At 42.7% G+C, this 57,671-nt stretch carries 53 protein-coding genes and 1 riboswitch (2 of these 54 only partly in view); of the genes, 24 read left to right on the top strand and 29 right to left on the bottom strand.

Annotation, left to right across the window (positions count from 1 at the left end; all coding sequences use genetic code 11):
- The 3 genes from L4C54_RS08425 to L4C54_RS08415 all read left to right on the top strand — a co-directional run.
- A protein-coding gene (locus L4C54_RS08425) for a winged helix DNA-binding protein (RefSeq protein ID WP_428807819.1) crosses the window boundary here: on the top strand, positions 1-82 show its final stretch. It extends 281 nt beyond the left edge of the window; 82 of the gene's 363 nt are visible here — the last part of the coding sequence; its start codon lies beyond the left edge, outside the window; the stop codon is at positions 80-82.
- A 91-nt stretch (positions 83-173) separates the two neighbouring features.
- On the top strand, positions 174-1,088 hold the full coding sequence (locus L4C54_RS08420) for a LysR family transcriptional regulator (protein WP_428807818.1): 915 nt from the start codon (positions 174-176) through the stop codon (positions 1,086-1,088).
- A 156-nt stretch (positions 1,089-1,244) separates the two neighbouring features.
- Positions 1,245-2,672 carry a DUF1214 domain-containing protein gene (locus L4C54_RS08415; protein WP_428807817.1) on the top strand — a complete coding sequence of 476 codons (1,428 nt, stop codon included), beginning with the start codon at positions 1,245-1,247 and terminating at the stop codon, positions 2,670-2,672.
- Positions 2,673-2,757: 85 nt separating this feature from the next.
- Here the strand turns inward: L4C54_RS08415 and L4C54_RS08410 are convergent, their stop codons facing one another.
- From L4C54_RS08410 to L4C54_RS08400, 3 genes are all read right to left on the bottom strand, one after another.
- Entirely contained in the window at positions 2,758-4,200 is a 1,443-nt protein-coding gene (locus tag L4C54_RS08410; protein ID WP_428807816.1) for a DUF1254 domain-containing protein, read from the bottom strand.
- A 91-nt stretch (positions 4,201-4,291) separates the two neighbouring features.
- Complete coding sequence (locus tag L4C54_RS08405) at positions 4,292-4,942, bottom strand: Crp/Fnr family transcriptional regulator (RefSeq protein WP_428807815.1); 651 nt, start codon at positions 4,940-4,942, stop codon at positions 4,292-4,294.
- Positions 4,943-5,028: 86 nt separating this feature from the next.
- On the bottom strand, positions 5,029-6,180 hold the full coding sequence (locus tag L4C54_RS08400) for a DUF1254 domain-containing protein (protein WP_428807814.1): 1,152 nt from the start codon (positions 6,178-6,180) through the stop codon (positions 5,029-5,031).
- 264 nt (positions 6,181-6,444) lie between these two features.
- Here L4C54_RS08400 and L4C54_RS08395 point away from each other — a divergent pair, with 264 nt between their 5' ends.
- The 4 genes from L4C54_RS08395 (at position 6,445) to L4C54_RS08380 (ending at position 10,601) form a co-directional block, all read left to right on the top strand.
- Complete coding sequence (locus L4C54_RS08395; RefSeq protein WP_428807813.1) at positions 6,445-7,875, top strand: DUF1214 domain-containing protein; 1,431 nt, start codon at positions 6,445-6,447, stop codon at positions 7,873-7,875.
- Positions 7,876-8,039: 164 nt separating this feature from the next.
- Positions 8,040-8,681 carry a Crp/Fnr family transcriptional regulator gene (locus L4C54_RS08390; RefSeq protein WP_428807812.1) on the top strand — a complete coding sequence of 214 codons (642 nt, stop codon included), beginning with the start codon at positions 8,040-8,042 and terminating at the stop codon, positions 8,679-8,681.
- A 126-nt stretch (positions 8,682-8,807) separates the two neighbouring features.
- Complete coding sequence (locus L4C54_RS08385; protein ID WP_428807811.1) at positions 8,808-9,518, top strand: hypothetical protein; 711 nt, start codon at positions 8,808-8,810, stop codon at positions 9,516-9,518.
- Positions 9,519-9,680: 162 nt separating this feature from the next.
- Positions 9,681-10,601, top strand: a complete 921-nt coding sequence (locus L4C54_RS08380) for a LysR family transcriptional regulator (RefSeq protein ID WP_428807810.1) — start codon at positions 9,681-9,683, stop codon at positions 10,599-10,601.
- Positions 10,602-10,648: 47 nt separating this feature from the next.
- Here the strand turns inward: L4C54_RS08380 and L4C54_RS08375 are convergent, their stop codons facing one another.
- A complete protein-coding gene (locus L4C54_RS08375) occupies positions 10,649-11,632 on the bottom strand; it encodes a hypothetical protein (RefSeq protein WP_428807809.1) in 984 nt (327 codons plus the stop codon).
- 247 nt (positions 11,633-11,879) lie between these two features.
- Here L4C54_RS08375 and L4C54_RS08370 point away from each other — a divergent pair, with 247 nt between their 5' ends.
- Positions 11,880-12,428, top strand: a complete 549-nt coding sequence (locus tag L4C54_RS08370; RefSeq protein WP_428807808.1) for an outer membrane beta-barrel protein — start codon at positions 11,880-11,882, stop codon at positions 12,426-12,428.
- Between the two features lie 74 nt (positions 12,429-12,502).
- A complete protein-coding gene (locus L4C54_RS08365; RefSeq protein WP_428807807.1) occupies positions 12,503-12,913 on the top strand; it encodes a hypothetical protein in 411 nt (136 codons plus the stop codon).
- A 39-nt stretch (positions 12,914-12,952) separates the two neighbouring features.
- On the opposite strand, the gene L4C54_RS08360 is transcribed toward L4C54_RS08365, so the two are convergent.
- On the bottom strand, positions 12,953-13,978 hold the full coding sequence (locus L4C54_RS08360; RefSeq protein WP_428807806.1) for a polysaccharide deacetylase family protein: 1,026 nt from the start codon (positions 13,976-13,978) through the stop codon (positions 12,953-12,955).
- 447 nt (positions 13,979-14,425) lie between these two features.
- On the opposite strand from L4C54_RS08360, the gene L4C54_RS08355 reads away from it, so the two are divergent.
- The gene (locus tag L4C54_RS08355; RefSeq protein WP_428807805.1) at positions 14,426-14,644 is read left to right on the top strand and encodes a DUF6500 family protein; all 219 of its coding nucleotides are present in this window, start codon (positions 14,426-14,428) and stop codon (positions 14,642-14,644) included.
- 83 nt (positions 14,645-14,727) lie between these two features.
- On the opposite strand, the gene L4C54_RS08350 is transcribed toward L4C54_RS08355, so the two are convergent.
- Both L4C54_RS08350 and L4C54_RS08345 read right to left on the bottom strand, forming a co-directional pair.
- Complete coding sequence (locus L4C54_RS08350) at positions 14,728-14,907, bottom strand: putative periplasmic lipoprotein (RefSeq protein WP_428807804.1); 180 nt, start codon at positions 14,905-14,907, stop codon at positions 14,728-14,730.
- A 226-nt stretch (positions 14,908-15,133) separates the two neighbouring features.
- Positions 15,134-15,835 carry a glutathione S-transferase gene (locus L4C54_RS08345; RefSeq protein ID WP_428807803.1) on the bottom strand — a complete coding sequence of 234 codons (702 nt, stop codon included), beginning with the start codon at positions 15,833-15,835 and terminating at the stop codon, positions 15,134-15,136.
- Positions 15,836-16,112: 277 nt separating this feature from the next.
- On the opposite strand from L4C54_RS08345, the gene L4C54_RS08340 reads away from it, so the two are divergent.
- On the top strand, positions 16,113-16,760 hold the full coding sequence (locus L4C54_RS08340) for a hypothetical protein (RefSeq protein WP_428807802.1): 648 nt from the start codon (positions 16,113-16,115) through the stop codon (positions 16,758-16,760).
- Positions 16,761-16,919: 159 nt separating this feature from the next.
- Here L4C54_RS08340 and tenA read toward each other — a convergent pair whose 3' ends face one another.
- The 8 genes from tenA to L4C54_RS08300 all read right to left on the bottom strand — a co-directional run bounded on the left by tenA (position 16,920) and on the right by L4C54_RS08300 (position 24,510).
- On the bottom strand, positions 16,920-17,606 hold the full coding sequence (gene tenA / locus L4C54_RS08335) for a thiaminase II (RefSeq protein ID WP_428799665.1): 687 nt from the start codon (positions 17,604-17,606) through the stop codon (positions 16,920-16,922).
- A gap of 37 nt (positions 17,607-17,643) precedes the next feature.
- Positions 17,644-18,594, bottom strand: a complete 951-nt coding sequence (locus L4C54_RS08330; protein WP_428799666.1) for an ABC transporter substrate-binding protein — start codon at positions 18,592-18,594, stop codon at positions 17,644-17,646.
- Positions 18,595-18,695: 101 nt separating this feature from the next.
- Positions 18,696-19,547 (bottom strand): ABC transporter permease, encoded by an 852-nt coding sequence (locus L4C54_RS08325; protein WP_428799667.1) that lies wholly within the window; start codon positions 19,545-19,547, stop codon positions 18,696-18,698.
- Positions 19,540-20,370 carry an ABC transporter ATP-binding protein gene (locus tag L4C54_RS08320; protein WP_428807801.1) on the bottom strand — a complete coding sequence of 277 codons (831 nt, stop codon included), beginning with the start codon at positions 20,368-20,370 and terminating at the stop codon, positions 19,540-19,542. The genes L4C54_RS08325 and L4C54_RS08320 overlap by 8 nt, the downstream gene beginning before the upstream one ends.
- Positions 20,360-21,256 carry a bifunctional hydroxymethylpyrimidine kinase/phosphomethylpyrimidine kinase gene (thiD, locus tag L4C54_RS08315; RefSeq protein ID WP_428807800.1) on the bottom strand — a complete coding sequence of 299 codons (897 nt, stop codon included), beginning with the start codon at positions 21,254-21,256 and terminating at the stop codon, positions 20,360-20,362. The genes L4C54_RS08320 and thiD (L4C54_RS08315) overlap by 11 nt, the downstream gene beginning before the upstream one ends.
- A 101-nt stretch (positions 21,257-21,357) precedes the next feature.
- Positions 21,358-21,469, bottom strand: a riboswitch (TPP riboswitch).
- A gap of 112 nt (positions 21,470-21,581) precedes the next feature.
- Entirely contained in the window at positions 21,582-22,517 is a 936-nt protein-coding gene (locus L4C54_RS08310; protein WP_428807799.1) for a ParB/Srx family N-terminal domain-containing protein, read from the bottom strand.
- Positions 22,518-22,641: 124 nt separating this feature from the next.
- A complete protein-coding gene (locus L4C54_RS08305; RefSeq protein ID WP_428807798.1) occupies positions 22,642-22,977 on the bottom strand; it encodes a hypothetical protein in 336 nt (111 codons plus the stop codon).
- Between the two features lie 69 nt (positions 22,978-23,046).
- Positions 23,047-24,510, bottom strand: coding sequence for an aminotransferase-like domain-containing protein (locus L4C54_RS08300; RefSeq protein WP_428807797.1), 1,464 nt, complete (start codon positions 24,508-24,510; stop codon positions 23,047-23,049).
- A gap of 96 nt (positions 24,511-24,606) precedes the next feature.
- On the opposite strand from L4C54_RS08300, the gene L4C54_RS08295 reads away from it, so the two are divergent.
- Positions 24,607-25,506 (top strand): DMT family transporter, encoded by a 900-nt coding sequence (locus L4C54_RS08295; protein ID WP_428807796.1) that lies wholly within the window; start codon positions 24,607-24,609, stop codon positions 25,504-25,506.
- A 111-nt stretch (positions 25,507-25,617) separates the two neighbouring features.
- Here L4C54_RS08295 and L4C54_RS08290 read toward each other — a convergent pair whose 3' ends face one another.
- Positions 25,618-26,448: an HDOD domain-containing protein gene (locus L4C54_RS08290; RefSeq protein WP_428799675.1), complete on the bottom strand. Its 831-nt coding sequence runs from the start codon at positions 26,446-26,448 to the stop codon at positions 25,618-25,620.
- Positions 26,449-26,605: 157 nt separating this feature from the next.
- On the opposite strand from L4C54_RS08290, the gene thiD (L4C54_RS08285) reads away from it, so the two are divergent.
- Positions 26,606-27,427: a bifunctional hydroxymethylpyrimidine kinase/phosphomethylpyrimidine kinase gene (gene thiD, locus L4C54_RS08285; RefSeq protein WP_428799676.1), complete on the top strand. Its 822-nt coding sequence runs from the start codon at positions 26,606-26,608 to the stop codon at positions 27,425-27,427.
- A 214-nt stretch (positions 27,428-27,641) separates the two neighbouring features.
- The gene (locus L4C54_RS08280; RefSeq protein WP_428807959.1) at positions 27,642-28,352 is read left to right on the top strand and encodes a phosphatase PAP2 family protein; all 711 of its coding nucleotides are present in this window, start codon (positions 27,642-27,644) and stop codon (positions 28,350-28,352) included.
- Between the two features lie 70 nt (positions 28,353-28,422).
- Here the strand turns inward: L4C54_RS08280 and L4C54_RS08275 are convergent, their stop codons facing one another.
- Positions 28,423-30,084 carry a methyl-accepting chemotaxis protein gene (locus L4C54_RS08275; RefSeq protein ID WP_428807795.1) on the bottom strand — a complete coding sequence of 554 codons (1,662 nt, stop codon included), beginning with the start codon at positions 30,082-30,084 and terminating at the stop codon, positions 28,423-28,425.
- A gap of 261 nt (positions 30,085-30,345) precedes the next feature.
- Positions 30,346-31,113 (bottom strand): DUF4344 domain-containing metallopeptidase, encoded by a 768-nt coding sequence (locus L4C54_RS08270; protein ID WP_428807794.1) that lies wholly within the window; start codon positions 31,111-31,113, stop codon positions 30,346-30,348.
- Between the two features lie 150 nt (positions 31,114-31,263).
- On the opposite strand from L4C54_RS08270, the gene L4C54_RS08265 reads away from it, so the two are divergent.
- Positions 31,264-31,620: a YibL family ribosome-associated protein gene (locus tag L4C54_RS08265; RefSeq protein ID WP_428799679.1), complete on the top strand. Its 357-nt coding sequence runs from the start codon at positions 31,264-31,266 to the stop codon at positions 31,618-31,620.
- A gap of 130 nt (positions 31,621-31,750) precedes the next feature.
- On the opposite strand, the gene malT is transcribed toward L4C54_RS08265, so the two are convergent.
- A complete protein-coding gene (gene malT, locus L4C54_RS08260; protein WP_428807793.1) occupies positions 31,751-34,459 on the bottom strand; it encodes an HTH-type transcriptional regulator MalT in 2,709 nt (902 codons plus the stop codon).
- 508 nt (positions 34,460-34,967) lie between these two features.
- On the opposite strand from malT, the gene L4C54_RS08255 reads away from it, so the two are divergent.
- From L4C54_RS08255 to L4C54_RS08240, 4 genes are all read left to right on the top strand, one after another.
- The gene (locus tag L4C54_RS08255) at positions 34,968-37,421 is read left to right on the top strand and encodes a glycogen/starch/alpha-glucan phosphorylase (RefSeq protein ID WP_428799681.1); all 2,454 of its coding nucleotides are present in this window, start codon (positions 34,968-34,970) and stop codon (positions 37,419-37,421) included.
- Positions 37,422-37,563: 142 nt separating this feature from the next.
- Complete coding sequence (gene malQ, locus L4C54_RS08250; protein WP_428807792.1) at positions 37,564-39,744, top strand: 4-alpha-glucanotransferase; 2,181 nt, start codon at positions 37,564-37,566, stop codon at positions 39,742-39,744.
- Positions 39,745-39,949: 205 nt separating this feature from the next.
- Positions 39,950-42,130, top strand: a complete 2,181-nt coding sequence (gene glgB / locus L4C54_RS08245) for a 1,4-alpha-glucan branching protein GlgB (protein ID WP_428807791.1) — start codon at positions 39,950-39,952, stop codon at positions 42,128-42,130.
- A 451-nt stretch (positions 42,131-42,581) separates the two neighbouring features.
- Complete coding sequence (locus L4C54_RS08240) at positions 42,582-43,328, top strand: TerC family protein (RefSeq protein WP_428807790.1); 747 nt, start codon at positions 42,582-42,584, stop codon at positions 43,326-43,328.
- A gap of 115 nt (positions 43,329-43,443) precedes the next feature.
- Here L4C54_RS08240 and L4C54_RS08235 read toward each other — a convergent pair whose 3' ends face one another.
- Positions 43,444-44,367, bottom strand: a complete 924-nt coding sequence (locus tag L4C54_RS08235) for a LysR substrate-binding domain-containing protein (protein WP_428807789.1) — start codon at positions 44,365-44,367, stop codon at positions 43,444-43,446.
- Between the two features lie 102 nt (positions 44,368-44,469).
- Between L4C54_RS08235 and L4C54_RS08230 the strand changes: the two genes are divergently transcribed.
- Positions 44,470-45,726, top strand: coding sequence for a D-amino acid dehydrogenase (locus L4C54_RS08230; protein WP_428807788.1), 1,257 nt, complete (start codon positions 44,470-44,472; stop codon positions 45,724-45,726).
- Positions 45,727-45,752: 26 nt separating this feature from the next.
- Here the strand turns inward: L4C54_RS08230 and L4C54_RS08225 are convergent, their stop codons facing one another.
- The 6 genes from L4C54_RS08225 to L4C54_RS08200 form a co-directional block, all read right to left on the bottom strand.
- Entirely contained in the window at positions 45,753-46,244 is a 492-nt protein-coding gene (locus L4C54_RS08225; protein ID WP_428807787.1) for a phosphatase PAP2 family protein, read from the bottom strand.
- 122 nt (positions 46,245-46,366) lie between these two features.
- Positions 46,367-46,846 carry a P-loop nucleotide/nucleoside kinase family protein gene (locus L4C54_RS08220; RefSeq protein WP_428807786.1) on the bottom strand — a complete coding sequence of 160 codons (480 nt, stop codon included), beginning with the start codon at positions 46,844-46,846 and terminating at the stop codon, positions 46,367-46,369.
- Positions 46,847-46,912: 66 nt separating this feature from the next.
- Positions 46,913-47,479 carry a pyridoxamine 5'-phosphate oxidase family protein gene (locus tag L4C54_RS08215; RefSeq protein ID WP_428807785.1) on the bottom strand — a complete coding sequence of 189 codons (567 nt, stop codon included), beginning with the start codon at positions 47,477-47,479 and terminating at the stop codon, positions 46,913-46,915.
- A 43-nt stretch (positions 47,480-47,522) separates the two neighbouring features.
- Entirely contained in the window at positions 47,523-47,828 is a 306-nt protein-coding gene (locus L4C54_RS08210; protein ID WP_428807784.1) for an antibiotic biosynthesis monooxygenase family protein, read from the bottom strand.
- Positions 47,829-47,973: 145 nt separating this feature from the next.
- Positions 47,974-48,588, bottom strand: coding sequence for a LysE/ArgO family amino acid transporter (locus L4C54_RS08205; RefSeq protein ID WP_428807783.1), 615 nt, complete (start codon positions 48,586-48,588; stop codon positions 47,974-47,976).
- Positions 48,589-48,753: 165 nt separating this feature from the next.
- The gene (locus L4C54_RS08200) at positions 48,754-49,902 is read right to left on the bottom strand and encodes a GGDEF domain-containing protein (protein WP_428807782.1); all 1,149 of its coding nucleotides are present in this window, start codon (positions 49,900-49,902) and stop codon (positions 48,754-48,756) included.
- A gap of 316 nt (positions 49,903-50,218) precedes the next feature.
- On the opposite strand from L4C54_RS08200, the gene L4C54_RS08195 reads away from it, so the two are divergent.
- The gene (locus L4C54_RS08195; RefSeq protein WP_428807781.1) at positions 50,219-51,118 is read left to right on the top strand and encodes a LysR family transcriptional regulator ArgP; all 900 of its coding nucleotides are present in this window, start codon (positions 50,219-50,221) and stop codon (positions 51,116-51,118) included.
- Positions 51,119-51,285: 167 nt separating this feature from the next.
- Here L4C54_RS08195 and phnX read toward each other — a convergent pair whose 3' ends face one another.
- The 3 genes from phnX to phnW form a co-directional block, all read right to left on the bottom strand.
- Positions 51,286-52,104 (bottom strand): phosphonoacetaldehyde hydrolase, encoded by an 819-nt coding sequence (gene phnX, locus L4C54_RS08190; RefSeq protein WP_428807780.1) that lies wholly within the window; start codon positions 52,102-52,104, stop codon positions 51,286-51,288.
- Positions 52,105-52,171: 67 nt separating this feature from the next.
- Positions 52,172-53,578, bottom strand: coding sequence for an aspartate aminotransferase family protein (locus tag L4C54_RS08185; protein WP_428807779.1), 1,407 nt, complete (start codon positions 53,576-53,578; stop codon positions 52,172-52,174).
- Entirely contained in the window at positions 53,575-54,696 is a 1,122-nt protein-coding gene (phnW, locus tag L4C54_RS08180) for a 2-aminoethylphosphonate--pyruvate transaminase (RefSeq protein WP_428807778.1), read from the bottom strand. Before phnW ends, L4C54_RS08185 begins: the two co-directional genes overlap by 4 nt.
- 241 nt (positions 54,697-54,937) lie before the next feature.
- On the opposite strand from phnW, the gene L4C54_RS08175 reads away from it, so the two are divergent.
- From L4C54_RS08175 to L4C54_RS08165, 3 genes are all read left to right on the top strand, one after another.
- Complete coding sequence (locus L4C54_RS08175; RefSeq protein WP_428807777.1) at positions 54,938-55,948, top strand: putative 2-aminoethylphosphonate ABC transporter substrate-binding protein; 1,011 nt, start codon at positions 54,938-54,940, stop codon at positions 55,946-55,948.
- A gap of 153 nt (positions 55,949-56,101) precedes the next feature.
- Positions 56,102-57,481 (top strand): (R)-1-hydroxy-2-aminoethylphosphonate ammonia-lyase, encoded by a 1,380-nt coding sequence (pbfA, locus tag L4C54_RS08170; RefSeq protein ID WP_428807776.1) that lies wholly within the window; start codon positions 56,102-56,104, stop codon positions 57,479-57,481.
- Positions 57,482-57,569: 88 nt separating this feature from the next.
- Positions 57,570-57,671, top strand: the beginning of a protein-coding gene (locus tag L4C54_RS08165; protein WP_428807775.1) for an FAD-dependent oxidoreductase. The gene runs 1,299 nt beyond the window's last position; the window shows 102 of its 1,401 coding nt (coding positions 1-102); the start codon lies at positions 57,570-57,572; its stop codon lies beyond the right edge, outside the window.

The raw sequence follows: 57,671 nt of genomic DNA, 5'->3' as shown, positions 1-57,671 counted from the left end.
TAAGAAAGTTGACTATGTTGAAGGACATAATAAAGAGTACGGTGAAATGCTTGATTTACTGTTTAAGAAGTTGATTGATTAAACAGGTTGCTCGATTTAAAACGATGCCATATTGAAGCGAACAATTGCTTTGTTTCTGGGCTAGAGGTTGGTGTGAATAATGAGGTTAAATTGTGGCAAAAAAATCAAACTTTCAACAGCTTGACTTAAATTTACTGCGCACATTAGTGGTGTTGTTTAAAGAGAAAAACACTCGAAGGGCTGCAGAAGTCCTGTTTACTACTCAGCCCTCTGTGAGCCGTTCTTTGGCAAAGCTCAGGCACCACTTTAAAGATGAACTCTTTACTCGCACACAATATGGCTTAGCGCCTACAGATCGATGTATTGAAATTAATCGAACGTTACCGCTGCTCATGCAGACGTTAGAACAGACCTTAAGTGATACTGAGTTCGAACCGTCAGAGCTGACAGGAACGTTACGCATTGCCACCAACCATTTTCTTGGCGATAGGTATAACTCCAAACTGTTTTTGGCTATCACTGAAGCGTCACCAAAGCTAACGGTAGAGTTTGAAAACTGGAACTCAGATACCGCGTTGAAGCTGCTCAATGGGCAATTACAGGCGGGCATCAATTACTTTCCCATTGAGCTCTCTAAAGAGATATTTCAGCGCAAATTAATGAGCGAATCATTCAGTTTGTACATGCGAAGCGGACATCCTTACCTGTCATCACCAAGCTTGAAAACCATGGTTTCTTACCCGCTTGCGACCGTGCTGGTTCCTGATTGGAACTTAAAACAATCAATGACCGAAAAACTGTTGCTCGATCATGATGTCGAATGTCAGTTTAAGCTTCGTTCTGAGAATATAAACTCAATCTTTCAAAGCCTTAAAGACAGCGATCTTATCTTTCCAGCGGCGCATCAGCTGTTAGACAATCGTCCACTAGAAGGGGTGATTAGTGTTGGTCTCCCCGATGATTTTAAAGATTTGGAAATGGATATTTCATTATATATGCACGTTAAACATCGGCAATCACCTTACTACCAGTGGTTAACAATAATAATGCAAAACTGTTTATCGTAGAGCTTATTTTCATTCAGATATACATTATTGATATAACTTGAGGCGACTTAGTGTATTAGAAACCAATCATTGAATCCCTTAATTTGAACACAGTTAAAAAGTAGAGGACGCAGGGAAAGCGACCTGAATCTGATTGTTTACATTAAGGTACATAATATGAAAAAAACACTGCTTTCTATTGCAATGTCTTCGGTTATTTTCTCTGGTTTTTCAATAGCGGAAACTCAATTCCATCAACCGCAAGTTGAGATTGTTAACGGTGTAGTTAGCCCTGAATCAGCGGAGATAATTTTCCAAGAGATGGACTACCAACGAGCGGTAATGCTTTATCACTGGGCAATTCCTATGGTTGGTACGCATGGATGGGAACGTGCAAACCGTATTGGTAACATTACTAAATACCAATTTGGTTCTTATACCGGCTATGAGAATTTGACGGGCATATTAACTCCTAATCAAGTCGTCGATTATCTAATTTCATTCCCTGTGCTGGATGAGCCTTTGGTGTGGGAAGTACCAGCAGGTTTTAACGCAGGCATGGTGATGGACTATGCCCAGCAAACTCAACAGCAGGTGGGCTCAGTTGGCCCGAACCGAGGCGAAGCGGAGAAGATATTGCTCATTGGCCCAGGGATTGAGGTACCAAAAAATACACAAGGGTATGATGTAGTGCATGTGCCTACTCGCGTTGCATTCTTAGGGACTCGCAACATGATTCAAGATCCTAAAGAACACGCTGAATTTAATGAAAACATTAAGCTGTACCCTTATGGTCAAAAAGAGAAAGCAAAGCAATTGATCCCGGTTCTTGCTGAAGATACTGAGGACGGTCGTGCACATTTACAAAGACACCCTCGTGGCATTGAATTCTGGCAGGCGCTTAATGAGATTGTGCAGCGTGAAGAACCACAAGAGCGTGATATTTTGTTCTTGGACATGCTAAAGCACCTTGGTATTGAAAAAGGCAAACCGTTTGAACCAACGAAAGCCCAACAAGCATTGCTGGTGGCTGCGGAAGAGCAGGGTTTTATTAACGCTTCTGTTAACTCGTACTCTTCACGCTTAAAAGGCTTTAAATTTTGGGAAGAGAGCAACTGGTACTTACCACTCAGCGTCGACCCAACCAATCAACATCATGACCTAGATGGAAAAGCTTCTTGGTATTGGGAGGCGATCAGCTCAGCACCAGCAATGGTAACCACAACGCCTGGTGTTGGTTCGACGTATTTGGGTATTTATAGCGATGAAGCAGGTCATGGATTTGATGGATGTGACACATACAGTCTTGATGTGCCAGACGGCATTCCTGCGAAACAGTTTTGGACTATGACGCTCTACAATAATGCGACTCGCTCGTTACTATTGAACGAAACTCACAACGCAGAATTAGGAAGCTTATCTAATCTGATGATGAATGAAGATGGGTCAGCAACGCTGACATTTTCTCCTGAAAAAAACGGTGCAGAGAACTGGATTCAAACAAACTGTGGTGAAGATTGGTTCGCTTGGTTCCGTTTATATCAACCAGAGCAAGCGTATTTTGATAAAGACTTTTTCTTACCTAATGTTAAGAAAGCGCAATAACGTTAGCTGATAATGTTTAAATGATGAAAATGCCAACGGAACGAGTAGTCTGTTGGCATTTTTTCGTTTAGAAATAGTTGGGGTTTTAGCTGTCGATTTTTTCTAAATCGTTAAGAACAAACTGACCGTTAAAGAAGTTCGCTTCTGGTCCATATAAGCGGAACAGTAAGAAGAACTCTTCTCCTTTGTTCACTTTCATGCAGTTGATTTTTCCTTCGCAATTCGCTGACCAATTCAGTGTAGCTGTGCCGTCGTCATTAAATACGGTGGCAGGCTCGTTTGAGGCGATTCCCACGGTATCAGCACCGATAACGTAGGCACCAGTATGAGTGCTGTAGGTCAGTGCAGACCAAAAACGTTTGGCAGGTACGTCTGATTGCACAGTCATTTGATAGTCAAAATCACCGTTTAGAATTAAACCATTTTCATCGTGTCCGTTTTTGATGTAAGTGGTTGATTTGCTGTCAGCAAGGCTAGCTGGTGGAGCAAAGTAAAAGTAGAATGTTGTGCCACGTGATAAATAGTCGTTCCAGCTTGGATCAACGTAAGTCGCTTCTGTCGTCATCATTGTTCTAGGAACAGGCAATGTCCATTGAGCTTTATCACCCCATAGGTGTGGCGCGTAAGTGGCGACATCATGTTGGACTTCTTGATGTAATTGCATCGTTGCTTGTTCAAAGAGTTTTACTTGCTCTGGCGTTGGATTAAAATCCTGCCCTTTTTCTATGCCTAAGCTTTTCATCATGCCATAGAAGGCTTTTTCATCGGCCTTAATCACTTCGTCTTGAATGCGCTGATTAACGACTTCCCAGTAGCTCATATCAAATTTAATGGTTGCGTCATAGAGCTTACCGAACCAGTCAATATGCTGAGTCTGTTTGTGTTTCTCACCATAAGGGTAGACTTTGATCTTTTGCACATAATCAACATGTCGATCCATATCTTCATCAGACGTTGTTGCTGTTAGTGAGCGCATTGATAGGTAGCCACGATAGGTATCGTAATGAATTGGGAAGTATCCTTGAGGTACTTCGCCTTTAAAATTTGGACCGATAAGAAGGTATTTTCCACCCGCACCTTTGTCTTCGCCATCTGGCCCGACATCTGCAATTGGTTTATGCCACGAATCGAGAAAGGTTCCAAAAAACGCATTGGAATCTGTTGCTTCTGGTAGCTCGACAACCACAGCATCATGCTTGGCTAAGTCATGGTAGAGGTGGACATAAGGGCTATTGTTATTGCCTGTGACAACTTGAGCTTGTTCATTCATTGGTCGGCTGTAGTAGAACACAGTTAGGTCATCACCGTTAAAATCTTCAATGGCGCGTGTTGCCATCGCGTCATACATTACTTGCGGCATGATCCAGTGACCGGCTTCTACTGCTCTTCTTAAAAAGCGAGCTTGTTCGATCTCTTGTGCTTGTAATGCTTGTTGATCGAGTTGGTTTTCAACGCTCGCATGCACAGGGACAAGGGTTGCGAAAGAGGTTATTGTCGCAATGGACAGAGCAAGAATAGATTTACGCATTTGGGTACTCACTTATTGGTTGTTTTGTGTGTTGCAGAAACTTTAACAAGTGAGGGCTTTTTCAATTTCGCACGCTGCGAATTTCAGCTCATTAAGCCTCATTATTTAATAAAGTGACTTTTCCGTACCCCTGAACCAGTTTGTTTTCTTCTTCTAGCTTTTTCATCATGCGAGAAATCTTATGGCGGCTTGTGCTGAGATAAAGAGCGAGCTGATCGTGCGTGATAATAATGGATGCGTTGGTATCTTGAAGTTGGACTAATCGCTCAATCACTCGTTCTTCAAGTGGCTTGGTCGTGATGCTATCGAATTTATAGTACATGGTACGCAGACGAGCAACGACGTTGTGACTGATAAACTGGTGTAGCTCATGGCTTATCGTTGGGGCCTGCTTTAACTGGGCCCATGAGAGGTTAAACTCAATGACATCAGTTAATGCCGTTACGGTATAGGGAAGGGGGAGTCCATCAATATAGGCGGCGTCACCATACCAAAACCCATCGCCACATTTCTCGACGATGACATAGTTTCCTTTCTCATCGATGTAAGACACTTCCACCTTGCCAGAGATTAATAATCCAATGCGGTTGGGAGTGTCTCCTTGACGAAATACATGGCTTCCCGTTTTATGATGTTGGGTTTTATATTGAACGGAAAACAGTTTGTGCAGACTTGGGTATCGCTCTGGGTTGATATACTGTTTCAGTAGGAGAGTGATGTTTGCTTTGTCGTTGTGGACCATATGAATAGGTTCTCTCTACAATGTTGATGTATTGTTTAGAGCAGCAAGCCACCTGTTAGGTGGCTTGTTGGAGTTTAACGGTTCAATTACTCGCAGAAATCTTGAGTCGTAATAACCCTGCCCACTTGAGGTCCGTAGAAGCGCTCAACGTAGTAGTAAGGTTCACCTGCATTTACTGGCATCCAGTAAGTGTCATCGTTAGGGTTTTCGACGCTGAACGTGATCTGAATGTTACCGTCTTTATTTGGTTTGGTGTTGTACGCGTTATAGACATCTTGTGCGTTTGGTAAGGTGTTACGTGTTAACGCGCTATAACGTGTAATTGACCAAAACTCTGAAAGATTATTCGCGTAAGGCATGGTTACCACATAAGGTTTATCGCCATTTAAACGCTCGCCATCGCACTGGTTAAAGATGCCCGTATAGTAGGCGTGATCAACTGGCAGTCCTAAGTGACCAACAATCGCCACAGCGCGATTTCGAGGATCTTGAGCACCAAACTCTTCACTGTCTATTGGACCAAACATGCCCGTATTATCGATGATGTTTTGCGCAAAGTATTGCCCAGCCCATTGGAACATCGCTTTATGGTTATCGCTGTTATAGCCGATAGCTTCTTCCAGTAACGTTCCGTTTTGCGGATACGCATCGTGTGACTCTAAAGTAAACTGAATCGCGTCATCAAAGTTAAGCTCGCCTTTGTTCCCTGTGAGTTTGATCTTTTGCTGAATCGCTTTTGTGTTTTTAAGATCATCACTGGTTTTGACTTGGGTACGAATAAATACGTGAGGGTAATCGCCTCGGCTCTCTATCACTTTTCCTTCTGGTACTTCCCCTTGGTAATCATGGCGAACAAACACGTATCGACCTTGCGGGCGGATTTCATCAAAAATGGTGTAGTGCTCTTGATCGGTAATATGCATAGAGAAGTAACGATCACTGCTTACTTTTGGCATTTCAAGCACAACAGGGCCATTGGTGAGATCAACGATTGCCTTGGTATATAAGTGGTCTAACGCTGGCGTAACCACTGGGTCAGTCCCTTCAGTTGGTAAAGCGGTAGTATGAAGCAAAACATTGGTTCCACCGGCTTGTTCGGCTGTTTGTTTCATATATTCAGCGTGATGGAAGGCCTTATAAGCGTGGAGTTCAGGAACCGTTGGGTCAGAGATACTCTGCGCAACGACAGAGCCAGTCATTAAAGTTGAAAGTGCTAGAGCAAGAGTTTTAACGTTCATAGTATTACCCGCTATCAGTGGATGCCTACTGGCAAATGTATTGGACTGAGAACACTTTAAACGGCGAAATAATTTTAAAATAATGAATCGTTGATAAAGGTGTTATAGCAAATGGTAATATCATGGTTTTTGGTTAACTAGTGATAAAGATTAAGAGTGATTGCGATAAATTCTTCTAGATTGTGCAAGGTGAGAAATCTTTAATCTCGTGTTCGCATATATTGGCGTTGAAACGATATATACCCATTTAAACAGGTGACTACCATGCGTAAATCTATCATTGCTCTTTCAATGCTTGCTGCGTTCTCTTCATTTTCAAACGTCGCGTCGGAGATCCCAAAAGGCTTTCCTCAATTTGACCCAGCTACTATCTATAAACAAATTGATCATGATGCGCTGGTACGTGGCTACGTTGACATGAATCCAGATGCGGCTTTCATGGCCCTGTACAATGCATATTTAAATGAAGGGTCTACCAAGAATCATGTTGGTATTATGGAGACTTCAGTTGACCCAAGACAAACGGTTTTAACGGCGAATTCTGAGACTCTTTATGCGGTTCATCCAGTTAACCTTGCCGACAATAATGGTGCGGTTATTCTTGAAGTTCCTCACGCTGTATTAGGTATGGTGAATAGCCCTGGTTGGAATATTGTTGGTGATCTTGGGATAACTGGTCCAGATGGTGGAAAAGGTGGAACGTACATTATCACGGGGCCTACTTTCGAAGGTGACATCCCAGATGGCATGTATCATATCGAATCTGATGCTAATACGATTGTGTGGCTTCTACGTGGCTTTGTTATTGATAATGATTGGGTGGCTGCCGCTGATCATTTGAAAACAATAAAGACCTATACTCTGGACAATTCTAAGGTAGAGACGAGTTTCTACAATACATCTGAATCTATCGTTAACAATGATAAGAATATGGATATGTCTTGGAAAGCTGAACAGACATTTGAACTTATAACTCAGTATATTAAGCAAAATGCAGGTACGCCCCACTCAACAAAACACGGTCATACGATTGCGGGCCTTTATGAAGCGGGATTATTAGATGGCACCGTGACGAAAGAACAGCTAATGAAGGCGACTGAAATTGGAGAGCAACGTGTAAAGGTTATCTCATTTTCCAATCGTGATAATTCAGCAAAGAAGTGGGGAAAAGGTAACCTATGGGAGTGGGCGAATCCATTTTCAGATGAATTTTACACCGGAAAAGGCTCTGGGATTTATCAGCCTAGCCAACAATTAGCGTGGACGCATAAAGCGACATTTACCGCCGCAGGCATGACACGTCCTGCTGAAGGAACTGGCTCTGCATATATTGAGGCGAATCGTGATTCAATGGGAGCATTCCTCGATGGCGCTTTATGTTACCAGTTAGAAGTTCCAGCCGATGTGCCTCAGGCGAATTTCTGGTCTGTGATTGCGTATGATGCGGTTGAACGTTCTATGGTGGTTAATCAAGATAATCACTGGGGGGTCAATTCCTATAACGAAGAGGTGACGGTCAATTCTGATGGTTCAGTTACAATGACTTTTGGTCCAGAGTCAGGAAGCGGTGATGCTAATCATATTCAAACGAATGAAAATGAAGGGTTCTTTTTATGGTTCCGCACTTATTCTCCAACATCCTCTTGGTACGATAACTCTTGGGTTCTACCAAACGTAGAGAAAGTGAACTGTTAACGAACGGGTTTATCCCGAGTAATAGATAACGTTGCACTTAAGCCAAGTTCTTATACTTGGCTTTATTTTTTGTAGGTAAGCGCATTACGTTTGATAAAGCAATTTGTTTCCAATAAAAGATTTACCTACAATAACGAAGTACAACAACTGGTTAGGATTCTATTTTGACTCACTCGATTAAACATTATGAAGTCTTATTAAAGCAATATATTGATCCTAATGAATACCCAGAGGTGTATCAGTTTTTTTATTTACATGCAAAACCTAAAGAGTATCAGGAAGGCGAGTACTTATTTGAACAAGGAGAGGTCACTTCAATAATTGCAGTGATGATTTCAGGAGAGATTGAACTCTCCTATATTGATGAGCATGGTAGTTATGTCCAAATAGAAAAGTGTCATGAAGGTTTTTGGTATGGCGATGGCACCTTTGTTGATCATCAGCCGATGGCGTATAGCGCACAAGTCCTTTCAAATGTGAAAGTGCTCTATGTTCCAGAGTCATTGTTCCTTTCAGACAATGCACCTATTGATCAGTTTTACCGATTTATCTGCAAAAACCTAATGTCTCGTTTGAGAATCATGTACCATAAATTTGACAGCATCACGACACTACCGTTGACCGAACGTATATTACAACGTCTAAAAGCTCTAAAGAATGAACAGTCGGAAATTAAAATTACTCATCAAGAGTTGGCTGAATTTTTAAGTGTAAGCCGCTATAAAGTGTCTAGAACAGTTAAAAAGATGGAAATTGATGGGTACCTGGTTCAGAAATATGGGCTAATAACATTGTTAAATAATTAAATTAATACGTTGTACCGCTTGATTGAAAAGAAATACGTTATTGGTATAACTTGAATACCAACAACTCATTATATAAATAGTATAGGGAAAATTAAAATGTATCTACGTTAAATCGGAGGACATTTTATGAAAAAGACAACCGCAGCAGCATTGATTATCGGTAGCTTTGCTATCCTCGCACTTCTTCCTGCTATGGCAGATGAATCGTCTCCAGATATGAGTGACCCAACCGCGGTGTATACTTCAGTGGGGGTAGGCTATGGCACCAAAGGGCATAACCTCAAATTTGGAATACAATTACCGGATTCGGGTGAAGGTTCAGCCCATATGATCTCATTGGAGTCTAAAGAAGGCGGAGATACCTATCGTGGTCGGTATTTTAAACTGAATACAACCACGGGTTTCGCGAGCAGTATTGATGCTAATTATAACCGTTTAACCGGCGTTGCTCAGGTTTCTGCTGGTGGTCTACAAACTATTCCTATCACTGACCAATTTACTATTTATCCAAGCCTTTATTTAGGAACAATGATAGCGAATGAACGTAATGATGCTGGAGATAAAGTCGGTGTCTATTTCCCTGCAATTACAGCCACAGCACTGTTATACACTAAGTACCAATTTACTGAGAATGTTTGGTTAAATGTAAACCCTTCCTTTACTTCTAGTGTATACGGCAGCAAAACGGACGTGTTTGACTTAGAGGCATCACTGGGTTACCAGTTTACCCCTGTTCTGAATATGCGCTTGTTTCATAACAATAATATGTCAGTGGGGACTTACAACGACGATACCTACGAAAGCGTCACCCGTTTAGAGTTTAACTACGCGCTTTAGGTGTTGGTGCTGTTTAGATAAGTTTCATTTCATTATTTTCTATAAATATTAGGTTCATTTTGGGTTATGGATGACCCCTTTTTCTGTATTTGTGTGACCTCTATTTTTTCCCTTTTCTACTTTGATATATTACCTACCATATTCTTTTTCATGGTTATATGAATGAAACAGTTAGATCTAAACTTGCTGAAAGTCTTACGCGCATTGTTGGAACAAAAAAATACTAAGAAAGCAGCCGAGGTGCTCTATTTAAGCCAACCCGCGGTGAGTCGCTCCCTGAGCCGTTTAAGGGATTACTTTGATGATGAACTGTTTATTCGAACCTCACACGGGCTCGAACCAACGGCTAAAGCGGAAGAAATAGCCGGGCGCCTGCCCATGGCAATGGATCTGCTTTACGATGCGGTGAATGGTGGGGAAGTATTTGACCCTAGTGTTTATCACGGTAAAGTCACGATTGCTTTGAATGGGTTTATAGCACAGTGGCTTGCACCCGAGATCATCACCCGTATTGTAAAGCAAGCGCCAAATATCGAGCTTCACCTGACCAACTGGGAGTCATCTACTCCAGATGCGATTATGGATGGACATATCCATGTTGGTGTTAACTATTTTCCATTGGACCTCTCAAAGCAGTTAGTGCAGGCAAAGCTAGGAATGGATAGCTTTGTGGTGATCGGTCGTAAAGAACACCCACTATCATCAATGAGTATCGAACCAGAGGACTTTAAAACTTACCCTGTCGCATCGCAATTGATCCCAAATTGGAATGAACATCAGAATCGAACCACAGAAGGGCTGAAAGCGTTTGGCATCACACCGAAGATCCAACTGAGAAGTGCGCATCTAAACATCATTTTAGATACGATTAACAATACTGATATTGTGTTCCCATGCTCTGAACGTTTAGCAAATAACATTTCAGATGGTTATAAGATGTGGCGTATTAGCGATAAATTAGAGATACCGAATGGGGAGTTTGCCGCCGTGATCTCGAACAAAACGCGCAAACACCCTTTGCACAGCTGGTTACTTAGCTGTATCAAAGAGTGCGCGAAAAAGGCTGCATTAAAGAAGCTCTAAATTTAAAGTAATTTGTTTTGGCTAAGTTACCATCGCTTTAACACCACTTAATTAGTATTCGCTAAAAACCAGGTGTTAATATAATCAGCCAATGGTTTAAATGCAGGGTTTGACCAATTAATCGACTCGGCATTCCCTGTGCCGATAGAGCCACTATTCTCAAAGTCAGTGCCGTTTGCCCCTTCAAGTTCACCGACGCTGTTTTTGGTCGGATCTTTCATGTAATCGTGAGTCATACCAATGATTGCACCCATATTGAGGTTTGAATCTAAAATATGAATGGGATCTCTGTTACCTGTTCCGTACGGGTCATCATCAGGATCAATCGAGCATGTGTTTTTTGGTAGTTGGCCATTCCCATAGTTGCACTGGTTGTAAATCAGATACTCTGAAATGCCTTGCTTTGATTGAGAATCAAGGATTTGTAAGAACTCATTGTAAGCAATTTTTAAAGCGGCACCCGCAGAGCTATTGTTGTTTTCATCAACATAATAATCAAAGAGTTGAATGAGCTTTTGGTAGGCGGCCAATTTGGTACTCTCATCTATGTAGATTGTATTGTTATTACTATCTTTATCCTCAAGATGGGTATAAACAAGTTCAATACCATCGATGACCTTCGCCATGCCATTCACTTCGTTTCGACTATCAGCGAGGGCGAGAATAAAATCATCAATAGAAGACAGGTTAGAAGGGTCGGGTTCGTCTTCAATAAGCCCTATCACCAATCGTTTATTGTTCAATAGTACTCTTACATCATCATGGCTATTGTCTATGAAGTCTGTGATTTGCGTTACGACCCTCTGTTGTTGTTCGTCTGTGACTGTCGCGCCAAGCTTTAGGATGTATATACCGTTGTCAAAATGACAGTTTGGAACATCATTACGAGTTGAGCAGTTATCTACAGATGTCTTAAGAGAAACACTTGTTGTGTGGCGATGAGAGTTTGTCGACTCAGACTGAATAGTTGCTTCATTACATGCTGTTAAAGCAAAGCAACTGAAAAGTATGGTCATGGATGTATATTTCAATTTCTATTCCAAATTTTGTGGGTAATAATCGAATAATTAATATGAGATATATTGTAACCTAACTAATTATTTATACGGCGAACCCTTACGTTGGCTTACATGGGCTTACAAACAAATGGTTTAATCGGTGATAATATTATTTCTGTTGTTTATTCCTATGTAGAACCGAAATTATATTATTGAGTGTTACTAATTATAATTTTTAGAAAATACTCATTTTATATGGATACCAAAGAGAGACTTTAGAATGAAAAAAACTGTATTAGCGATCGCCATTATTGCCGCATCTTTGTCAAGCTCTGCTATTGCTCGTGAAGGTGCTTATGTTAGCGGTGCCTATTCAATGATGTATCAAGATTCAATCGTTGCAGCATCAAATGATGTAGATAACGGCTATGCAGTTGCAGCAGGTTACGACTTTGCAATGGGAAGCTTTTTTGTATTAGGTGCAGAGGTAGAATATAAAAACCTAGGCTCTACTACAGAAACGATCTTATCTGACAGCCTTAAAGTGTCTATGTCTTCTTATGGTGTAAACATATTGCCGAAAATTTATCTTGGTGATGGCTTCCATGTAATGGCTAAGTTAGGTTTCCACAAGGTTGAGGCTGATCTTACTTCTACATATCCAATGCCAGCGTCATTAACAACGGCAAGCGATACAGCTTCTCTACTAGGCTTTGGTCTAGGTTATGACTTCACTGAGAACATTGCAGTTCAGACAACATATGAAATCCACAATATTGCTGGATACAATACCGCTTCTGCTAATATGGGTCTAAAATATACTTTTTAATTAAGTAATAATGTCCGAATAAATATCGGTTATTAGCGTTATATTATTAGAGACTATTTATTAGGTGTAATGTAATGAAAATTAATTTTATCCAAATCAGTGTACTAATGTTGATGAGTTTATCTAATATGACATTCTCGGCCAGTAATTTATGCTTTGAAACTGAGGTGGATGAGTTTTCATGTAATTTAAATAATAAAATAGTCTCTATTTGTACTTTAGGTGACAGACACATCTATCGCTTTGGTACACAATCTAAAATTGAGCTTGAAATTGAGTCTAGAGATACCATCGAATATTACACTTTTAGTGGCGGTGGAGAGAGGGTTATTACGTTTGTAAATGGTCAATACTCATACGTTATTAATTCTCGAACGATAAGAGCGGAATATATACTAGGTGGCTGGATATCTGAGACATTTGCTAACTTAACAGTCAGCAAAGGCTCAGAGGAACTGGTGACTTTAGAATGCGAAGAACCTTGAGTGTTTATAAAATGACTAAGCTGTCATGATGCCACACTGTTATTGACTCGACTGTTCCGCTTCAACTTGCCATTGCTGTGATAGCCAATAATAGGGAAACCCGTTTCTATGTGGCGCGGTACAGTTAATTCTATGACGTCCCTGACGGAGCTCTTTCGGTGGTTCGACGGTAAATGAGAGCTCGTTTTGCCAATCGACATTAATTGGCTGCCCTTTAAAGAAGCACTGTAAATGTGGGTAGTGAACTTCATTAGATGGGAGTAGTTCAACCGATAGTGTTGGAGTTGTGTCTGTCGTTTGGGGATCAGGCAAGTTTGCGTAATCAAGAGGCAACGGAGATGCGCTGATCTTATAACGCAAAGAGGAAACGCTAGCGTAATTACCTGCGGTATTAAACCGTGGTAGCGCTTGCCAGTCACTTGTTGTGCCAATCGAGCCAGACTGTTGCCCAAAGGCGATGTACCCTTGTTCACCTAGCCACTGTTTTAATTCGTTATTGTACTCACCATAAGGGTAGGCGAAGAGTTTAGGCGCGTGACCAATATGATCAGTGATGGTTTGCTGAGCCGTTCTAATGTTTCTGGTGACGGCTTTAAGCCAATCTGATTTACTTAATGCTTTTTTTACCAAGTGGTCATGATTAATGGTGTGGTTAGCGATGGTCACGCCGTCATCAGCCATTTCCATCAGTTGGTTCCAAGAGCAATAGTCAGGGTAGTTTCTGCTTATTGGTTCGGTGGTGATAAAGACTGTAAATGGGAGCCCGCGTTTTTTAAGCTCTGGATAGGCTGTTTCACACACGGAAAGGAAACCGTCATCAAAGGTGAGAGCAAGACTCTTTTCATCAAGCATTTCTCCTCGGCGAATCTGCTGAACGGCTTCTTCGAGATCGACGACTGTGTATCCTTGTGCTTCAAAGTGATCAAGTTGAGCGATAAAGTCGGCGACTCTGGTTGAAGTCGTGTGGGCTGTGTCATCTGAAATATGGTGGTAGAGAAGGACATTGAGTGGCTCAGCAAAAGCACTACTGCTTACTAAACACAACATAAGGAATATTTTCTTCAACACGTATCTCCGATGATCAATTATCACGTCACTCAAGGGAAGTGTATTTCGACTTATCGTTTTAATTGACAATAGTGTGTAAATTCTCGTTATAAGAGTGTTTCATAAGGTTACCCAATGTGTGAATTATTGAGTGTTGAACACATCATTTACCGTATATGACCTAGGGTGATTGTGTGTAACCATTTGATAATCTTCAGACTCCTAGCTCGGTTCTGTTGCCCATTTGGGCAAATTAGATCATAGCCTCTACCCGACGGAACTTATTCAAAAGGCGTGAGAAACTCCCCAGCTTTCAAGCTTGGGCGAATAAGAAATTTTCTGGCTATCGCTATCTACATTGCCATTTCTGATGATTTGCCACTGTTTTTATATACAGCCCATTCTTGTGCCATATGACAATAGTCGTTACTATCCAAACACATGTACATACTAGTAAGAGATAGAATGCGAGACTCACTAAGAGAAAAAATCATTCAAGTTTGCAATAAGAAAATAGCTCAAAAAGGCGAGGGCGTTGGCGTTTCATTCTATGCTTTTTTTGCTAACAAAAACGATGACCCAGAACTATTGATGGAAGCGGCAACGTGGTGGATACACACGAACAAACTCGACCATTTTGAGAAAGCCGTGAAAATTATGGCGATGGTGGAAAGGGGAGATTAGTTCGTTTGGGTGGTGAACCACATACCCGACCAAAGGCATTAATAAGATTAGTCTTCTAGCCGGGAATAGGTTGTTTCAAATGATTAGAAAAAAGCGTGAATGAGGGTCATTTGATCGGTCACAGGGCTATCTGGAAAGAAAGAGTTCTGGTTCATGTTCTCTTGGTTACTACCTACATCTTTATTATCTATATTTGTGTATGAAGCTGAGGTGCAACCACCAATAAAGGCTACGGCGATTAGAGCTAATAGTATTCTTTTCATATGTCATTCCTTAACAAGTAAATTAAACATCTAGTCTTAGGGGGGCCTAAGCTATGATTCCATTATGTTATTTAATTGTAGTTAATCTACCGCAATTGATATGACGATTAACACATATCTAGGTGCGTATTATTTGGATCAAGATCACAATCAGGAGTGAGCTTTTTGTAATGGTGAAAATTCGATAGATTACTAGAATGCTTAATCTAAATAGCCGCCTTTGAATCTATGATTGGGTGCTGCGATTACTTTTATTCTTCGGACCAAAGTAAATGTCTTTTCGATTTTCTAACCACAACTCATGCTTTTCCATCACCTTAGAAAACATCGCACTTTGTAAATAGCTATCCAGCCATTGACGTAATTTGGGATATGGACTTTGCAGGTACCATTGTCTTTCGATTCGAGCAAATTTGCGAATAAACGGAACCAACGCAATATCAAGAAGGCTCTCTTTATCAGAGAGAAGATACCGATGCTCTGTTAGCCTAGCTTCTAGATTTTGGATATGAACTTCACAGGCTTCTCGGCACTCACCTAAGTTGTCTTCGTGGTACCTTTTAGCACAGCTGTAGGCGTTGAACGCAGGAATAAAATCACGCTCAAATTCACTAATTAAAGTCACCATCGTCGGTAATTGAATCGGTTCGTCGGTATGCAGAAGGTTATCTGGGTCGTTTTGCGATAGTGCCCAGAGCATAACCTCTAGGCTCTCCTCTAAAATCATGTCTTTGTTTGCCGCTATGTTCTTTTCAAGTACAAGAACTGGCACGCTGCCTTTTGGCGATGTGGCTAGCATCTCTACAGGCTTGTTATTGAGTTTTACAGCGCGAATCAAAACTTGCTGCTGGGATTTAAACAGAGCAATGCGGGCACGCATAGCGTATGGGCAATTTTGTAATGAGTAGAGGATAGGTGTGTTCTGCATGGAGGCGTGTTATGTGTTTAAGGGGCTTCTTTCTAGCCTAACGTGTTCTAGAACACATCGACAGGACTATTTTCAGGACGGAATTTTTGCTCTCATTGTCTTTACTATCTTGTCTTATTACTTTTATCAATAATAATGAAAGTAACATAAATATGATGATTAGACAGTTTGTCTGGGAATCATCATTAGACTCGTCAGTTATTAGTACATTGGTTGGTAATTGCTCAAACTCTGAATTATCAATGTCGCTAGGTATATTCTAAGGAAGGACTTACAAATGATTAAGTTAGAACAAAACTGTAAAGTTAACAATAAATTACAAGAAGTTGGGAAAACCCTTTACGTACCTCAAGGCTATGTCGGTTTTTGCTTCCAACCTACTAAGTTTCCTGATACTCGTCGCTCTGCCTTATTCACAACAGGAGTAGGCCCGTGTCACTGTTTAATCATCGTAGAGAACGAATCTAAGAGTGTACTTCTTTGCCATCTCGATGGTGATTTTACTAAAGAAGCGGTGGCTCATACGACTAAGTTGATGAAGATTTTAAGTGAAGGTAGTGGGTCAAAGAGCCCTTACTTTAGTGTATCACTGGCATCATCTAGCCCGATCGCAGACACAAAAGAGCGAGCTCAGAATGTATCTGCGGCGATCACCGCGTTCTGTGGGAGTGGACTTTCTGGGCGTTTAGATGGTCCAGTCAATGCGATTGAAGTTAACCGAACCGATCATGTCTTTCTAGTGGGTGAAAACACGCACTTAACAGGTGAGGTTGATCAGAATAAGTTTGTTGATAAATCCAGTGGTGCGCCTGGTTGGGCAGATTGGCAGAAGATTGGTGGCATGAGTCCTGGTTTTAGTGGTCGCCGTATCCGACACTTGCTGGACCTAAATACAGCTCCTAAAAGTTACATCTCAGCGGGTTAGTTAAGTGATGCTACTTAATGCTAGTGTTCAGTAAGCTGAATCTTTAATACAAACAAAAACGACCAGAGTATTCTGGTCGTTTTTGTTATTGGGTTTGCTGTATCTGGCAAGTAACCGCACATGACGATCAGAGCAGTTCCGCCTTATTGGCTAACCAGTTTATCTTTTAATTGGTAACGTATCACTTTGGGCATTTAACCCCTGTTGCCAAAATGCCACTTCCATGCGAGTCGCCGTTTTAAATATATGGATAAGGTTTTGGCCTCGTTCGCTATTGATGTCGACCTCTGCCAAAAGCTGATTAAAGTACTTAGCACCTTCAGCGACACCTGATTGGAACTCTTCACCACCATAAAGGTTAATCCAACTTGCGTATGGGTTACCTTCTAAGACGGTCGTTTCGCTTTCTATCAACCTCTTACCGATAACCGCATAACCAATTGAGCAAGGTGCGAGCGCCGCATAGAGGTCGACTAAATCTCCTGTCATCCCTGCATCTAACACGTAACGTGTATATGCGACCGTGCCGAAATCTTCGGGTTCATTTTCAAGGTCAGATTCAGTTAAACCCCACTGCCCACAGTAGGTAACATGATGACCGATCTCTGAATCCAATAAAGCATGAACGCTAGGTAAAGCGCGGCGCATATCTGCGAGTGTTTTTGCCTTGTAGATAGCAAGAGCATAAGCACGTGCATATTGCTTTAGGAACAAAAAGTCTTGCTTCAAATAATGAAGGAAACAAGGTTGGGCAAGTGTACCGTGAGCTAACTGAGTGACAAAAGCATGCTCAGTATAGTCGTGCCAATCTTGCTCACAAGCTTGAATCAAATCTTGGTATTTCATCGTTTTATCCTGATATGTGGTGATACTGAAAACCGGCTTAGTTAAAAACAGGCACGTAGCTTTCAGCTTTTGGCAATGTTTTGATGATGCCTTTGTCAAACATGAACTGGGCGTAATCGTCATAGCGTTTTAGATCAACCGCAGATGGACGCAGTGCAAAACGCGTTAATGTGTCATTCCAAGCACGTTTGTTTAGCTCGTTATTTAGCGTGTCTGGAGAGTAAGCAACAAACTCATTCCAAGACTCTTGAGGGTGATTGACGATGTAAGTTGTAGCTTGCTCTAGCGCCTTGTTGAACGCTTTGATGGCTTCAGCGTCGTGCTTGTCTGCGTTAGCAACGAAGATCAACTCGTCGTACGCTGGTACGCCGTGCTCTTCAGGGAAAAAGGCTTTTGCTTTAAAGCCTTCTAGCGCAAGTTGATTGGTTTCGAAGTTGCGTAAGCCACCCCAAATGGCATCCACTTTGCCAGAAGCGAGTGAAGAAGATAGTGCCCAGCCAACATTGATGGTTTGAACATCTTCAAAGGCGACGTTTTCTTGCGCTAGCATGGTGCCAATAGTCGCCTCTTCATTGCCTGCGATTGCGATGCCAATCTTCTTACCTTTTAGATCAGCAAGGGAATCGTTCTTACCGTTATCCAACACCATTAAAGTGTTAAGGGGTGTGGCAATCAGCGTTGAAGCACGCACGAGCGGTAGACCTGCTGCAACGTCCATAGTTAAGCTTGGTTGATACGTAACGGCAAGATCAACACGACCAGCGGCAACAAGTTTTGCAGGTGTGCTTGGGTCAGCTGGTTCCTGAATCTCAATGTCAATGCCTTGGTCTTTAAAGTAGCCACGTTCGTGTGCGATAACGATAGGTCCGTGGTTAGGGTTTACAAACCAATCTAGCATCAGTGTCATGTTCTTTTCTGCAGCTAAGGCGTGGCCTGAAGAGAGAGAAGCAAGCAGTGCAATTGCACCCATTAATTTAGTCTTTTTCACGATTATTCTGTCCTTTTGAATGTTATTGTCGTTCTTGTTGAGTTTGATTATTTTCATCCACCACTGCGTTTCAAAGTGGACTGTTTCACTGGAAGATGGTGTTATTTGTTCTCCCATGGAATAGCTTTTTTCAATAGCTTATCGGTAATGAAGTAAAGAGAAATTGAGAGCACGGCTAAGATAAACAGTGCGGCAAACATCTCATCGACGATCATGCGCGCATTAGCTTGTAGCATCAGATAGCCTAGACCTTCACTTGAACCCACCCACTCACCTACAACCGCACCAATTGGCGCAATCACGACTGCAACACGAATGCCTGAGGCAAGAGTAGGTAGAGCTGCGGGTAATTGAATATGACGTAGTAACTGCCATTTAGATGCGCCCATGGTTTTCGCCAAGTCCAAATATCCTGTGGGCGTATTTCTCAAGCCGTCATAACAGCAGGTCGTCACAGGGAAGAAGATGATGATGGCTGCCATTACTACTTTAGAGGCGATGCCGTAACCAAGCCAAAGCATCAGAATTGGAGCAATGGCGAAGACAGGAATGGCTTGGCTTGCGATTAAAATAGGCAGCAACCAACGTTTCAGTGGTTCAAACATCAGCATTTGAAGGGCAAAAAATAACCCCATGGAGAGCCCAAGCAACAAGCCGAGTAAGATCTCCTGCGCGGTCACCCAAGTATGTTTAAGCAACACGTCATGACGTTCGATAAGTTTATGAAACACCTCTATAGGTGCAGGCAAAATGAAACTTGGGAGATCAAATAGAATAACCGCAAGCTGCCAAAGGCCCAAAATCACGGTGCTACTGATGATGAGGCGCAGAGCTGGGTGAGTGACCCGTGCTTTGTTGGTTGCATTTACATTAGCGTCGTTAGAACCCACTGGCTTATTTAACGTTGGATTAGGTTCTAGGTGCTGATTGGGGGCGGTGCGTTGATCAGTCATAATCTTGCTCCAACTGGTTCAAGATCGCTTGCTGAAGCTGAGCACACTCACCATCCAATATTCGTGGAGTGCCTGTTGAAGGAACAGGCAAGGAGTGGGCGTTAGCAGGGGTGCTTTTTAGTACGTATAGATTATCAGCCAAGCGAACCGCTTCTTGTGGATCATGGGTGATAAGAACGACTGTCTTTCCTCTTAGTAACTCACAGGCAAGTGTTTGCAGTTTATGTCTTGTTACTGCATCGAGTGCCGAGAAGGGCTCATCCATCAATACTACGGGCTTGTCTTGCATTAGCGTTCGAGCCAAAGCGACACGTTGACGCATCCCACCTGATAGTTGATCAGATTTAGCGTCAGTGTAATCAGCGAGCCCCACGTCTTTTAAGAGCTTCTTTGCTTTGGCTTTGCTGCTTGAATCGGATTCGTCACTAGAGGTGGTACCTGGTTGAGAAGAGGTAAAACGACTACTCAGACAGACATTATCTATAACCGAGAGCCATGGCAGCAGTAAATCTTGTTGCGCCATATAGGCGATACGGTCGTTAAGCGCTTTATCATCTGAGGTACGAAGTGACCCTTTCCATTCGACTTGGTCTTCGAGTAAACCCGCTAAGTAACGCAGCACGGTCGTTTTTCCACACCCACTACGCCCGAGTAACACCGTCCAACTTGATGCTGCTAAATGCAAGTTGAGATCAGCTAGCGTTGCAATCGAGTTATCGAGGTAGCGCAGACTGGCATTACTGATTTCAATACTCACATTTGTATCGTTGCCAACGCGTACTTCAGAGGTCTTATTCTCTATACTTTCCGTATTAACTGACATCGGCATGCCCGGTAAAGAAGTGGTTTACCGGGCCGTGACCATGACCAATCTGCAATTCATCGGCATGAGCGATGGCGTGAGAAATATACTGCTTACCCAAATTAACCGCTTGAGTAAGTTCATTACCTTGAGCAAGAAAAGACGCTATCGCGGAAGAGAGGGTGCAGCCTGTTCCATGGGTATTTTGGGTTGAGGTTCGTTTTGCACTAATCAACTCTGAATGATGTGGAAGAATAAACAAGTCGTTACTGTTTTCATCTTTCTCTAGATGACCACCCTTGAGTAAGACTGACTTAGCACCTAATGCGCGCAAATCGTCAATCATGTCCTGCATATCTGATTCACTTTCAGGGACTGCTTTTCCCGTTAACGTAGCGCCTTCAGGCAGGTTAGGGGTGATTATGTCTGCAAGAGGAATGAGCTCTTGTTTTAATGTGCTGATTGCAGAATCTTCTAGCAGTAAGTCACCGCTAGTCGCTACCATGACAGGGTCGATAACTAAATGTTTAGGCTGGTATTGTTTTATTTTTTCGGCAACGACTTTGATGATTTGGGAGTCAGCCAACATACCAACCTTCACCGCAATGATATTTAAGTCGGTGAAAACCGCATCCAATTGGCTTGCCACATGGTCTAAAGGGATTGGAAAAATGGCGGAAACACCTTGGGTATTCTGCGATGTGATGGCGGTAATCACAGAACAAGCGAAGCTTCCGGTAGCAGACATTGCTTTGATATCCGCTTGAATACCCGCGCCACCACTACTGTCAGACCCTGCAATGGTCAACACGATAGGTGTGCTAGGGGTTACAACATTGGCTGAAGATTGAGAATTTAAAGACGGTTGAGTGTCTGAAGGTACTTGAGTACTTGAAAGCTGTGTCATGGTTGCTCCTACTATCGAAAAGACGCAGGAGAACAGGCATTGATCTATGAGGGGTGCATGCAGAGGAAACCATCGGATGGAAACCATTGAAGTGCTATAAAGATCAAATGCTTATAGTTCCCTACGCCAGTACAAACTGAATCAGGTTCAACGGGTCTCGAATCTCGATCTCAGCAAACACAGATAACTGCATTGGCTCCCCGACTATTTACATAATCATAACAGTACTTCTTCCACAGGTGTACCGCTTTTAGCTATTTTGAAACAACTCCGCTTGAAGTCTAAAGATGGCTTTTATTATTTTGATGTGACTTGGCTTCGTGGGTTAGTTTATCTGAGCCGTTTTATATTGAAGCGAATACGTTACCTTTCCTTTACCTTCGCGCATTAGCTTGTCCAACCCTTTCTGATTGAATTCGCTGAACTGACCCATTTGCTCAGGTGTTCGGTTGGAGTCGCCCACATTGTCTGTCTCTAATGAGAGTAAGAAGTGACTGACATCAGTGATTGCTTCTGTGTAGCCTGGAACTGTGGTGAGATCGTAGTCATTGAGGTTGATCTCTTGACGAACTTCTTTTGACCAATAGAACTCTAGGAACGGAACGGGTTGTTCTGATTTGTTCCAACCCACATCACGAGAGAAGTACATCAGTGAACGGTATTGATCATTTTGGAAGTTTTCTAAACCTAAAGAGATCGGTAGTCTAGCTGGGGTAATCGGTTTTCCTTCACTATCAAATAACCATGTGTTGCCATCGGTAATCATGCTATCCCAGAACGCAGCCATGTTGCTAAGATCTCGGTAATCTTTTTCTACTACGACGTGAACGGGGAAATCGTTACCTCCTTCAGTCATGGTCCAAAAAACGTTAAAAGTATGGTGACCATCAGTTAGGTAGTAGTCCCCATTCGGCGCGATGACGATGGTCTTCATGTCCTTCTCACGTGCACCGACTTCTTCCTTACACTCGAACGTTGTTGAGTCATGAGCGATTGAAGTTTTTTTGTCAAAAGAGGCTAAACCACGTTGGCCATTGGCTTCACAGATCTCATCAAACAGCTTTTTCTTATCTTGTTCGAATCGACCTAGTTTGTAGTAAACCTGATCGTAACCTACTGAGGGTTGGGTGGGGATAACATCACCCAATTCGACTTGAATAACGTCACCTTGAGTTACGTCAGTCGCTAATGTAGGAGCAGTCAGTAAGGTGCTTACGGTTAATAGAAGGGTTTTTATTTTAAACATTTTATTATCAGGCATGGTATCGACCTAGCTTTGAATTATGCCAATAATTTAATTGGTTAGTATTTCAGATAGATGAATTTTAAATTGAACTCAGCGAGGCTCTCCTCAATATGGCTTCATTGACTATGAATGACAGACCCTAGCTATCTAATGGTACTTGGTTTAGGGCCCACATTTCTAATATGTGTTTAACGTCCTCACATTTACCCATTAAGATTTGGTATTCCGGATCAAATGGTTCACCTATGTAGGTTGTCCTGAGCAACTCATTGGTTTTTAGGTCGACCTGAGTGACAACTCGGCCTTTGAAATTTTGGAAAACCGCAAATTGATCACTACGGTAAACAATTTGATCACGATAAAACCAAAAGTGGTCACTGGTTTTGAGTAATTGGCATTTCAATGGCAACGAGCTAGGATCCGCTGATAAAGCTGGTGTCGATAGTAAAAATGCAAACAATAGTAAGCGGCTCATAATCAAATCCTTTTACCACTTGGAAGGTTTTTCCATTTGAAACATAGAGTAATTATAGACAAGCATTCGCTATTTGCTTCTCTGCTGCTTAATTGACTTCTGTTGTTTCTGGCAATGATGATTGATGAGTCTTGCGAGATTTTCTATCGCTTGTTGCTCAGATTGGCTCCCCTCAAGATTGGCGTAAGTTAACCGTAAACAGTGATTAAATTTGTTATTAGTACCGAAAGCCATTCCGGGATAGACGCTGATTTTTTCTTGTTTGCACTCAAGGGAGAGTTGGTGTCCATCCACATAATCTGGAAGTGTTAACCACATAATGAAAGATCCTGTGGCTTGAGTTAGGTGGAATTGGCCTTGTAATAAAGGATATTGATTTAAATAATGCGTAAGTTGCTGATGAAGCCTTTTTCCATTTGTTTGGTATAAACGACGCATGCGGTTGGTGTGAGAACGGTATTTACCTGTTGTTAGAAACTCAGCGACGGCAGATTGCATCAAATTTAAGCTGCCCATGTTGTCACTGATGAGGTACTTCTCGATTTTTTGTTGGTATCGACCGGATAGTATCCAACCAATACGCAGCCGAGAGTCTAACGTCTTGGAAAGAGAGTTAACGTATATCACGCGGTCTTGGGTATCCAACGACTTCAAGCTTGGTAGATTTTCATTAAAACCGAGGGATCCAAATACATCATCTTCAATGATAGGAATGTCTTTGGAAATGTTGAGTAGGGCCTTGCGATTTTCTAAAGGCATTTGAGAGCCGGTTGGGTTGGCAAAGTTAGGCGTGACAATGATCGCTTTGATGTCCCACAACGATACGGCTTTGCCTAATGCTTCTGGATTGATACCTGTTGTCACACAACTTGGTATTTCGATTACCTTGAGCCCGAGTGACTCCATTAAAAGCAAGTTCCCAAAGTAGCAGGGTGACTCGACGGCAACGATATCTCCTTTGTTTGTAAGTGCGCGAAGTGCAAGACTGATCCCTTGTTGCGCACCGTGAGTCACTGCGATCTCGTTATATTTTGCCGGAACACCAAGATCGTAGCTAATCTTAAGTAATTGTTTGATCAGTAAATTGTTACCGGGAGGGATTTGGTAATGGCTAGGAAGTTGACTTTGCATGCGAGCGTGGCGGCCAATTTCAGCGTATAAACTTTTTATCGCAGGAAAGTTGATATTTGGATGTGCAGAACCTGTTGGCAGCAGCTCTTTCTCACTCGAGTAGGTAAGAATGGATTTACAGACGGACAGAAGATCAACCTTAATGGGCTTATGCTGATCAGTACTGAGCTGATTAGAAGAGCTTTTAGCTAGGCTCACTCTATATCCTGACTTTGCAACAGAATAGATAAACCCAATGGCTTCAAGTTCTTGGTAAGCGCGTATCACCGTATTCTTACTGACCTGTAAATCTGAACTGAGTTGCCGGATAGAGGGTAGCTTGTCATCTGTTTGATAGATACCGGCAGTGATTGCTTGTCTTAAATACTGCTCGACTTGGTCATATTTGTTTATAACATCCATTCTGTACCCATAGAAATAGTCAAAATTGTGCCTTTGTTATACTTCTGTACCTAATTAAAGTAGCAGTATTGTTAACAGATTGGCTAGTGGGTTTTTATGTTGTTGCGGATGATCCCTTTTATTTTTGTGGTGTTGTGGGCATCAGGTTTTGTTGGTGCTCGTTATGGTCTGCAATATGCTGAACCGGCCACGCTGCTTTCCATACGCATGATCGGAAATGTAATGCTATTTATTATCTTGATCGTGGTGCTTAAACGTTCCGTACCGAAAGGGCGGCAATTTTTTCATAGCTTAGTGGTTGGTATGTTAATTCACGGGTTCTATTTAGGTGGGACATACATGGCCATTTCACTTGGCATGCCAGCGGCGCTCAGTTCTCTGTTAGTCGGCATACAGCCAATATTAACGGCTGTCTTGTTGCTTTCGTGGGGGAGTGAAAAATTTAAACTCTCTCAGTGGATAGGGCTAGGGTTAGGCTTTGTCGGCATTGCGTTAGTGCTAGGCGGTAATATTGATTGGCAGTCTAAGCAACATCAGTGGCTAGCTGTCGGTATATGTATGTTCTCTCTATTCGGAATTACGTTGGGAACCTTGTATCAAAAACGGTTCTGTCGAGGCGTTGATATGGTGGGGAGTGCCATGGTTCAGTATGTGTCGGCAGCAGCGCTATTTATTCCCTGTGCGTATTTTTTTGAAACAATGCAAGTTATGTGGACAACTGAATTAGCGCTTACCCTTGTGTGGTTAGTTGTGGTTCTCTCGTGTGTGGCCGTCTTGTTACTGCTTTATATGGTTGAGCATGGTGCGTCATCAAGCGTTGCATCTGTGTTCTATTTAGTTCCGCCTACAACGGCACTTCAAGCTTGGTTTATGTTTGAAGAGTCGTTTGATTGGCAGGGGGGGTTAGGTTTTATCCTTGCGGCAATAGCGGTGTATCTTGTTATCAAAAAGCCGAGTATTCGGTGGCGAGCGAATAAAGAGGCTTATGCTAAGTGATACCTTGAATTAAGTAACATGTTAGGCCGTGTAATATGTTGAATTAAAAGATCTCGGCTAGATGAAGCCGAGATTTATATTGTCGTCTGTTAAATACTGAGATCGTTGAGACTAGGCGGCAGTTAGCTGTTGAGCTAGCTCTTTTCCATTGCCACGGAACTTGTCGATAGTAGAAGAGAAGTTTGATGAGATATGCAGTAGGCGAGCGTCAGGGTGCTCAGCAAGGTAGAGCACTTTTTGCTGATCGTCTGCAAGGTCATCCCAATCATCATTGATGGCATGAGCAAAATGAAGAAGTACAGCTAACTTAGGTGAAATTTCTGCTTCTCTTGGCTCGTGATAGTGCTCAATAGCGTCGACCATATGATCTGGGAACTTCCACGTTTTGGCTAACTTTGCGCCAAGAGAAGGGGCAGAGACATCGAGCACTTGCTCTTGGGCCGCAATCGGGTTCATGCCATTTTCAACCAGTTCTTGGATCTTAACAGCTTCATCAGGAACCAACGTATGAATCATAAGTTCGCCAATATTATGTAATACGCCAGCGGTAAATACTTCATTACCATCCATACCTGATTCGGTCGCAAGCTTGCTAGAAATAACGGAAACTTCAAAGGTATCAGTCCAATAGGCATCCATGTCGAGTGTGGGTACTTTAGGAAATGCGCCAGATAAAACAGATGCAACGACGAGGGTCCTGACGGGGCCTGTACCTACGCGAAGTAGTGCTTCGTTGACCGAAGAGACCGTTTTGCTGCCGCCAAAGTGAGCTGAGTTTGCCATGCGAAGAAGTCTTGCAGTAAGAACTTGATCGATTGATATTTTTTGCGATAAATCACCGAAATCAACATCCTCTTGATTCACCATGTCGAGTAGCTCTTGCAAAACTGCTGATATTCTTGGCAGTTCATTCAGCCTTGAAATTAGTGCCGCTTGGCTCATAGCCTTTCTCCTTTTTATGTTGGCTCATTTACTATAGTTCAGGATTTTAATTTGTGACAAAGTAGGATTTGAAGTGGTGATATATTCAAGCGGGATAACGTATGATAAGTGCTATCACGAACGCTTGTGTTTTGTATATATTTTTGAGGATTAGTTCATGTCTACCCACTCTTTAGCGTCTTCCACCCCAATCGTTTTGACTATTGCCGGTTCCGATAGTGGCGGCGGCGCTGGGATTCAAGCCGATATTAAATCAATTTCAGCAACGGGCGGTTATGCCTGCTCGGTTATTACTGCGATTACTGCACAAAATACCTGTGGTGTATCTGGCATATTTCCTATTCCGTTAGAACATGTTGAGAAACAATTAGACGCTGTTTTTGGTGATTTGAAAGTTGTGGCAGTTAAAATTGGTATGCTTGCAGATACTGAAATTATTTCTCTAGTGGCAGAAAAACTGCGTCAATATAAACCAAAATTTGTAGTATTAGATCCGGTAATGGTAGCAACGAGTGGCGATATGCTGCTTCAACAATCAGCTGTCGGAACTCTAAAGTCGGAGTTATTACCTTTGGCGGATGTCGTGACGCCAAATTTGCCAGAAGGTGCAGCGTTGACGGGTCTACCTTTACCTACAAATGAACAAGAAATGTCACTGATGATTAAGCAGCTACATTCGCTTGGTTCAAAGAGTGTGTTATTGAAAGGCGGTCATTTAGAAAAAGATGACAAGAGTAATGATTTGCTAATCATGGGTGATGAGCTTCAAGTGTTTTCAGCTAAAAGAGTGGCAACAAAGAACACTCATGGAACAGGTTGTACGCTTTCATCGGCCATTGCTTCTTATCTTGCACAGGGTAAACCTCTGATTGATGCTGTTGCGAATGCCAAACACTATATTTCAGGCGCGATTGAGCATGCTGACCAGTTAGATATCGGTTCCGGTCATGGGCCTGTGCATCATTTTTACGCAATTTAGTGAGTAGAGATGGTGACGATTAGATGCGATGAAACAATTATTGTTTCTTGATGTTAACTGAAGCCTTTGATTGAATGATTTTTCAGCAAGTTGACATCTAGTTGATACTTCTCATGCATATATTCCGTTAATATATCGCCACTTTTGAGGCGGTCGTTAAGAAATAAATGTGAATAGACTATTTAAGAACAAATTTAGCGGCTTGCTACAGCTAATGCTGATGTTGCTAATAATCATACCTGTAACATTGCTAACAATTAATATGGATTTAAAGTCGTCAGTAGGCACTGCTTTTGGTGGCTTTATTACGATAGCTACTGATTCTGCCGGAAGTCGTGGTTTTTTAATCACTTTAGCGGTTCTATGTGTCGCTACATTGGCATTGAAACTTCCTCGCAAAACGTTGCTGGCTCATATGATGGTCTTAGCTGTTTTGCTTGTTATTGGTTTCGCAAGCAAGACCAGCTTAAAGGTGATGACGGAAAGCCCACGCCCATACACTGAGTTACTGGCGCAAGATCTATTGATCCCAACCCCTATTCACTTTTATAACCTCGATGAACAGCAACAAGTACAGCTTATTGATACTGTTTCGTCAGAAGTTAGTCAGTGGCGTACACGTCATTGGCAAGGCGAAAAAGACTATTCATTTCCTTCCGGGCATACAATATTTACCGCGATCTGTGTGGCTTTTTTTGGTGGACTGTTTTGGCAGAATAAACGTTATTCGTGGGCAATTGGAGTATTAGTGTGGGCTGCTGCTGTTATGTATAGCCGCCTATGGATTGGTATGCATCGCCCTGTCGACTTAGTAGGTTCAACACTTTTTATTACGGGTGTCTACGCTGTCATGCCAAGCTTTCATGTTATTGCTGACAAGGTTTACTCTCGGCTTCCCAAGCGGATTCAAGCGTTACTTGGTTAACAATAAAAAACACCAGCTTGTTTCAGCTGGTGTTTTTTTATGACGAGATGACTTAATCACATGATTGAGGTTAAACAGTAAACCTTCCGACAAGGTCAGACAGTTCATTGGCGCGGCCATTTAGCTGCTGGCTACCCGCTCTATTTTGATTGGCTAGATCTGCTGATTGACTACTTTGATCAGAGATAACCACTATACGCTGTGATATTTCCTGGCCAACAATACTCTGCTCTTCTGTTGCTGTTGCTATCAGTGAGTTCATATCCATAATGGTGCTAATTGATTCTTGAATTTTTACTAATGCTTCGGCAGCGGCATTGGCTTCTTTTACGGTACTGTCACCACGTGCTTGGCTAGAATCCATCGCTTTTACTGCATCATCAGACGCTGATTTTAGTTGCTCAATCATAGCGTGAATCTCACCGGTACTCTCTTGAGTACGACTTGCCAGTTTTCTAACCTCATCTGCCACGACGGCAAAACCACGCCCTTGCTCACCAGCACGAGCGGCCTCAATAGCTGCGTTTAGTGCAAGTAGGTTGGTTTGTTCGGCGATGTCTTGAATCACTTCTAGTGAAGAGGAGATGTTCTTAACATCACTCTCTAGCTGAGAAATCACATCGCTCGCTTCTGATACCTCTTGTGCTAGCTCTCGAACTGAATTGGCGGCAGAGTTAACGATCTTTTGCGCTTCTTTTGCATGCTCTTCCGCTTCGTTTGCTGAACCAGCAGCGTGACTCGCGTTATTCGAGATCTCACCAGCTGTTGTGGTCATTTCGGTCATTGCTGTTGCCACTTGCTCGGTTTCTTCACGCTGACCGGAAGCGAGTTCATCAACCATTGCAGCTCGTCCTGACATGTCGTTGGTTTCACTGACGACTTGCTGCCCAACATCGCTCACATTACGAATAATATTCTGCAGACTTTCTACAAAGATATTGAAGTTCTTACTTAAATTAGCGAATTCAGGAATTTTGAAGGCTTCCATTCGTGCGGTAAGATCGGCATCACCACTTGCAAATGAACCGATAGACTTATCAAGTACATCGATTGGGTGCAAAATGCTTCGAGTAACAAAGATAGCGAAAACTGCGACAAGAACAGCAATGAAAATACAGAATAAGACAATAGCCATTAAGCTATCGTTGAGCGCTGTGTTAGCCGAATTGTCCATATCATTAATGACGGCGTCGATGTCATCGGTATAAAAACCCGTTCCGATCATCAAATTCCACTCGGGGATAAACATCGAATAACTTAGTTTAGGCAGGGCTTCAGACTGCCCGGGCTTAGGGAAGTAGTAGGTCGTAAATTGACCGGTTTTAGCATTTTTAATTAAATCCTGAATTAAGTAGTTGCCTTGTTTGTCTTGTAAGTTGTAAAAATTATCACCTACGCCCTTTGTCCCTTTACCAACAGCGACTCGAACGCCCTTCGCATCATAGGCAAAGATATAACCGGACTCACCGTATTGCATCGCTTTAAGTGTAGGCAGAGCTTCTTCTAAAGACGCGCCTTGCGCTAATAATGGGTCAAGTGAAGATCGCGCTATTTGAAGATAACTCTTTAACTCATTTTGCTTCATCAGCATCATACTTGAGTGTGTTCGTTCGAGTTGATGTTGATTAAAATCGGTTGTTTTTAAGTAGGTAAACCACATCATACCGACCGCAATGACGAGCAGTGGCACGATAGATAAAATATAGAGGCGGTTGCGAATTGAAAAGTTCATAGTTACTTCCTGTGGGCAAACGCTGAGGTATTTTCCTCAGTCGAATACTTATTAAGTGATGAATTTAATATTAGACGCTTTTGGGAAGCTGGAAGGTAAAAGACTCGATAATCATCGCAGCGTCACAGTAAACACAGAAAATTGCAGTCCATTCACAAAAAAGTGAGTGTTTTCAGTGGTTAACTATATGAATGTCCGCTCATGTGTAAGCTTGTTCGTAGCTGGGTTTTTCGAATGCTATTTATCTTAATGTAGAGTGACTCATTGCTCTTTCAGGTAGCGTGCCCAATTGTGGGACAAGTTCTGGTACTCAAATTCACAGAACTCTTGTCTTTCCGATAAGTAGTCACTTTCTACTTCATCAAGCAGTTCTTTGTGGGCGTCTGGGTCACTTCCATACACAAGGCATAAAGTTGAAAAGTAACGTTGTAAATCAAAACTGTGCTCGTCAATGTATTCGCCAAAATCGTAAAAATCGGGCCTGTCATCAGATTCAAAAGCAAACATATCAGCAGCGCTTATCGCGGCATCAGCTCCATTGTCTATTTCGTTGATCAAAATGATCGTTGCAAAGTTATCTACCGCGTCTTCTTCTTTACCTAAGATGGGGATGTTTTGGTCAACAATGTAAGCATGGCCGACTTCGTGCAAAAGGGTATGTAATAAAGTATCAATAGCACCCAGTTGTGGGCTCTTATCAAAACGTTCTTGATATTTATTATTGGTGAAATAGTGCAGAGATTGCTGATAGAACGAATAAGGGATATGAACCTTGTGCTGCTCTGGATCATACATTGGGCCTTCGTTACCGCCGTATTGAATGGTTAGTGTATTGCTGAAGGGAAACCGTTTGTTGGCCAATTCTGAAACTAATGAGTCTATGCCACTCTCTTTAATCACGTTGAGAATATCAGCCTCTTGCTCATTAGCTGGGGTGAGGTAATTGATTGTGATTGACTCTTTGGCGTGTGCTAACGGAGTAAGTAATGCCATTACAGCGAATACAAGAGCTAGGATGTAATTGTGCATAGTTCTCTATCCTTGAGATTGGGTTTCATCGTTTCAGTTTAGGTGAGTTGAAGTAAATAGTGACTTTAAACCAATAAAATAACGCTCTATGGGATTAGGGTGAGACTGTGATATACTCCGCGCCCAAAGTTCATCCAAGAGTCATGAGTCATGAGTTCAAAAAAAGAAGTACAACAGTTAAACCACCGCCTAGATAAATGTAAATTTAAGTTAGATGCGGCAAAATCTCGTGGCGATCAAGCAATGATCTCAAAGTTTACGGATGAAATTGAAAAGATTAATAAAAAGATTGCCCAGCTAAAACACAAGCAAGATTACGATATCAATAAAGAACGTAAAGATCTTTCTGATATGCCGTTTTCACGTGAAATTACCAAAGCTGAACAAGCTGATATGGGCAAATTAAAGAAATCGGTTAAAGGTCTAGTGGTTGTACACCCGATGACTAAAATTGGTAAAGCACTACGTGTTGATGCAATGACTGGTTTCGCACCAAAGAAATTCTAATTTCTTAGGTAGCCTAGACGCTATCTTGATAGAAATGAATATTGAAACGCCTAAACATTCACATAATGTTTAGGCGTTTTTTATTGGCTTGAATCTGACTTACTAAAATAGTTGGATGAGTGGTTAACGACTAAAAACCCATTAACTGCAGCAAGTGTTCTGCTGTCTTAATGGCTTCTTTACGGTTAGCAATGTTGAGCTTTTGATACAGGTTTCGGATGTGGGTTTTAATTGTTGTTCCGGCAACATCAAGCTCCTGTGCTATTTGTTCATTGCTAAAGCCTGAATAGATCAAACCGAGTACTTGCCATTCACGCTGCGTTAGGGGGCTGGTTCTTACCAACTCTGGAATGTTCGGGTGATTAACCAGCTTTTCAACAAACTCTTCATCAAAGTGAACAGAACGACTACGCTGCGTGGTTGAGATATCTTTAGTCAGTTGTTGAGCGCGATGGCGTTCTAAATCGCCAAGCTCAGACTTGTTACTTAGCTTTTCAAGTAAATGACCTATCTTTCCACCGTCAACGAGGAAATTGCCGAGAATACCTGTTTGATTGGTGAGTTCAAGCGCTTGCTTGAGTTTTTCCTTCGCTTCCTCTTCATTGCCTAGGCTCACCGAAAGTACCGCGTCAACAATCAAATTACGATTGGTATCGGTCAAAAGCTGAGCTTTATTCGCTTCCTTTTGAATGAACGCGAGTGTCTCTTGTGCTTTGTTATGTTCGCCAATATTAATGTAAGCGCGAGTAATATTTCGCCACTGAAGTTGAGTGAAGTGATTACATGCTTCATCGGGTCTAACTGCAGTATCGAGCCACTGTCGTATTGAGTCCAAATCGCCACGAGCTTGCCAAAATAAGATTAAGGATAGAGAGGCATTTGCTGTCCAATCGACGTGGTAAGTTGATTGTTTAAGAAGGTGGTCAATTTGATCAATGAATTTGGCTGCTTTATCAAGCTCGCCGCGACCGATGGCTATACGAGCCAACATCGAGTAGCTATGTAAGTGCTTACTTGAATCATGGTTTCCTAGCACATCTAAACTTTTATAAGCACACTCTTCAGCTTCATCTAAACGGTTCCAGCACCAAAAGACTTGGGCACGTAAGCGAAGTAAAAACTCATGCATAGGTACTTGTTGAAGTTGATGTTCTTCAATCAATTTAAAAGCGTTGTCTTGAACCTCAAATGCGGCTTGAACGTAACCCTGAGCAATAAGAATTTCACTTTGTTGCAGCATTGCCCATAAGGCCTGATGATAAACTTGATACTGGCGTGCAAGTTTTTCAGTTTGCTGCATCATAGGCAGTGCGCGGCTTAAATGACCAAGTACGTGATTGACTTCCCCGACGACCGACGTTGCCACAATTCGGCTACGGTAGACGGTGTGATCCAGCTGACTGAGTGCTAACTCTGCAAGCTCTAATGCTTTTTCTGGTTCATTTTGGTTAATTGCCACTTGTGCTCGTAGAGCATTAAATTCACCTTGCTCTTTAGATGAAAGCTTCACCTTATGCAGCTTCATCTGCTCGTCGGCTTTTGCTAATAAGTCGCCAACATCGTTATACCTGTGCTGACTTTGTGCAAGCCATGCTTCAAGCATGCAAAGTTTAGGTTCACTGTATAATTGTGTTGGTTCTAATGTTTTGATCGCTTTTTCAAGAGCTTGTAGCTCTCCACTGTTGAACATTTTCCAGCCGTAACTGGCCAATATAGAGGCCACCAGTTCGCTATCTTTTGCCTGTTGTGCATGCTGCAGGGCTTGATGAGGTGACTTTTGATTTAACCAAGCTTGCGCCGCTGTTTTATGCAGTTGTCGTTCTTGTTGTGGAATGCGAGCCATACGTTCATGAGCAAGGAATTCAGCAAAAAGGTTATGGAATCGATACCAGTTTTGTTCATCTTCTAGTGGATAGATGAATAGTCCGTATCGATTTAGCGATTCGATCATGCTCAATGCGTCATCGCGTTCGGTAAGCGCACTCACAAGCTCGTCATTGAAGTGATCCAGTACCGAACATTGCAGCAAAAACTGACGTGTTTCTTGATCGAGTAGATCAAAGACTTCTTCGACCAAATAATCCCATAAATGGGCGTGATTAAATTGCGAAACAGACTCGGCTGATTGAGCCAATGTGCGCTTTTGATGTTGAGCTTGTAAGGCGATTAACTGCAATGCAGAAGGCCAGCCTTCAACATAAGTCTGAAGGTTCTTCGCTGTGTCATTATCAATGCCATCGGCAACGCGTTGATTGAAAAATCGAGTTGTCTCTTCTGTATCGAAGGCAAGCAGATCGTTGCCGATTTCAATCATCAGATCACGCACACGTAAATTGGCAGTTCCTAAAGGTGGTGCAGCGCGGCTGGTGACGACAAGGGTAAGGTTGTCTGGCATATGCTTAAGGAAGAAGCGCATTGCCTCATGAATGTCGTCATCTGAAATGAGGTGATAATCATCCAGTACAAGAAAACACTCTTGGTGAAAGTTGGAGAGCTCAGCAAAGACTTCACTAAATAACGAGTGCAGCGACGAGAATTGACGCTTCTCAGCCAATGTTTGAGCATTTGGACAGGCGTTATCTGTCCCTTTATTCAATGCTTGAAGCAGATAGTTAATAAAGCGAAATGGGTCATTGTCGCTTTCATCGATGCTATACCAGCCCACATGAGATTTATCAGACAACCACTGAGAGGCCATCGTTGTTTTGCCATATCCGGCAGGAGAGCGAAAAAGCACAAGCTTATAACAAGGAGCCTGTTGCAGTAGATCTAGGACTCTAGGACGTACAATCGCATTATGAAGTCGACCAGGTCGAGTTAATTTCGATGGAATCCACATCTTTCTAATCCGTAATTATTATGATCAATTGATCGTTATTTGGGGATAGTACTGGAAGTTATGAAGCACTTTTGTTGATCCAAGGCCAATTTTTCCCTTCAGAGCCTCAAAAATGCACTCTACGCCTTAAAAGTGTGATAGGTATCACGCTAGTGCGGGATTTGTCGTGTCACTGAGTCCTCGCTTGTACTGATTTTTATGAAATTTTCAGAAAAATAGACATTACTATGCGATCTGTTTCTCATTTTGAGTGTTCAATCAATAGAGGGTAGATACTTTTTTAATGAATACAGAGTAGGGTAAATGCAAGGGTGATGTGAGGCGAATCACGACTGATTTATCGCTAGCATCGATTTGTGAGATTTAGATCACCGATAGGTATGAGGTACGCCCTCTACGCCCTAGTTACTCCTCCTCAGTCTCACCACGAGTAGGAGGATGTTTTGAATAGCGTGTGGATGCACGATATGTCTCAGATGGATTAAACCAATAAAGTGAGATTTCTATAATGAAACCTACTCAACAAAAGAATTTTAATAAGATCGCATTTCAAGAAAGCGTAAAAAAGCATTTATCAGCGACGTACGCAACGACGATCGAAAATGCAGACAGCCGTGCTTGGTACCTAGCGATGGGGCGAGCGCTTGCAGAATTAACAACTCTTGATCTGCTACAAACAGAGCAAGATAAGAAAATCAAATCAGCGAAAAGCGTTAACTACCTATCGCTAGAGTTTTTGATTGGTCGACTAACAGGCAACAACTTAATCAGCATGGGTCTATACGAAGAGATCACTCATGCAATGGAAGAGCTTGGCCAAAACTTAACAGACTTACTAGAAGAAGAGCGTGACCCATCATTAGGTAATGGTGGTTTGGGTCGTCTTGCTGCCTGTTTCATGGATTCATGTGCGGCACAAGAATACCCAACAGTAGGCTATGGCCTTCACTACGAATACGGTTTGTTCAAGCAATCATTTGAGAAAGGTCATCAGCAAGAAGCGCCTGATGCTTGGCGTGGTGTAGAAGGCTACCCATGGGAAGTTGCTCGTCCAGAACTTGCACAAGAAATTGGTTTCTATGGTCATGTTGAAACATACCAAGATCAAGGCAAAGAGAAACGTCGTTGGGTTCCTGGTATGGCTGTAAAAGCAATGCCATGGGATCTGCCAATCGTTGGTTATGAAAGTGATACGGTTTATCCACTGCGTTTGTGGGAGTGCCAAGCAATTGCGCCTTTCTCACTAGCAAGCTTTAACAACGGTGATTACTTTGAAGCGCAACACGCATTAATTGATGCCGGTAACATCACCAAAGTTCTTTACCCAAATGATAACCATGAGAAGGGTAAGACACTGCGTCTGATGCAACAGTACTTCCACAGTGCAGCATCCATTCGTGACATCCTTCGTCGCCATGAAGCAGCGGGTCACACACTGGCATCTTTACCAAAATACGAAACAGTTCAACTAAACGATACCCACCCAGCTATCGCTATCCCTGAGCTAATGCGTATTTTGATTGATGAGAAAGGCTTGAGCTGGAATGAAGCTTGGACAATCAGCTCTAAAACCTTTGCATACACAAACCACACGCTCCTTCCTGAAGCACTAGAGACGTGGAGTGAGTCTTTGATTCAACGTCTACTTCCTCGTCATATGGAAATCATCTACCACATCAACCACCTGTTCTTACAAGAAGTTCGTCAGATGTGGCCTGGTGATGTTGAGAAGCAGCAAAAGCTGTCTATCATCCAAGAAGGTTTCCACCGTATGGTTCGCATGGCCAACCTAAGCGTGGTCGGATCTTACGCTGTGAATGGTGTTGCAGCACTTCACTCAGACTTGGTAAAACGTGACCTTTTCCCTGAGTTCCACGAAATGTACCCAACGCGCCTACACAACGTGACTAATGGTGTGACACCACGTCGTTGGTTGAAGTTCTGTAACCCAGCATTATCTGCTTTGATTACTGACAAAATTGGTTCTGATTGGCCAGCTCACCTTGAGAAGCTAGAAGCTGTTGCTAAGTTTGCCGACGATGCGAAGTTCCAAAAATCGTTCATGGCTGTGAAGAAAGAGAATAAACAGCGTTTGGCTGATTGGGTTTCTGAAAACATGGACATTGAGCTTGATACGAATGCGATCTTCGACGTTCAAATCAAGCGTCTGCACGAGTACAAGCGTCAGCACCTAAACATGCTGCACATCTTGTCTCTGTATCACCGTCTACTAAATGATCCAGAGTTTGATATGGCGCCTCGCGTTGTATTCTTTGCAGCAAAAGCGGCTCCGGGTTACCACCTAGCGAAAGAGATCATCTACGCACTGAACAAGATTGCTGAGAAAGTGAACAACGACCCACGCATTGGTAACAAGCTTAAAGTTGTTTTCCTACCTGACTACCGTGTAAGTCTTGCTGAAATCATCATTCCAGCGGCCGACGTTTCTGAGCAAATCTCAACGGCAGGTAAAGAAGCATCAGGTACAGGTAATATGAAGATGGCACTTAACGGTGCATTGACTATCGGTACGATGGATGGAGCAAACGTTGAGATCCGTGAGGAAGTTGGCGACGAAAATATCTACATCTTTGGTTTAGATGTGGATGAAGTAGAAGCAACCAAAGCTCGCGGCTACAACCCGTTTGATTACTATAATTCAGACCCACTACTTAAAGCGTCACTAGACCTATTACTTAGTGATGAATTCACACCGGGTGAACCAGGTAAGCTTCGTGTGACTTATGACAGCCTACTTGATGGCGGTGACCCATACTTATGTCTAGCTGATTTTGCTTCGTATGTTAAAGCGCATGAAGATATGGATAAGCAGTATCGAGACCAAGCAGGTTGGGCGAAAAAAGCGATTCTAAATACAGCGTTAGTCGGTAAATTCAGTTCTGACCGAAGCATTAGAGACTACGTGAATAATATCTGGAAACTAGAAACAGTTAAGCGTTAATTTTCCAACAAATTAAGCCAAGGTTTTCCTATGTATAAAGTTTAGGGCCTTGGCTTACTCGGTTTAGACTTTAAACATTCCGAGTATCGGTTAGATAAATACCCTACACAAAGAAGGGATAAGTAAACCTTCGGAGAGAGCGATGACAAAACAAACTGCATTACAACAAGTCGCCGAAATGGCTCGACTCGCTGATAGTTACATCAGTGCTTGGGGTGAAGAAGCAAAAGTTGCCGATGAGACACTATTAAGCTTATTAAACTCACTTGGTTACGATACGCGCAATGATGCGGCGCTATTAAAATCGGCTGAAAAGAAACATAAAAAACAGGTCTTAGAGCCTGTTTTAGTCCTTCGGGATGGTGAGCCTGTTGAAGTAGAACTTAACTTAGGTGTGAGCGCGAGAGAAAGTGAATTTAGCTGGCGCTTAGAAACAGAGCAAGGTGACGTACTTGAAGGCTATCTTCAATCTCAAATTGTACGCGATGAGCGTAAAGAGGGTGGCCCTTTAGTATTTACCTTACCTAATGATCTTAAGTGGGGTTATCACAAACTTATCGTGACACGTAAGCGTCGCAAATCGCCGTATGAAATGTCATTGATTGTCACGCCTCAATCTTGTTTCAAGCAAGAAGCGATGAGCGAAGGCAAAAAAATGTGGGGGCCAAGTGTTCAGCTCTATACCCTACGTACGTCTCACAACTGGGGTATTGGTGATTTTGGTGACTTGAAACAACTCGTCGCAGATATCGCATCTCGCGGTGGTGACTTCGTTGGTTTGAACCCTATTCACTCGCTATTTCCTGCCAACCCAGAAGGGGCAAGCCCATACAGCCCATCTTCACGTCGTTGGTTAAATATTTTATACATTGATGTGAGCTCAGTCCCTGAGTTTGCATTAAGTGCAAAAGCACAACAGACCGTCGGAAGTGCTGAATTTCAGCAGCGTCTACAGAAAGTACGTGAATCTCACTGGGTTAATTACAGTGAAGTTGCCGATCTTAAAAACAGCGTTTTACCAATGTTATACGCTGAGTTTAAGTCTCGTCATTTAGATAAAAACAGTGAACGTGCACAAGCATTCCTTTCGTTTGTGGAATTAGGCGGAGAGAGTCTAGTGCATCAGGCGGCATTTGATGCATTGCACGCTGATCTTCATAGCGAAAATTCAGATATCTGGGGTTGGCCTGTTTTCCCAGAAGAGTATCGTCAGTTTGAAAATGCTTCGGTACAAAAATACATTACAGAGAACCAAGACAGTGTTCATCTTTACATGTATCTTCAATGGGTAGCGGATACTCAGATAAATGAAGCTCAATTGCTCGCTGAAGAAAAAGGCATGGCGGTAGGCTTGTACCGTGATCTTGCTGTTGGCGTTGCAGATTCTGGCTCTGAAACTTGGGCAGATAATGGCAGTTTAGTGCTTGATGCAAGTATTGGCGCGCCACCTGATGTATTAGGTCCACTGGGTCAAAACTGGGGTTTGCCACCGCTGAATCCGCAAGTACTACAAGAGACAGGGTATGACGCGTACATAAAACTGCTTCGCGCTAACATGAAGCATTGCGGCTCTTTACGTATTGACCATGTTTTAGGTCTATTGCGTTTGTGGTGGATTCCAAAAGGTGAAGACGCAACGAAAGGCGCGTATATCTATTATCCTGTTCAAGACATGCTCGCGATTCTGGCTCTAGAATCACATCGTCATCAGTGTAGCGTAATTGGTGAAGATCTAGGTACTGTGCCTGATGAGATTGTTGATATCTTGCGTGACGCGGGTGTTAATTCGTATAAAGTGTTCTTCTTCGAAACGTCAAAAGACGATGGCGGATTTATTTCTCCGGCGCATTATGCAGAGCAATCAATGTCGGCTCTATGTACTCACGACATGCCAACGTTACGTGGTTTCTGGCACTGTGACGACTTGAAAATGGGCCATGAAATTGGTCTGTATCCCGACACTGAACAGCTAGAAGGCCTGTATCAAGATCGCCTAACTTGTAAACAAGGCATTCTTGATTCTGTTGCGTGGCATGGTTATCTACCTGAAGGTATTGGCCGTGATGCATCTCAAGTCCCAATGGACTCATATTTAAGTGAAGCCCTTCAATTACACGTTGCTGCAGGCTCATCATCGCTACTGAGTGTTCAGTTGGAAGATTGGCTAGAAATGGATCAACCCGTTAACATTCCGGGTACAGTTAATGAATATCCTAACTGGCGTCGTAAGCTATCGATGAACATGGATGAGATCTTTGCTAAAGAAAGCGTCAATCGCATCACCAAACGTTTAACCGAAGTACGTTCAAAAGCGGAAAAATAGTAATAATCGAACATATATTGCCACTGTTAATACCAGTGGCATATAAAAGTATAAACTTGGTCACTCTAAAATAGACCGGAGTTCGGTAAACTAGATTGCTAATAAAAAAGCCTGCTGTATAGCGGGTTTTTTGTTAATAAACTGTAAGTTAAAAAAACAGGCTATAGAAAAATAATTATCGAAAGTTAGGTTAGGAGAACTTAAGTTGAAACAAACAGGGCTTAATAAAATTACGCAAGCATACACCCAACTTTCGCATGCTACATTTGCCGACCCATTCTCATTTATTGGGCCGTATTTGTCAGCAGAGCAAGGCGCACTGCGTGTATGGATGCCAGATGCAGATAGCGTAGAACTAGTGATTGAAGGCGAAGAGCGAATCGAGTTAGAGCGTGAAGACTCTTCAGGTTTTGTATTAAAACAGTCACGCGATCTTCGTTTTACTCACTATAAACTCGCGGTCAATTGGGCTGGTACTGAACAGCTTATCGACGATCCTTATCAATATCACACGCTGTACGCTGGTTACGATGAACTGCATAACCCAAAAGAAATGTATCACCAGATGGGTGCGCAGTTTGTTACTTTAGAGCGTGATGGAAAATCTATTTCAGGCACACGTTTCTTAGTGTACGCACCACATGCATCAGCGTGTAGCTTAGTGGGTAACTTCAACTCGTGGGATGGCCGCCGTCACCCAATGCAGCGATTAGATTACGGAATTTGGGGCATTTTTATCCCTGAATTAGAAGAAGGCGCTCAATATAAATTCGAGATGAAAGGTCCAAATGGGGAAGGCTTACCTCATAAGGCTGATCCATGGGGTTTTTATAGCGAACAGCACCCATCATTTTCTTCAGTGACCTATAACCATGACCGTTATGAGTGGCAAGACAGTAAATGGCAGGGTCGACCTGTCACTGAAAAGCGTCGTGACGCGCTCTCATTTTATGAGCTTCATGCCGGATCGTGGAAGCGTGATGAAGATGGTGAATTCCTAAATTATCGCGAGTTAGCTGCGCAGCTCATCCCATACCTTGTTGACTTGGGTTACACGCACGTAGAGTTGATGCCAGTATCCGAGCATCCATTCTATGGCTCTTGGGGTTATCAGCCAATTGGCCTGTTTGCGCCAACTAGCCGTTTTGGCAGTCCTGATGATTTCAAATATTTCGTCGATCAGTGTCACCAAGCTGGTTTAGGTGTTGTGTTGGATTGGGTTCCTGCACATTTCCCGTCAGATGACCATGGCTTAGCTAACTTTGATGGTACGCCACTGTTTCATGATCCCGATCCACGTCGTGGTTGGCACCAAGATTGGAGTTCATACATCTACGATTTAGGTCGTGAGCATGTACGTCGATTCCTAGTGTCTAACGCGCTGTATTGGTTTGAACAGTTCCATATTGATGGTATCCGTGTTGATGCAGTCGCTTCAATGCTCTATCTCGACTACTCTCGTAGCCATGATCAATGGGTTCCGAATGTCGATGGTGGTAATGAGAACTACGACGCCATTGCGACACTCAAATGGATGAACGAAGAGGTTTATAAACACTTCCCGAACGCGATGACGATTGCTGAAGAATCAACGGCATTCCCGGGTGTATCTGCACCGACCTTTATGGGCGGCTTAGGATTTGGCTTTAAATGGAATATGGGTTGGATGCATGACAGTCTTGCGTACATTCAAGAAGATCCAGTTCACCGTCAATACCATCACGATACCATCACGTTCCCATTGATATACGCCCATACTGAGAACTATGTGTTATCACTGTCTCATGATGAAGTGGTTTATGGTAAAGGTTCTATCCACGACAAAATGCCAGGAGATGAGTGGCAAAAAACCGCGAATCTTCGTGCTTACATGGGTTACATGTATGGTCAGCCGGGTAAGAAACTTAACTTTATGGGCGCTGAAATTGGCCAAACTGCTGAGTGGAATCACGATGATCAATTGCAGTGGTTCTTACTTGAATTTGAACGTCATAAAGGCGTACAAAACCTCACTCGTGATTTGAACCATCTGTACCGCAATGAAACCGCGATGCACGAATTGGATAGTGATCCTCGTGGTTTTGAATGGCGTCTGCAAGATGCATCAGATGTGAGCGTTCTTGCTCATGAACGTATCAGTGATAGTGGTGAACGTGTCTTGGTGATCAGTAACTTTACACCAGTGCCACAAGATGAGTTTACACTTGGTGTTCCTATCGAAGGTGAGTACGAGTTGCTGCTTAACACAGACAACACGCACTACAATGGCAGCGATTATCACGTGTATCAAACTGCGGCAACACAGTCTGTAGAGAGCCAAGGATTACCGCAATCTCTTTCTCTACGTATACCGCCACTTGCAACGGTTTTCTATAAACTAAAGTGATCGTATCGAATTGAAATTAAAACGATTTACACTGTGAATTGAAAGGTGATCAGCGTAAGTAGATAAGAAGCCGAAGGTTGAAACCCAGCCTTCGGTTTTTTTATGTATCTCTATATCAGATTACATTCAAAGCGTAATTTTTAGGTGTAATGTTGAAAACTCTCTGTTTTCAATTAATTTAAAATTATTTTGTTATTAAACCCTTCGTGCTCTATATAAATAATTTATTGGATAAACGGCTACGGCTATAAGTGTGTTCAAAAAGAGAACAGGGTAAATCATTTGAGCACTAATGGTGCATGACATTTCGCTGACAAAGTAACTATTGTCGAAGCAAATTTTTAATGATTTACTGCAGCTTCTTAAGTTATAGAGGTTAAAACAAATTAATGGACGACCCTTTTAGTCGACTGAACACTTCACCCCGCTTCCACCTTATGGAGGCATCTTTATGTTAGAACTATTTCTACTACCTGAAACCTGGGCAATATTTGCAACGTTGTTCGCGCTTGAAGTGATACTTGGCGTAGATAATGTCGTATTTATTTCAATTCTTTGTGAACGTCTACCACAACACCAACGTAAGTTAGCTCGAAATTTGGGTATTGGCTTGGCGGTAGTTGCTCGGATTGCATTAGTATTTTCGATTTCTTGGGTAATGTCCCTGACTCAGCCGCTGCTTAGCTTTGCAAGTATAGCCTTTACAGGCCGAGATCTCATTATGATACTAGGTGGTGCCTTTCTGTTAGGGAAAAGCTTGAAAGAGCTGTGGGGTTGGTTAAAGCATACGGAAATAGGTCATTCGACGCATGTAAGAACAGGTCTTGCGATAGTGCTATTACAGATTGTAGCGGTAGATGCTGTCTTTTCCATGGACTCAGTGATCACCGCTGTTGGATTAACTAACGATATTCCAATTATGGTGGCAGCAATAGTGTCATCAGCTATCGTAATGGTTTTGACCGCCGAAAAGATCAATTATTTGGTGACTAAGTTTCCAGGCTTTAAGACCTTGGCTCTATTGTTTTTAGTCTTGCTTGGCGGCTTGTTAATGGCAGAGGGTTTCGCCATTCATGTCAATAAAGGCTATATCTACTTTGCTATGATGTTTGGTTTGATCTTAGAGTTGTGTCATGTGCAACTTAAAAAAAAGCATCGAATCAATATTAATCGAATTCGTCCGTTAACCAGTGCTTAATACTTATTAAGCTAACTCTAAAGAGTAGAAGATGATATTTAAAAAACGCCCGATGCACGTCACCGGGCGTTTTTTTATGGTTAATATGTCATGGTCAAATAATTCATTCAGGAACTTAAACGACTCCGTTCGATTGTGTCGTGAAAGACCGTAGCCACTTTTTAAAAGACTGCCCCGCAGGGGAGTCATTATGAGAGTGAAGAAAGTAACCTGCCTTGGCATGAATAGGTGTAAATGGAGCAATTAATCGGCCACTTGATAGCTCATTTTGAATTAATGCTCGTCGAGCGAGTGCGATGCCCACCCCCGCTTCAGCAGCAGACATTGCCATGTCGGTTCGATTAAAGAAATGCCCTTTATCAGCTTGCAGATTGATGTTGTTCTCTTTTGCCCAGTAGCGCCATTCATGATGGCGTGTCGCACCAGACCACGGCTGAGCATCATGCAGTAAGGTCACTTTAGTCCAATCATTAAGTTGTCCTTCTTTTCCTTTTAACCAAGAATGCGAGTCCAAATAATCTGGGCTCATCACCGGAATCAGTTCCTCTTCCATTAATAATTCAGCTTGAGGGTCGCGGTAGGGGGTTGGGCCATAATCAATGGCTAGGTCAAAGTCTTGAGAAGTATGATCAACTAAAGCACCTTCTGCATAGATCTGAACCTGAATGTCGGGGAACAGACGATGAAAACCTTCCAACCTTGGTACTAACCACTTGAAAGCGAAAGAAGGGGTAAGTTTTAACCGTATTTCAGAGGTATTGGTTGCGTGAACTTGTAAGTTCGCTAAAGCAGTATCAATATCTTGGAAGCTTGAAGAAGCGACTCGATGCAGAAGCTGCCCCGCCTCTGTTAAGGTCACACCGCGTGAATGTCGAACAACCAATTGCACACCTATATTATTTTCGAGTTGAAGGAGTTGCTGACTGATGGCGCCCGTCGTTAAACACTTAGCTTTTGCCGCACCGGTTAAACTTCCGCGCTTGCCCACTTCAACAAATGTCATCAGCGCTGAAGCCATATTACTTTTTAGGTGATTCATTAACTGTCTTTAGATTTTCTATACACTGTTATTAATTCTTATCGATTGTTGCTGCTTTGTAAATCAAACAAACTAGGCTCAGCTAACAAATAGGAAAAAACAATGAAAGTGATCGTATTGGGTGGAGGAGTAATTGGGCTAACAAGTGCGTGGTACCTCTCTCTACAAGGGCATGACGTGACGGTCGTTGATAGACAGTCAGAGTGCGGAAAAGAAACGAGTTTTGCTAATGCGGGGCAAATTTCTTACGGATACTCATCCCCTTGGGCTGCCCCGGGCATTCCTTTGAAAGCGATACAATGGTTGATGCAAGAACATGCACCGTTGAAGATTAAACCGAGCCTTTCACCTTCAATGCTATCTTGGGCAAGTAAAATGCTCAGTAATTGTCGTTCATCTCACTACAGTACCAATAAATCAAGAATGCTTCGTTTGGCGAACCATAGCCAATCTTGCTTAACTGAGCTAAGAGCGAAAACAGGAATTGAATACCAAGGCCGCCAATTAGGAACGCTGCAAGTGTTTAGAAATCCTAAACAGCTTATTACGATAGAAAAAGACATGGCACTACTTAAGCAAAGTAACACGCAGTTTTCTCTGCTTGATACAGAAGGGTGCGTTGAGAAAGAACCGGCACTTAAGCGTGTGCAAGATAAAGTGGTTGGTGGGCTGCATTTACCCAATGACGAAACGGGTGATTGTTTTTTGTTTTGCCAGCAGCTCACTGAGCTTGCTAAACAATCTGGCGTAGATTTTCATTTCAATACTGATATTCATTCATTAACCACAAAAAACGGTTCAATAGAGTCGGTTGAGACAAGTACTGGGGCATTACGTGCCGACCATTATGTCGTCGCTTGCGGAAGTTATTCTGCTAAGTTACTTGCACCGCTGGGTATTAAATTACCAACTTATCCGGTGAAGGGGTACTCATTAACGTTGCCTATAAAATGCATTGAAAATGCGCCACTTTCTACAGTGATGGACGAAACGTATAAGGTCGCGGTTACTCGGTTTGAAGATCGCCTAAGAATCGCAGGAACTGCTGAGCTAACAGATTTTGATCTTTCGATTCCAGAAAGAAGAACGGCTACGATTAATCGTGTTGTGAATGAGCTATTTCCTGATGTAGGCGATTTCGAACAGGCTGAATACTGGACGGGCTTACGACCAATGACGCCAGATGGCACTCCAATTATAGGTGAAACACCGATTAAAAACTTGTTCACCAATACCGGTCACGGCACATTAGGTTGGACAATGGCGTGCGGTTCAGGGCAGTTGCTTGCCGATATTATTAGCCAAAAAAGCCCTAGTATTGAGCATCATGATCTGGGTATGCAGAGATACAGTCGATAGAATGCAAATAAACGTAATTGAGATGCTTAGCTTTCAGGCAAAAATAGTTTTAACGCAACCATAGCGGCAATTAAACCCACAGCAAGACCGGTAATAACGTCTCTCCAGTGATGCTTGAAAGCTTTAACTCGGCCTAAGCCAACTAATGATGCAAGGCCGTAAGAGAGCAATCCAATCAACCAACCATGCCACATCATGAGAGCGGTGGAAGCTGCGAAAGCATTAGCGGTGTGGTTTGAAGGGAAGCTGTCATTGCCACTTAAATCAGGGCGTTTGGCGTCAATAAGGAATTTACCGATAAGACCAATGCCTGTAGCGATTGAAACGATGATGCTGGCATTTTTAAACTGCTCCCAATCACCGAGAAAGGCAGGAAAGAGAATAGCTGTACTTACTAAGCCATAAACACCCACGTCACTCAACGCCTGCCAGTTCATCGTGCCTGCAAATTGGATACAGAAATAGATCCAAAGTAGCGCAAGCAAAAAAAGTGGATGTATTAGAGCGACTGAGAACATTCATCGACAACGTAGTAATGACAGAAAATTCATTATCTATAAAGCTTAAGTAAGGATCGAATTAAGTTTGTAACCAAACATGAGCAATAGCCATATAGCCATATAGTTAAGATCTAAGATGATTAACTGTTTGGCGTAATGACCGTTATTGCTTCATCTGATGAGGGTACTTCAAACCAGCTCCAAAAAAGGGTTAGCATTTCAGGTGTCATCTCGTAGGCTTGGTTGCCTCGGGTGTCATTACGAGCAAATGCGCGTTGCTGACAGACATCAAAATCGACATCAAGATAGATAAGTTCAAAATCGAGGTTATGACTTTCTGCCCACAGAGCCATATCGGTTCTATCTTGTTTCTTCCATAAGCCAAGATCAAAAATGACGGGCATACCTAATGAGATCATTTGCAATGCTGACTCTTTAAAAAGAGATTCGAGTGTATTTAGCCTTGCATTGAAGACATCACGTTCCATATGCTCGCCGTAAAGAGGGATCATCCACTCGTCAATACTGAATCGAAAGGCTGAGTACTTCTCGGAAAGTTGTTTCGCATAGGTGGTTTTACCTGAACCGATAAAACCACAAAGACAATAAAGTTTGGTCATGAAGTTCCTGTTTATGGATGCTATTTCAGCGGTATGCCGAAAAGTAGAACCGGCGTTAGTGCGCCGCTAATCCTCGACGGGTACACCTGATCTTTCTAATATTTCGGTATCAAATCCATCGATACTTTTCTGATTTTTCTTACGCCAATACGCCTCGATATCATTTTTATCGCGTTTATCAAACCAACGATTAAGATCGTCACGACCCTGTTGGAAATCGAAATAAGGGACTGACATACCACAAGAGGATTGCACCATATCGACATCAAGAATAAAGATCTGTCGAGTAGCATGACTTTTCGGGAATAAATCACAATATTTATCCCATTCAGCATCGGTTTGATGGATCATTCGTGCTTGGCCGTATGTACGTAGGATAATCGGTGACCCTTCAAAGGCGCAGAACATTATGGTCATTCTGGTGTCTTGTAATACGTGCGCTGCAGATTCGTTACCACTACCGGTTAGGTTCAACCATGCGATGGTGTTTGAGTCGATGACACGAAGAGAATCGCCACCCTTCGGAGATAGGTTTACTCTGCCAGTTGGTGCGGCAGTCGCCACGAAGTAAATTTTTTGCTCTGCGATGAACTCGATATGCTTGTTTGATAAGGCTGTAAATTGCTTACCCATGAACCTCTCCCTGTTCGATAAAATGGATATTAGTTAATCATTCTTACGCTTTGTCAGCAGAAGGGGAATGGTACTTACGGATGATTTCAACGACTTCAACCGTATAGGACTGGTACCATTTCTCTTGCCCTAGTTTCTGGGCTACTTGGTGTTTACTGTCTTGATGCCAGTTTTGAATATCTTGTTGTGAGTTCCAATAAGAGATGGCAATTTCTTGACCTTCTTCAGAGGCTGCGATGAAATCAACACAGTTGTATTTGCTGAATGCGAGCTCTCGCATCGTTGCTACGGTATCGAGATAATGCTGATCTTGTGTTAAGGGTTTAGCCTTAAAAATGACTGCGAACATTCTTTATTCCTCACTGTACAGGCTTCCCTGCTGCACACGTTTGTCTGTTACATACGTGTCTCTACTACATAGGTTGTAGAAAAAGATAGTAGCACAAGAAACAAGCAGCTCGCCCTCGTCTAACGCAGGGCGAGCATAACTGTGATCAGGATAAAGATTGCAACAGTTGCAATGCAATGAATAGCATGATGATTCCAATTAACGCGTCAATGACCTGCTGCACCTTAGGCTGGTTTAAAATGGGTGCCATTTTTGCGGCAATGGTTGAAAGGCTAAAGAACCAAAAGAACGAAGCAGCAACAATGCCTAGTGCGAAAGGAAGGCGATCAGGCTGTGCATAGCTTGCGCCGATAGAACCAAGCACAACAAAGGTATCGAGATAGACATGTGGATTAAGCAGTGTAACGGCAAGCGTGGCACTAATGACGACCTTTCGTGACATAAACGCCTGATTGGTTTTCATGGTATCGGTTTGCGATTGCCATGCTCGATACAATGACGTTAGACCATAAAACGTCAGGAATAGAACTCCTGCGTAGGTGATAATAGAGAGTGCTAAAGGGGAGGCGGCGAGAAGCTTACTGCCACCAAAAATCCCTCCAAAGACCAAGAATGCATCACAAGTGGCGCAGATCATCGCTACGATCAAATGATGTTGTTTTTTAATGCCTTGATTTAAGACAAAGGCGTTTTGTGCCCCAATTGGAATGATCATCGCAGCACCAATACCAAATCCCTGTAGCCATACCCAAGCGCTCATTCTCTATATCTCCATATCTTGACTCTATGTTTTTAGTAAGTCGTTGTTAGCTTCATTTTTTACAGAGTATGAGATAGGTGAGAATAAGTAACGCTAATTAAATTAATGGTTCATAAGCAGCTCTAATGAGGTCATCTACTAGCAGCAATCAAGATCGTGTGCGTTTCAAGCGGCTACAGCATTGCGGCCCATATTTTTAGCTCGATATAGAGCTTTGTCAGCCCGGGATAAAAATTGCTCCCACTCTTCATTTTCGTCAAGTTCCGCCACTCCAAAGCTTGATGTAATGGATAAACCGTACTTCTCATAATTAACCGTAGAAGTAATACTCTTTCTGAGCTCATCGGCTACTTTTCTTGCTCGATCTAAACAGGCGTTCGGTAAAATAATGATTATTTCATCACCGCCAAATCGAAATGCTTTCGCTGAGGGGTCTATTGAATTTTTTATTAGTTGTGAAACCTCTGTTATGACCTTATCACCAACAAGGTGGCCCAATTTATCGTTGATTACTTTGAATCTGTCTATGTCAGTCATGATGACACTAATGGGCGCATTGTCTGACTGCGCCATAATTGACGTAACAACTTGATCCAGTGAGCGCCTATTATTAAGTTTGGTAAGAGGGTCGGTAAAAGAGAGCTCTTTGATAGCAAGTAAAAGTCGTGCATTGATCAACCACAGCATAGAAAATGTCATTGAAACGATCAGAAACAGACATAAGAGAAACGGCAGTTGGTTGATAAGTGGACCTTCCATAAATGAACTTGATTCGCTGCTGTTCAATATGACGGTAACTCGAAATATCATAAAGATGCCAACAACGATAAAGCTTGAAGCCATCATTCTTAATGCTAACGGAAGATCGTCGTGCTTTCCTTTTAGAATAACGGTTGCAGTGCTCAATGTAACAATAGCGAGAAATATGCTCATCGAAAGGATGCGAGCATTAATAGAGGGGTCTTGGTAGGTGAAGTAGATAAAACTAAATGTTAAAAACAGAATCGATACAGCGGATAAGTGTCCATATCTCAAAGGAGCTTGTCGGAATTGGCACAAGCTGTAGAGAGCTAGCTGAAAGCCTACGGCGATTACCAAGTTACCAAGAATGATACTAGCCCATCCGGGTACAACGCCTCTTAAGCTAATGAGAAATGGACCAACACCCAAAATGAAGATGGATATGGCAAACATATTGAGCCCTTTGATTCGGCTCTGAGAGTATTGGTACAACAATAAACCGATCGAAAAAATGACTGAGAATAAGATAACGATTGAATTGAGTGTTCTAATATCGAGAGAGAAGTATTCCATACAAGCCTAATATTCATTTATGAATGAAACTGTTACGGTTAAACATGTATTAAGAAATAGAAATTAACAATCTAATGTATGAAATACGGTATATTTCATCGACAATCTTGATGCATATCTCGAATGTATAAATAGGCAGTTTATATCCTCAAGACTAAATCCTTGTAGCCATATCCAAGTGCTTACCTTCTATGTCTCTATATCTTGGATCTATGTTTAGAGCCAGTCGTTGCTCTCTTCAGTTTTTACAGCTTATGAGATAACCTAGAATTAATTACTCTAATTAGATTAATGACCGATAAGGAAATCTAATGTCATGATGGATTACAAAGCCGTGGCCGCACTCGATGCAGTGATTTCATTAGGCAGTTTTGATTTAGCCGCCCAAAAGCTATTCATCACTCAATCCGCAATATCCCAACGAATCAAGCAGCTAGAGCAGTCGATGGCTCAGCCTCTACTGGTTCGGTCGGTCCCGCCGAAACCAACTGCCGCAGGACAGAAGCTACTTGGGTTGTATAAACAGGTGAAACTGTTAGAGCAAGAGTGGTGGCCGGATAAGCAGTTGGAGGTGACGGAACTCGCATTGGCGAGCAATCACGACAGTCTGGCGTTGTGGCTTTTGCCTGCCTTGAAATCGGTGTTAAGCAACCATGAAGTGGCGTTAAATATTATCTTGGGTGACGAGAAGAACACCTTGGATAAGTTAAGAAGTGGTGAGGTGTTGGCGGCGATAAGCGCAAATGCCATACCGCTTACAGGGTGCAGTAGCGATTATCTTGGTCAGCTTAATTATCGTTGTGTGGCTAGCCCAGAATTTGTAAAAAGGTATTTTCCTAATGGTGTTACTCGAGATGCACTGCTAGCAGCTCCTGCGGTCATATTTGACCAATATGATGAAATGCATCACGCCTTTTTAGAGCAACACTTTGGTTTGAAAGAGGGTGAATGGCGATACCATACTCTGCGATCACCAGAAGCGTTTATTACAATGACAGAACTCGATATCGGTTATGGCATGGTGCCCGACTTAATGATTGAAGACCGATTAGAAACAGGCAGTTTGGTTGATTTATTACCTGGGCATGGGTTTGCACGTGACCTCTATTGGCATCGCTGGGCTTTGGAGCAGGGGATTTTGGCCGAAGTGACGCAGGCGGTGCTCAGTATGACTCGTACATTTCCTCAACATCAAAAGCCAAATGGTGTCTATTAATTTAGGGCAGTATGGGATTGATAAATTGAGGAATAATTAGGGCGCAATAAAGAGTATGCGCCCTAATATGGATTTAAGCGTTCGAGCTATGAGAGCGGTCGATTAACGCGAGATTGAAATGTCATTGGCCGTAAGTTGAGCGGTTATTGCCATCGCATAAATAGCGCCTATGGACGCTCACCTTGGCCAATACGGCGTTCAATATCTGAAATGACATTGGGTAAATCGTTAATCGTATCAATCAGGTAGTGCGGTGAAGATTTGCTATATTTGTCAGCAGCCTTTTGACGAGCTTGTTCTAGGGTTGCTTCGTCTGCATTCTGAAATTCTTCTAGCGTTAACCCCGCCTCGTTACCGGAAAGCAGTAGACCCACTGTCCACATGCCTGCATTGTGCCCTTCGAAAATGCCCGGTGATGAGTCATCTACCTTCACACACGCTTTAACATCCGTTGCTTCTAACTCTATTAGGTTTTGCAGCGCCATATAAGGAGCAGGACGCCCGCCTTGAGGAAGATCGCCCGTTGCAACAACGGCATCTGGCTTATAGCCATATTCGGCAGCTGCGGGGATTAGAATATCCATGACTTCACGTGGGTAACCAGAGCATGAGCCTATTTTGATCCCTTGCTCTTTCAAACCTTCAACCACTTTAACGGCATTCAGGATAGGCATTGCATGGTCTGCTACTTTGGCTTTTTGCAGGGGCATGAAGGCGGCGTAAATTTTATCGACATCGCTGTTATTCATCGGTTGACCAAACTGAGCAGTCCAGCGTTCATTAACGCTCTCTAGAAGCCCCAGCTGTTGAATATGTTCCCATTTGCCTAAGCCCATAGGAACACGTGCTTCTTCTAGTGAAATATCGAAATCAAAACCTTGACGAAAAGCTTCGACAAAAATCGTTGTTGGTGCAAATGAGCCAAAATCGACAATGGTTCCTGCCCAGTCAAAAATAACCGCTTGTATTGGTGATGTGTTAGTCATAGTTATACCTATAAAATAGTGTTGTCCGTGAAGTGAGGGCTACCCATTTCACCAGTTAAAATGAGAGTTAATAAGTTGGGTAGTTGAAACGAATACTGACCATGCGGATCGCTTGTTCAAAAATGGCGAGCGCTTCGATTAATTGCTCACGCTCTATGATCAAAGGCGGACTAAGCTGAATGACATTACCTTGCGAGACTTTGAAGCTTAAACCGTCGTTAAGGCATTGATACAAAACTGCTTCTGCTTCATCGAAAGCGCGTGTTTTTGCGACTGGATCTGTGACCAATTCAACGCCCCAAAGCAAACCAATACCTCGAACATCGCCAATGATTGGGTATTGTTCTTTCAGCTCATTCAGTTTGTGTTGCATGAATTCGCTATCAAGCTTTGTTTTTTCGAGTAAGCCTTCATTCTCAATGGCTTCCATCGTCGCGAGCGCTGCTGCGCAACCAATAGGGCTCTTTTCATGGGTATAATGGCCCATGGAAATTTGTTCGGCCGTGTTGTACTTCTCTTTAGTGACCATGGCGGCAATGGGGACTAAACCTCCGCCGAAGCCTTTACCAATACACAGCATGTCGGGTTCGATATCGTAGGCTTGATAAGTGAACCACTCGCCGCTGCGACCCATGCCATTCGGAATATCATCGATGATCAGCATGACATTGTGTTTGTCACAAATCTCTCGGACACGTTTCCAATAAGCCTTGCTAGGCACTTGAACATCGGTATTGCGCACCGCTTCTGCTATGAATGCGCCTATGCCACCCTCTTTTTCAATCACGTATTCAAGATAATCGGCGTAATGCACATCACTGCCGTCAGCTGAAGGGAGCGCACCTCGATAAGAAACAGCCGGTGGAATACGCTCAACCCCCGCCATTAAAGGCCCCATTCCTTGACGAAAACACGCTTCACCACCGACAGAGATGGCATCCAAGGATGCACCATGGAAGGAGTCCCACAATGACACGACTTTAAAGTTACCCGTGACATGGCGCGCAAGCTTAAGCGCCATTCCAACCGCAGACGTTCCGCCTGGAGCGAACAACACGCGATTTAGATCGCCGCCACAGATTTGAGTTAGCTTTTCTGCGCATTCCACTGCAATTTCGTTAGTAAAGCGACGAGGTGAAAACGGTAGTTTCGCCATTTGGTCACTCACTCGCTTTATCACATGTGGATGACCGTAACCAAGTTGGTGGACATTGTTACCATGAAAGTCCATGTACTTTTTACCCGTGTGATCTTGAATATAGATCCCTTTAGCATGATCTAAGGTATCTAAACAGGGAGAGGACATAGCTTGATGCAAAAACACCTCTGAATCGCGTTTCAACAGAGATTGAGTTTTTTCATCATCAATGGACTGATTCCACTTAATACGGGCCTCTGTGGTATTCACATCGCCTTCACTGCGTAAGTGGTTTGCGTTATTTGGCGCATCATTTTGACCAATAGCTAGGCTCATATTGCTGCTTCCTGCATTTGCGGTTTCCAATACATCGCTTTTTCAATCGCTACAATCAAACGCTCGATATCTTGCGGATAAACCTCACCAATATTACCGATACGGAAACAGTCAGCGTCAGACACCTTACCCGGATAGATAACGAAGCCCTGCTCCTTTAATTCTTGATAGAAGCGGTGGAAATTGTATTTTTCGTGAGTTGGAGAGTAGAACGCAGTAATGATTGGCGAATGCAGCGCTTTATCTAATAACGGTTTAAAACCTAGTGACGCCATACCTTCAACGAGTGTTGTTTGGTTGGTTTGATAACGCTTATGACGAGCAGATATACCGCCCTCAAGTTCGAGTTCATTAAGCGCTTGGTAAAAAGCTCGCACAGTATGGGTTGGTGACGTAAAGCGCCATTTACCGTGATTATTTTCCATACATTGCCATTGATCATATAAGTCGAGACTTAATGAACGTGCGTTCCCTTTACACTGCTCTAGCAATGATTGTTTTGCGATTACAAAACCGAAGCCTGGTACACCTTGTATGCACTTATTCGCTGAACTGATCATAAAGTCGATGCCAATTTCATGGATATCCAGAGGAATCCCACCAAAACTCGACATTGCGTCTAATATGATGACTTTGTTATATTTTTTACCAAGGTTGGCTACTTGTTCAATCGGGTTAAGCATACCCGTTGTGGTTTCACAATGAACAATTGCGATATGAGTAATCGTGTCATCGTCGATAAGGCACTGCTCAACCGAATCCAAGTTTGGTTGATTCACTTCACCTGGGCTAATGACACGACAATCGATGTTGAGGTAGTCAGCAATTTGAGCAATTCTCGCTCCATACGCACCGTTATCAACAACTAATAACTTGTCTTTGTCACCCATGACACTGCCAATGGTCGCTTCTACTGAGGCTGTGCCACTTCCTTGCATCAATACGCTGGTATAGCCTGAATGCTTTGTTGCCAAATTGACGAGCTTGTGACGAATGACTTCTACAATTTCTTTGTTGTAATCGTCATCCCAAGTACACCAGTCTTTAAGCATCGCTTCTCTAACGGTTTTAGATGTTGATAAAGGACCGGGTGTTAACAGTAGGTATTCGTTATTCATTTTATTTCTCTTTGGACTACTCCAGAATTTAAATTCACTCTAGCAGGCAATAAAAAGAGAGGTAAATAGCGAGAAGGCTAAATTCATCAAATCTTCATATAACGACCTTTGCCTGACTATCGACATCACACTCTGATTTATGTCGTTAAATTGCCATTTTTTGTTCACAGTTTCGTCATGTAGATCGACTAGGGTAGATTTCATCAACTGGTCAATACCAAATAATTATATATTGGAGAAAATGATGAAAAACCGTTTTATTAAAGGATCGCTAACAGCGGTACTGTCTGTTCTAGCAACAAACGCGTTAGCTGCTGAAGAAGTAACGGTATACACCGCGTTCGAAACTGATTTATTAGCGAAATACAAGACGGCTTTTGAGAGTGAAAATCCAGATATTAAGATCAAATGGATTCGTGACTCGACAGGCATCATGACGGCGAAGTTGCTCGCAGAGAAAAACAACCCACGTGCTGAAGTGGTGTGGGGGCTTGCAGGCTCTTCTATGGCACTACTAAAAGAAGAAGGTGTTCTACAGCCGTATCAACCAAAGGGTCTTGAAGACTTGCGTCCAAACTTGAACGATCCACAAGACAATCAAGCTTGGTTTGGGAATGACGCGTTCTTTAATGCCGTTTGCTTTAACGAGATTGTTGCGAAACAGCTAGATTTGCCAACGCCAACATCTTGGGAAGACTTAGCTGACCCTGTATACAAAGGCCATATAGCTATGCCGAACCCTGCATCATCAGGCACAGGCTACATGCAGGTATCTGCTTGGTTAAACAACATGGGTGAAGACGAAGCTTGGAATTACATGAAAAAGCTTGATAACAACATCGCTCATTACACTCACTCTGGTTCTAAGCCTTGTGTTCAAGCGGGTATGGGTGAAGTCGCTATCGGTATTTCTATGGCCGTTCGTGGTGCTAAATTAAAAGAGCAGGGCGCGCCTCTCGCGGTAATTACACCAAATGGAATTGGCTGGGAATCTGAAGCTGTTGGTCTTGTCGCCGATAATGATGCAGCGAAGCGCGTTGTTGACTGGTCTGTATCAAAGTCAGCTAATGAACTTTATGTCGAGTCTTACCCAGTTGTCGCGCATAAAGACGTTGAAGCTGTTGTATCACATTACCCTAATGTTCAAGAAGTGATGGCGGATATGGACTTTGCCAAAATGGGTAGCGACCGCGCAAAAATCCTAGCGAAATGGTCTGAAAAGTTCGACGCAAAATCAGAGCCTAAATCTTAATTAAAAGAAGACGCTAATCAGTCCACCTCGGTCAGAGGTGGATTTTTTGTCTGTGACTCAATGATCCGTAATAACGCTATTTCATCGAGTAATAGCCAAAAACTAATACCTAGAAACCAATATCTGAAATCAATAGCCAATTAAGAAAAACACATGTCTGAACAAGTCGAAAATAATGAAGAAATTAGCCGTGAACAAGGTGATGTGAACTTATCTCAGCAGCGTCTTGATTATCAAGAAGAACATCTGGATGAAACATCACGTGAATTAATCACACAAGATCAACAATTGTTTTTGCACCAAAGTTTGAGTACGCCTGTTTTGCATGCACTATCGCATTCGGAAGGTGCTTATATTTATGACTTTTCAGGGAAGCAATATTTGGACTGCCACGGCAATGGCGTCCACGCCGCAGGTTTTAACAATGACCATGTTATCGAAAGCATGATCAAGGCACTTAAAGAGAAAAATACGTTTACGTCTCGCCGTTATACCAACACGAATATCGTTGCTCTAGCGAAAAAATTGGTTGATATCACGCCTGACGGTTTAGATCGTGTTTCGTTTTGCCCCGGTGGTTCTGAAGCCATTGAGCTTGCTGTTTCAATTGCGAAATCATACACCAACAAATGGAAGACGATTTCCTTTTGGGATTCCTACCATGGTAACGGTTTCCAGTCTGCGAGCTTAGGTGGTGAGCGTCTATTTAAAAAACGTCTTGGTCCAATGGTTCCAGGTGCCTTGCATGTGGATTTCCCAAATTATCAAAACAATCCATGGGGCTTTAATTGTCAGCAAAAAGTGGATGATGAAATATTACGTCAGATGCGAACCCTGTTTGAAAAAGAAGGAGATATAGCCTGTGTTGTTGGTGAGCCAATTAGTGCAACTCCAGTAATGCCAAGCCAAGATTTCTGGCAGCGCGTGAAATTGCTCTGTGAGGAGTTTGGGGCACTGCTTATCTTTGATGAAATCATAGAAGGATTTGGTCGAACAGGAAAAATGTTCGCCTGTGAGCATTATGTCACACCAGACATTCTTGTATTGGGTAAGTCACTTGGCGGAGGTTTAGTGCCTTTTGCTGGTGTGGTGGTTGCTGAAAAATACAATGTGTTGGAAACACAGTCTGTTGGGCACTATACCCATGAGAAAAATGGCCTGTGTGGCGCGGCGGGTGTCGCAATGATTGAACAAATACAAGATCGAAATTTAGTCGAAAATTCAATGTGTTTGGGTGATTACCTTAAAAACCGATTCATCGAGATGCAACAAAAATACGCCATTGTTGGTGCCGTTGACGGTATTGGTTTACATCTTGGAATTGAGATTCTAGATAGCCTTGATAGTGGCGAACGTGGGTTGCATGAAGCCGAGACCATTATGTATCAGTGTTTCGAGAATGGATTAGCGTTTAAGCTTATTGAAAGCAGCATCATTACGCTTCGCCCTTCTTTAGTCATCACCCAAAAAGATGCCCAATTCATCGCCGATACAATTGAACAAGCAATTATAACGGTAACTAACTCTCGTTAATTTGACTTTGCCGTCTTCAGTCATACCAAAGATCTGTTCGTTCTTTGCAGCAGGGCGGCTAAGTAGAAGTGTAATAAAGGAAGTCTCTATGTCATCTCATCAATCTTACTGGTTAAAGCAAGCACTCGAGCGTGAGCCGTCAGATCCGATTCAAACTCTTGAACAAACAATTGCCACTGATGTTGCTATT

This window comes from Vibrio lamellibrachiae (assembly GCF_050337265.1).
Classification (GTDB): Bacteria; Pseudomonadota; Gammaproteobacteria; order Enterobacterales; family Vibrionaceae; genus Vibrio; species Vibrio kyushuensis.
The sequence above is the reverse complement of the archived record's forward strand: the minus strand, read 5'-3'. Positions and strand labels throughout refer to the sequence as shown.

What these genes read in the sequence shown, in the direction of transcription:
- L4C54_RS08350 (WP_428807804.1), bottom strand. Translation starts at nt 14,907, where the DNA reads ATGAAAAGAATACTATTAGCTCTAATCGCCGTAGCCTTTATTGGTGGT.
- L4C54_RS08205 (WP_428807783.1), bottom strand. Translation starts at nt 48,588, where the DNA reads ATGAGCGCTTGGGTATGGCTACAGGGATTTGGTATTGGTGCTGCGATG.
- L4C54_RS08380 (WP_428807810.1), top strand. Translation starts at nt 9,681, where the DNA reads ATGAAACAGTTAGATCTAAACTTGCTGAAAGTCTTACGCGCATTGTTG.
- L4C54_RS08255 (WP_428799681.1), top strand. Translation starts at nt 34,968, where the DNA reads ATGAAACCTACTCAACAAAAGAATTTTAATAAGATCGCATTTCAAGAA.
- L4C54_RS08325 (WP_428799667.1), bottom strand. Translation starts at nt 19,547, where the DNA reads ATGACTGATCAACGCACCGCCCCCAATCAGCACCTAGAACCTAATCCA.
- L4C54_RS08320 (WP_428807801.1), bottom strand. Translation starts at nt 20,370, where the DNA reads ATGTCAGTTAATACGGAAAGTATAGAGAATAAGACCTCTGAAGTACGC.
- L4C54_RS08230 (WP_428807788.1), top strand. Translation starts at nt 44,470, where the DNA reads ATGAAAGTGATCGTATTGGGTGGAGGAGTAATTGGGCTAACAAGTGCG.
- L4C54_RS08175 (WP_428807777.1), top strand. Translation starts at nt 54,938, where the DNA reads ATGATGAAAAACCGTTTTATTAAAGGATCGCTAACAGCGGTACTGTCT.
- L4C54_RS08370 (WP_428807808.1), top strand. Translation starts at nt 11,880, where the DNA reads ATGAAAAAAACTGTATTAGCGATCGCCATTATTGCCGCATCTTTGTCA.
- malQ (WP_428807792.1), top strand. Translation starts at nt 37,564, where the DNA reads ATGACAAAACAAACTGCATTACAACAAGTCGCCGAAATGGCTCGACTC.
- malT (WP_428807793.1), bottom strand. Translation starts at nt 34,459, where the DNA reads ATGTGGATTCCATCGAAATTAACTCGACCTGGTCGACTTCATAATGCG.
- L4C54_RS08215 (WP_428807785.1), bottom strand. Translation starts at nt 47,479, where the DNA reads ATGGGTAAGCAATTTACAGCCTTATCAAACAAGCATATCGAGTTCATC.
- L4C54_RS08220 (WP_428807786.1), bottom strand. Translation starts at nt 46,846, where the DNA reads ATGACCAAACTTTATTGTCTTTGTGGTTTTATCGGTTCAGGTAAAACC.
- L4C54_RS08305 (WP_428807798.1), bottom strand. Translation starts at nt 22,977, where the DNA reads ATGAGCCGCTTACTATTGTTTGCATTTTTACTATCGACACCAGCTTTA.
- L4C54_RS08415 (WP_428807817.1), top strand. Translation starts at nt 1,245, where the DNA reads ATGAAAAAAACACTGCTTTCTATTGCAATGTCTTCGGTTATTTTCTCT.
- L4C54_RS08340 (WP_428807802.1), top strand. Translation starts at nt 16,113, where the DNA reads ATGATTAAGTTAGAACAAAACTGTAAAGTTAACAATAAATTACAAGAA.
- L4C54_RS08235 (WP_428807789.1), bottom strand. Translation starts at nt 44,367, where the DNA reads ATGAATCACCTAAAAAGTAATATGGCTTCAGCGCTGATGACATTTGTT.
- L4C54_RS08405 (WP_428807815.1), bottom strand. Translation starts at nt 4,942, where the DNA reads ATGGTCCACAACGACAAAGCAAACATCACTCTCCTACTGAAACAGTAT.
- L4C54_RS08355 (WP_428807805.1), top strand. Translation starts at nt 14,426, where the DNA reads ATGCGAGACTCACTAAGAGAAAAAATCATTCAAGTTTGCAATAAGAAA.
- L4C54_RS08240 (WP_428807790.1), top strand. Translation starts at nt 42,582, where the DNA reads ATGTTAGAACTATTTCTACTACCTGAAACCTGGGCAATATTTGCAACG.
- L4C54_RS08225 (WP_428807787.1), bottom strand. Translation starts at nt 46,244, where the DNA reads ATGTTCTCAGTCGCTCTAATACATCCACTTTTTTTGCTTGCGCTACTT.
- L4C54_RS08265 (WP_428799679.1), top strand. Translation starts at nt 31,264, where the DNA reads ATGAGTTCAAAAAAAGAAGTACAACAGTTAAACCACCGCCTAGATAAA.
- L4C54_RS08290 (WP_428799675.1), bottom strand. Translation starts at nt 26,448, where the DNA reads ATGAGCCAAGCGGCACTAATTTCAAGGCTGAATGAACTGCCAAGAATA.
- L4C54_RS08200 (WP_428807782.1), bottom strand. Translation starts at nt 49,902, where the DNA reads ATGGAATACTTCTCTCTCGATATTAGAACACTCAATTCAATCGTTATC.
- L4C54_RS08400 (WP_428807814.1), bottom strand. Translation starts at nt 6,180, where the DNA reads ATGAACGTTAAAACTCTTGCTCTAGCACTTTCAACTTTAATGACTGGC.
- L4C54_RS08385 (WP_428807811.1), top strand. Translation starts at nt 8,808, where the DNA reads ATGAAAAAGACAACCGCAGCAGCATTGATTATCGGTAGCTTTGCTATC.
- L4C54_RS08195 (WP_428807781.1), top strand. Translation starts at nt 50,219, where the DNA reads ATGATGGATTACAAAGCCGTGGCCGCACTCGATGCAGTGATTTCATTA.
- L4C54_RS08310 (WP_428807799.1), bottom strand. Translation starts at nt 22,517, where the DNA reads ATGCCTGATAATAAAATGTTTAAAATAAAAACCCTTCTATTAACCGTA.
- L4C54_RS08280 (WP_428807959.1), top strand. Translation starts at nt 27,642, where the DNA reads ATGCTGATGTTGCTAATAATCATACCTGTAACATTGCTAACAATTAAT.
- L4C54_RS08185 (WP_428807779.1), bottom strand. Translation starts at nt 53,578, where the DNA reads ATGAGCCTAGCTATTGGTCAAAATGATGCGCCAAATAACGCAAACCAC.
- thiD (WP_428807800.1), bottom strand. Translation starts at nt 21,256, where the DNA reads ATGACACAGCTTTCAAGTACTCAAGTACCTTCAGACACTCAACCGTCT.
- L4C54_RS08410 (WP_428807816.1), bottom strand. Translation starts at nt 4,200, where the DNA reads ATGCGTAAATCTATTCTTGCTCTGTCCATTGCGACAATAACCTCTTTC.
- pbfA (WP_428807776.1), top strand. Translation starts at nt 56,102, where the DNA reads ATGTCTGAACAAGTCGAAAATAATGAAGAAATTAGCCGTGAACAAGGT.
- L4C54_RS08345 (WP_428807803.1), bottom strand. Translation starts at nt 15,835, where the DNA reads ATGCAGAACACACCTATCCTCTACTCATTACAAAATTGCCCATACGCT.
- L4C54_RS08395 (WP_428807813.1), top strand. Translation starts at nt 6,445, where the DNA reads ATGCGTAAATCTATCATTGCTCTTTCAATGCTTGCTGCGTTCTCTTCA.
- thiD (WP_428799676.1), top strand. Translation starts at nt 26,606, where the DNA reads ATGTCTACCCACTCTTTAGCGTCTTCCACCCCAATCGTTTTGACTATT.
- phnW (WP_428807778.1), bottom strand. Translation starts at nt 54,696, where the DNA reads ATGAATAACGAATACCTACTGTTAACACCCGGTCCTTTATCAACATCT.
- tenA (WP_428799665.1), bottom strand. Translation starts at nt 17,606, where the DNA reads ATGAAATACCAAGATTTGATTCAAGCTTGTGAGCAAGATTGGCACGAC.
- L4C54_RS08300 (WP_428807797.1), bottom strand. Translation starts at nt 24,510, where the DNA reads ATGGATGTTATAAACAAATATGACCAAGTCGAGCAGTATTTAAGACAA.
- phnX (WP_428807780.1), bottom strand. Translation starts at nt 52,104, where the DNA reads ATGACTAACACATCACCAATACAAGCGGTTATTTTTGACTGGGCAGGA.
- L4C54_RS08365 (WP_428807807.1), top strand. Translation starts at nt 12,503, where the DNA reads ATGAAAATTAATTTTATCCAAATCAGTGTACTAATGTTGATGAGTTTA.
- L4C54_RS08275 (WP_428807795.1), bottom strand. Translation starts at nt 30,084, where the DNA reads ATGAACTTTTCAATTCGCAACCGCCTCTATATTTTATCTATCGTGCCA.
- L4C54_RS08210 (WP_428807784.1), bottom strand. Translation starts at nt 47,828, where the DNA reads ATGTTCGCAGTCATTTTTAAGGCTAAACCCTTAACACAAGATCAGCAT.
- L4C54_RS08270 (WP_428807794.1), bottom strand. Translation starts at nt 31,113, where the DNA reads ATGCACAATTACATCCTAGCTCTTGTATTCGCTGTAATGGCATTACTT.
- L4C54_RS08295 (WP_428807796.1), top strand. Translation starts at nt 24,607, where the DNA reads ATGTTGTTGCGGATGATCCCTTTTATTTTTGTGGTGTTGTGGGCATCA.